Source organism: Streptomyces sp. NPDC004126 (assembly GCF_050275515.1).
GTDB lineage: Bacteria > Actinomycetota > Actinomycetes > Streptomycetales > Streptomycetaceae > Streptomyces.
The window spans coordinates 1-57,286 of sequence record NZ_JBNNPF010000040.1 but is presented as its reverse complement, the minus strand read 5'-3'; the positions used below and the strand labels follow the sequence as shown (position 1 = coordinate 57,286).

At 72.7% G+C, this 57,286-nt stretch carries 45 protein-coding genes; 20 read left to right on the top strand and 25 right to left on the bottom strand.

Features of this window, described 5'->3' with window-relative positions; all coding sequences use genetic code 11:
• Positions 1-185: 185 nt before the first annotated feature.
• Positions 186-1,712, top strand: a complete 1,527-nt coding sequence (locus ACQKM2_RS30125) for a peptidoglycan DD-metalloendopeptidase family protein (protein ID WP_427715184.1) — start codon at positions 186-188, stop codon at positions 1,710-1,712.
• A 52-nt stretch (positions 1,713-1,764) separates the two neighbouring features.
• Here the strand turns inward: ACQKM2_RS30125 and pcrA are convergent, their stop codons facing one another.
• The 3 genes from pcrA to ACQKM2_RS30110 form a co-directional block, all read right to left on the bottom strand.
• The gene (pcrA, locus tag ACQKM2_RS30120) at positions 1,765-4,242 is read right to left on the bottom strand and encodes a DNA helicase PcrA (RefSeq protein ID WP_427715181.1); all 2,478 of its coding nucleotides are present in this window, start codon (positions 4,240-4,242) and stop codon (positions 1,765-1,767) included.
• A gap of 115 nt (positions 4,243-4,357) precedes the next feature.
• Positions 4,358-5,860, bottom strand: coding sequence for a peptidoglycan DD-metalloendopeptidase family protein (locus ACQKM2_RS30115; protein WP_427715179.1), 1,503 nt, complete (start codon positions 5,858-5,860; stop codon positions 4,358-4,360).
• Between the two features lie 258 nt (positions 5,861-6,118).
• Entirely contained in the window at positions 6,119-7,567 is a 1,449-nt protein-coding gene (locus tag ACQKM2_RS30110) for an FG-GAP repeat domain-containing protein (protein ID WP_427715176.1), read from the bottom strand.
• Positions 7,568-7,879: 312 nt separating this feature from the next.
• Between ACQKM2_RS30110 and ACQKM2_RS30105 the strand changes: the two genes are divergently transcribed.
• Positions 7,880-8,236 (top strand): hypothetical protein, encoded by a 357-nt coding sequence (locus ACQKM2_RS30105; protein ID WP_427715175.1) that lies wholly within the window; start codon positions 7,880-7,882, stop codon positions 8,234-8,236.
• Positions 8,237-8,417: 181 nt separating this feature from the next.
• Positions 8,418-9,473: an NlpC/P60 family protein gene (locus ACQKM2_RS30100; RefSeq protein WP_427715173.1), complete on the top strand. Its 1,056-nt coding sequence runs from the start codon at positions 8,418-8,420 to the stop codon at positions 9,471-9,473.
• A 6-nt stretch (positions 9,474-9,479) separates the two neighbouring features.
• On the opposite strand, the gene ACQKM2_RS30095 is transcribed toward ACQKM2_RS30100, so the two are convergent.
• The 3 genes from ACQKM2_RS30095 to ACQKM2_RS30085 form a co-directional block, all read right to left on the bottom strand.
• Positions 9,480-10,592, bottom strand: coding sequence for an alpha/beta hydrolase (locus tag ACQKM2_RS30095; RefSeq protein WP_427715170.1), 1,113 nt, complete (start codon positions 10,590-10,592; stop codon positions 9,480-9,482).
• Positions 10,593-10,749: 157 nt separating this feature from the next.
• Positions 10,750-11,445 (bottom strand): LuxR C-terminal-related transcriptional regulator, encoded by a 696-nt coding sequence (locus ACQKM2_RS30090; RefSeq protein WP_427715168.1) that lies wholly within the window; start codon positions 11,443-11,445, stop codon positions 10,750-10,752.
• Positions 11,442-12,734, bottom strand: a complete 1,293-nt coding sequence (locus ACQKM2_RS30085; RefSeq protein ID WP_427715166.1) for a PspC domain-containing protein — start codon at positions 12,732-12,734, stop codon at positions 11,442-11,444. Before ACQKM2_RS30085 ends, ACQKM2_RS30090 begins: the two co-directional genes overlap by 4 nt.
• A gap of 131 nt (positions 12,735-12,865) precedes the next feature.
• Between ACQKM2_RS30085 and ACQKM2_RS30080 the strand changes: the two genes are divergently transcribed.
• Entirely contained in the window at positions 12,866-14,161 is a 1,296-nt protein-coding gene (locus tag ACQKM2_RS30080; RefSeq protein ID WP_427715164.1) for a PspC domain-containing protein, read from the top strand.
• On the top strand, positions 14,148-14,372 hold the full coding sequence (locus tag ACQKM2_RS30075; RefSeq protein WP_427715163.1) for a hypothetical protein: 225 nt from the start codon (positions 14,148-14,150) through the stop codon (positions 14,370-14,372). The genes ACQKM2_RS30080 and ACQKM2_RS30075 overlap by 14 nt, the downstream gene beginning before the upstream one ends.
• Here the strand turns inward: ACQKM2_RS30075 and ACQKM2_RS30070 are convergent.
• The 4 genes from ACQKM2_RS30070 to guaA form a co-directional block, all read right to left on the bottom strand.
• Positions 14,336-14,827: a DoxX family protein gene (locus ACQKM2_RS30070; RefSeq protein ID WP_427715161.1), complete on the bottom strand. Its 492-nt coding sequence runs from the start codon at positions 14,825-14,827 to the stop codon at positions 14,336-14,338. The two genes, ACQKM2_RS30075 and ACQKM2_RS30070, sit on opposite strands and share 37 nt — an antisense overlap.
• Before the next feature lie 19 nt (positions 14,828-14,846).
• Positions 14,847-16,103 (bottom strand): hypothetical protein, encoded by a 1,257-nt coding sequence (locus ACQKM2_RS30065; RefSeq protein ID WP_427715159.1) that lies wholly within the window; start codon positions 16,101-16,103, stop codon positions 14,847-14,849.
• A gap of 102 nt (positions 16,104-16,205) precedes the next feature.
• Positions 16,206-17,006 (bottom strand): class II aldolase/adducin family protein, encoded by an 801-nt coding sequence (locus tag ACQKM2_RS30060; RefSeq protein WP_427715158.1) that lies wholly within the window; start codon positions 17,004-17,006, stop codon positions 16,206-16,208.
• A gap of 110 nt (positions 17,007-17,116) precedes the next feature.
• The gene (gene guaA, locus ACQKM2_RS30055; RefSeq protein WP_427715155.1) at positions 17,117-18,709 is read right to left on the bottom strand and encodes a glutamine-hydrolyzing GMP synthase; all 1,593 of its coding nucleotides are present in this window, start codon (positions 18,707-18,709) and stop codon (positions 17,117-17,119) included.
• A 369-nt stretch (positions 18,710-19,078) separates the two neighbouring features.
• Here guaA and ACQKM2_RS30050 point away from each other — a divergent pair, with 369 nt between their 5' ends.
• Entirely contained in the window at positions 19,079-19,342 is a 264-nt protein-coding gene (locus ACQKM2_RS30050; protein ID WP_125595846.1) for a chorismate mutase, read from the top strand.
• A 284-nt stretch (positions 19,343-19,626) separates the two neighbouring features.
• Here ACQKM2_RS30050 and ACQKM2_RS30045 read toward each other — a convergent pair whose 3' ends face one another.
• The 3 genes from ACQKM2_RS30045 to ACQKM2_RS30035 all read right to left on the bottom strand — a co-directional run bounded on the left by ACQKM2_RS30045 (position 19,627) and on the right by ACQKM2_RS30035 (position 24,871).
• On the bottom strand, positions 19,627-21,249 hold the full coding sequence (locus tag ACQKM2_RS30045) for a hypothetical protein (protein WP_427715152.1): 1,623 nt from the start codon (positions 21,247-21,249) through the stop codon (positions 19,627-19,629).
• A 181-nt stretch (positions 21,250-21,430) separates the two neighbouring features.
• Complete coding sequence (locus tag ACQKM2_RS30040; RefSeq protein WP_427715151.1) at positions 21,431-23,230, bottom strand: GMC oxidoreductase; 1,800 nt, start codon at positions 23,228-23,230, stop codon at positions 21,431-21,433.
• A gap of 9 nt (positions 23,231-23,239) precedes the next feature.
• Positions 23,240-24,871 carry a succinic semialdehyde dehydrogenase gene (locus ACQKM2_RS30035; RefSeq protein WP_427715150.1) on the bottom strand — a complete coding sequence of 544 codons (1,632 nt, stop codon included), beginning with the start codon at positions 24,869-24,871 and terminating at the stop codon, positions 23,240-23,242.
• Between the two features lie 291 nt (positions 24,872-25,162).
• On the opposite strand from ACQKM2_RS30035, the gene ACQKM2_RS30030 reads away from it, so the two are divergent.
• Positions 25,163-25,969, top strand: coding sequence for a hypothetical protein (locus ACQKM2_RS30030; protein WP_427715148.1), 807 nt, complete (start codon positions 25,163-25,165; stop codon positions 25,967-25,969).
• A gap of 2 nt (positions 25,970-25,971) precedes the next feature.
• Here the strand turns inward: ACQKM2_RS30030 and ACQKM2_RS30025 are convergent, their stop codons facing one another.
• From ACQKM2_RS30025 to ACQKM2_RS30015, 3 genes are all read right to left on the bottom strand, one after another.
• Complete coding sequence (locus ACQKM2_RS30025) at positions 25,972-27,615, bottom strand: serine/threonine-protein kinase (protein WP_427715146.1); 1,644 nt, start codon at positions 27,613-27,615, stop codon at positions 25,972-25,974.
• 114 nt (positions 27,616-27,729) lie between these two features.
• Complete coding sequence (locus ACQKM2_RS30020) at positions 27,730-30,300, bottom strand: protein kinase (protein ID WP_427715144.1); 2,571 nt, start codon at positions 30,298-30,300, stop codon at positions 27,730-27,732.
• An 88-nt stretch (positions 30,301-30,388) separates the two neighbouring features.
• Positions 30,389-32,767: a protein kinase domain-containing protein gene (locus ACQKM2_RS30015; protein ID WP_427715142.1), complete on the bottom strand. Its 2,379-nt coding sequence runs from the start codon at positions 32,765-32,767 to the stop codon at positions 30,389-30,391.
• Here ACQKM2_RS30015 and ACQKM2_RS30010 point away from each other — a divergent pair.
• Positions 32,766-33,392 (top strand): pentapeptide repeat-containing protein, encoded by a 627-nt coding sequence (locus ACQKM2_RS30010; RefSeq protein ID WP_427715139.1) that lies wholly within the window; start codon positions 32,766-32,768, stop codon positions 33,390-33,392. The two genes, ACQKM2_RS30015 and ACQKM2_RS30010, sit on opposite strands and share 2 nt — an antisense overlap.
• 86 nt (positions 33,393-33,478) lie before the next feature.
• On the opposite strand, the gene ACQKM2_RS30005 is transcribed toward ACQKM2_RS30010, so the two are convergent.
• On the bottom strand, positions 33,479-35,185 hold the full coding sequence (locus ACQKM2_RS30005; protein ID WP_427715137.1) for a glycerol-3-phosphate dehydrogenase/oxidase: 1,707 nt from the start codon (positions 35,183-35,185) through the stop codon (positions 33,479-33,481).
• Between the two features lie 254 nt (positions 35,186-35,439).
• Between ACQKM2_RS30005 and ACQKM2_RS30000 the strand changes: the two genes are divergently transcribed.
• The 4 genes from ACQKM2_RS30000 to ACQKM2_RS29985 all read left to right on the top strand — a co-directional run bounded on the left by ACQKM2_RS30000 (position 35,440) and on the right by ACQKM2_RS29985 (position 40,118).
• On the top strand, positions 35,440-36,669 hold the full coding sequence (locus tag ACQKM2_RS30000) for a nucleotide sugar dehydrogenase (RefSeq protein ID WP_385761764.1): 1,230 nt from the start codon (positions 35,440-35,442) through the stop codon (positions 36,667-36,669).
• A gap of 165 nt (positions 36,670-36,834) precedes the next feature.
• Positions 36,835-37,314 (top strand): hypothetical protein, encoded by a 480-nt coding sequence (locus ACQKM2_RS29995; RefSeq protein ID WP_427715135.1) that lies wholly within the window; start codon positions 36,835-36,837, stop codon positions 37,312-37,314.
• Between the two features lie 95 nt (positions 37,315-37,409).
• On the top strand, positions 37,410-38,375 hold the full coding sequence (locus ACQKM2_RS29990) for a hypothetical protein (protein ID WP_427715133.1): 966 nt from the start codon (positions 37,410-37,412) through the stop codon (positions 38,373-38,375).
• Between the two features lie 12 nt (positions 38,376-38,387).
• The gene (locus ACQKM2_RS29985; protein ID WP_427715130.1) at positions 38,388-40,118 is read left to right on the top strand and encodes a M16 family metallopeptidase; all 1,731 of its coding nucleotides are present in this window, start codon (positions 38,388-38,390) and stop codon (positions 40,116-40,118) included.
• A gap of 66 nt (positions 40,119-40,184) precedes the next feature.
• Here ACQKM2_RS29985 and ACQKM2_RS29980 read toward each other — a convergent pair whose 3' ends face one another.
• The 4 genes from ACQKM2_RS29980 to ACQKM2_RS29965 form a co-directional block, all read right to left on the bottom strand.
• Positions 40,185-41,309, bottom strand: a complete 1,125-nt coding sequence (locus ACQKM2_RS29980) for a GuaB3 family IMP dehydrogenase-related protein (protein WP_007265960.1) — start codon at positions 41,307-41,309, stop codon at positions 40,185-40,187.
• A gap of 163 nt (positions 41,310-41,472) precedes the next feature.
• Complete coding sequence (gene guaB / locus ACQKM2_RS29975; RefSeq protein ID WP_427715126.1) at positions 41,473-42,972, bottom strand: IMP dehydrogenase; 1,500 nt, start codon at positions 42,970-42,972, stop codon at positions 41,473-41,475.
• A 148-nt stretch (positions 42,973-43,120) separates the two neighbouring features.
• Positions 43,121-43,750 carry a sigma-70 family RNA polymerase sigma factor gene (locus ACQKM2_RS29970; RefSeq protein WP_007265958.1) on the bottom strand — a complete coding sequence of 210 codons (630 nt, stop codon included), beginning with the start codon at positions 43,748-43,750 and terminating at the stop codon, positions 43,121-43,123.
• A gap of 369 nt (positions 43,751-44,119) precedes the next feature.
• On the bottom strand, positions 44,120-44,731 hold the full coding sequence (locus ACQKM2_RS29965; protein ID WP_003948568.1) for a response regulator transcription factor: 612 nt from the start codon (positions 44,729-44,731) through the stop codon (positions 44,120-44,122).
• 379 nt (positions 44,732-45,110) lie between these two features.
• On the opposite strand from ACQKM2_RS29965, the gene ACQKM2_RS29960 reads away from it, so the two are divergent.
• On the top strand, positions 45,111-45,437 hold the full coding sequence (locus ACQKM2_RS29960; RefSeq protein WP_030298281.1) for a WhiB family transcriptional regulator: 327 nt from the start codon (positions 45,111-45,113) through the stop codon (positions 45,435-45,437).
• A 131-nt stretch (positions 45,438-45,568) separates the two neighbouring features.
• On the opposite strand, the gene ACQKM2_RS29955 is transcribed toward ACQKM2_RS29960, so the two are convergent.
• Positions 45,569-46,465, bottom strand: a complete 897-nt coding sequence (locus tag ACQKM2_RS29955) for a LysR family transcriptional regulator (RefSeq protein ID WP_427715122.1) — start codon at positions 46,463-46,465, stop codon at positions 45,569-45,571.
• A gap of 183 nt (positions 46,466-46,648) precedes the next feature.
• Here ACQKM2_RS29955 and ACQKM2_RS29950 point away from each other — a divergent pair, with 183 nt between their 5' ends.
• Both ACQKM2_RS29950 and ACQKM2_RS29945 read left to right on the top strand, forming a co-directional pair.
• Entirely contained in the window at positions 46,649-47,422 is a 774-nt protein-coding gene (locus ACQKM2_RS29950) for an SDR family NAD(P)-dependent oxidoreductase (RefSeq protein ID WP_427715121.1), read from the top strand.
• Positions 47,423-47,496: 74 nt separating this feature from the next.
• Entirely contained in the window at positions 47,497-48,189 is a 693-nt protein-coding gene (locus ACQKM2_RS29945) for an ester cyclase (RefSeq protein WP_427715119.1), read from the top strand.
• A gap of 93 nt (positions 48,190-48,282) precedes the next feature.
• Here ACQKM2_RS29945 and groL read toward each other — a convergent pair whose 3' ends face one another.
• Together groL and groES are read right to left on the bottom strand one after the other, a co-directional pair.
• A complete protein-coding gene (gene groL, locus ACQKM2_RS29940; RefSeq protein ID WP_427715117.1) occupies positions 48,283-49,911 on the bottom strand; it encodes a chaperonin GroEL in 1,629 nt (542 codons plus the stop codon).
• Positions 49,912-50,022: 111 nt separating this feature from the next.
• Positions 50,023-50,331 (bottom strand): co-chaperone GroES, encoded by a 309-nt coding sequence (gene groES, locus ACQKM2_RS29935; protein ID WP_007265952.1) that lies wholly within the window; start codon positions 50,329-50,331, stop codon positions 50,023-50,025.
• A gap of 298 nt (positions 50,332-50,629) precedes the next feature.
• Here groES and ACQKM2_RS29930 point away from each other — a divergent pair, with 298 nt between their 5' ends.
• The 4 genes from ACQKM2_RS29930 to ACQKM2_RS29915 all read left to right on the top strand — a co-directional run bounded on the left by ACQKM2_RS29930 (position 50,630) and on the right by ACQKM2_RS29915 (position 55,469).
• Entirely contained in the window at positions 50,630-51,310 is a 681-nt protein-coding gene (locus ACQKM2_RS29930) for a response regulator transcription factor (protein ID WP_427715114.1), read from the top strand.
• Positions 51,303-52,727 (top strand): sensor histidine kinase, encoded by a 1,425-nt coding sequence (locus tag ACQKM2_RS29925; protein ID WP_427715112.1) that lies wholly within the window; start codon positions 51,303-51,305, stop codon positions 52,725-52,727. Before ACQKM2_RS29930 ends, ACQKM2_RS29925 begins: the two co-directional genes overlap by 8 nt.
• A gap of 79 nt (positions 52,728-52,806) precedes the next feature.
• Complete coding sequence (locus tag ACQKM2_RS29920; protein ID WP_427715109.1) at positions 52,807-54,072, top strand: LCP family protein; 1,266 nt, start codon at positions 52,807-52,809, stop codon at positions 54,070-54,072.
• On the top strand, positions 54,060-55,469 hold the full coding sequence (locus ACQKM2_RS29915) for an FtsW/RodA/SpoVE family cell cycle protein (RefSeq protein ID WP_427715107.1): 1,410 nt from the start codon (positions 54,060-54,062) through the stop codon (positions 55,467-55,469). The genes ACQKM2_RS29920 and ACQKM2_RS29915 overlap by 13 nt, the downstream gene beginning before the upstream one ends.
• Before the next feature lie 594 nt (positions 55,470-56,063).
• Here the strand turns inward: ACQKM2_RS29915 and ACQKM2_RS29910 are convergent.
• Complete coding sequence (locus ACQKM2_RS29910; RefSeq protein WP_427715104.1) at positions 56,064-56,372, bottom strand: putative quinol monooxygenase; 309 nt, start codon at positions 56,370-56,372, stop codon at positions 56,064-56,066.
• Between the two features lie 105 nt (positions 56,373-56,477).
• On the opposite strand from ACQKM2_RS29910, the gene ACQKM2_RS29905 reads away from it, so the two are divergent.
• Positions 56,478-56,813 carry an ArsR/SmtB family transcription factor gene (locus tag ACQKM2_RS29905; protein WP_427715102.1) on the top strand — a complete coding sequence of 112 codons (336 nt, stop codon included), beginning with the start codon at positions 56,478-56,480 and terminating at the stop codon, positions 56,811-56,813.
• The last annotated feature ends 473 nt before the right edge of the window (positions 56,814-57,286 follow it).

Genomic DNA, 57,286 nt, shown 5'->3' with positions numbered 1-57,286 from the left:
CAAGGCCAAGGCTCGGTCTTCAGGCGACCGAAAGACGGCCGAATGCCCGGTTCCGCTGAGGACGAAACACTCGGAAGATTGTCGAGGCGAGTAACCGCCGGGTACAGTCACGCCACTGCTCTCCTCCGGTGAACCTTGAGTTCCCCGGCCACCCAGGCCCCACTGCCGAGGCGAAAGAGAAGTTGGTGAACGACCGCCCGACGTCGGGCCAGTACCCCGATTTCGGGTACGACGGCCTTTCCACCACCACTTTCGCTGGTGACCAGGCATATGCGTCCTATGAAACGCAGGGCCAGGGGTATCAGTTCGTCACGGACTACGCCGCTCCCGGCAGTTACGGAACGTACGACGCGTACGGGACGTACCCGGCTGCGGGCGACACCGGTTCGTACGACACCACCGGGTGGTCCGCTCCGGAGAGTTACCTTTCGAGCGTCCCGGCCCAGAACGCCCCCGCGGACACCACGGGCCAGTACGACGCGAGCGCCTGGAACGCCGCGACGGCCGAGTACCCGTCGGCGCCCTTCGGCTACGACTCCGCCGGCGCGGAGCAGACCGGGCACTGGACCCTCCCCGGCTACGGCCAGGACACCGGCACCTACGACGCCACCGCCTGGAATGGCGGCGCGTCCGACGCGACCGCGGGCGCCGGTTACGAGGCCACGACCGTCGTCCCCATGTTTACGGAGACCGCGGTCACGGAGACCGCGGTCATGGAGACCGTGGTCACGGAGACCGCGGTCACGCATGACGCCGCGGACGACGAGACCTCCGTCTTCGAGCCCGTGACCGTCGAGGCCGACGAGGAACCGGACTTCCCCGCCGGCCCCGTGCACGACATGCCCACGCAGGCCATGCCCGTCACCCCGTCCGCCTCCGCCGCCGGACCCCGCGCCGGCCGCCGGGCCACCGGCAAGGGCGGCTCGGGCCGGAACGCCGCGGCCAAGGGCGGCGGCAGCGCCGCCGCCGGCAGCCGCCGCCGCAGCCCGGCCAAACGGTCCGCCCTGCTGACGGTCGCCGTGCCCTCCGCGTGCGTGATGGGCGTCGCGGGCGTGGCCGCCGCCTCCGTCGGCGGACTCACCGGCTCCGACAAGCCGGCCGAGGAGACGACCACGATGGCCGCCCCCGACCCGTCCTCGGTGAAGCCGGTCGAGGCGAACAACAAGCTCGACACGCAGCTGGCGGCGCTCAGCGCCGACGCGGGCGACTTCGCGGACCGCGCGAGCCGCACGCAGGAGCGCATCGACCTCAAGCAGCGCCAGGAAGAAGAGAAGAAGAAGCGGGCCGAGGAGGCCGCGGCCAAGGAGGCCGCCCGCCCCAAGTTCGCGGTGCCCGTCGCCCAGCACGGCCTCAGCGCCATGTTCGGCCAGGCCGGCGGCATGTGGATGTCGGTGCACACCGGCATCGACTTCCCCGTCGGCTACGGCACCCCGGTCATGGCCGCCACCGACGGCACCATGCGCACCCAGTGGAACAGCGCCTACGGCAACATGGCCATCCTGACCTCCCCCGACGGCACCGAGACCTGGTACTGCCACCTCAGCAGCACCAAGATCCGGTCCGGGCAGGTCAAGGCCGGCGACGTCATCGCCTACTCCGGCAACTCCGGCAACTCCACCGGCCCGCACCTGCACTTCGAGGTCCGGCCCGGCGGCGGCTCCGCGGTCGACCCCCTGGCCTGGCTGCGCAGCCACGGCCTGGACCCGAGCTGAGCCGACGCCCGCCACGGCCGGGGCCCGAAGGCCCCGGCTCCCGGCCGTCCTGCTACAGCTTCTGCACCGGCGCGTAGCGCAGCAGCAGCCGCTTCGGCTTGGCGTCCCCGAAGTCGATGGTGGCCTGCGTGTCCGCGCCGGCGCCCCGGACCTCCATGACGGTGCCCAGACCGAACTGGTCGTGGGTGACCCGGTCCCCGACGGACAGCGCGATGACCGGCTTGTCGGCGGCCCGGCGCGTCGCGAAGCCGGACGGGCCCGACTTGGTGCGCGAGGAGGACAGGAACGCCTCGGGCGAGGTCCCGAAGGTGGCCTTCCCGGAGGACGAGCCGTACCCGGAACCGCGCACCGGTCCGGCCGGCTTCTGCGCGGCGCCCGTGCGCTTCCACTGGAGGTACTCGGCCGGGATCTCCTCCAGGAACCGCGAGGGCGGGTTGTACGAGGGCGTCCCCCACGCGCTGCGCATGCCGGAGCGGGTCAGGTACAGCCGCTCGCGGGCCCGGGTGATGCCCACGTAGGCGAGGCGGCGCTCCTCCTCCAGCTCCTTGGTCTGGCCGAGCGCGCGCATGTGCGGGAAGACGCCGTCCTCCATGCCGGTCAGGAAGACGACCGGGAACTCCAGGCCCTTGGCGGTGTGCAGGGTCATCAGCGTGATGACGCCCGAGCCGTCGGTGTCCTCGTCCGGGATCTGGTCGGAGTCGGCGACGAGCGCGACCTGCTCCAGGAACTCGGCGAGGGTGCCGGGGTTCGACTCGTCCCTCGCCTGCTCGAACTCCAGGGCCACGGCCGCGAGCTCCTGGAGGTTCTCGATCCGGGTCTCGTCCTGCGGGTCGGTCGACGCCTGGAGCTCGGCGAGGTACCCCGTGCGCTCCAGTACGGCCTCCAGCACCACGGCCGGGCCGGCGCCGGAGTCGGCGATCGTACGGAGCTCCTCCATCAGCACGTTGAACCGCTTGACGGCGTTGGTGGAGCGGGCGGCCATGCCGAAGGCCTCGTCGACGCGGCGCAGCGCCTGCGGGAAGGTGATCTTCTCGCGCATCGCGAGCGCGTCGATCATCGCCTCGGCGCGCTCGCCGATGCCGCGCTTGGGCACGTTCAGGATCCGGCGGAGCGGGACGTTGTCCTCGGGGTTGGCGAGGACGCGCAGGTAGGCCAGGACGTCCCGGACCTCCTTGCGCTCGTAGAAGCGGACACCGCCGACGACCTTGTACGGGAGCCCGACGCGGATGAAGATCTCCTCGAACACGCGCGACTGGGCGTTGGTCCGGTAGAAGATCGCGACGTCGCCGGCCTTGGCGTCGCCGGCGTCGGTGAGCCGGTCGATCTCGTCGGCGACGAACTGGGCCTCGTCGTGCTCGGTGTCGGCGACGTAGCCGGTGATGACGGCGCCGGTGCCGGCCTGGGTCCACAGGTTCTTGGCGCGGCGGTTCTCGTTGCGCTCGATCACCGCGTTGGCCGCGGACAGGATCGTCTGCGTGGAGCGGTAGTTCTGCTCCAGCAGGATCGTCGTCGCGTCCTTGTAGTCCTCCTCGAACTGGAGGATGTTGCGGATCGTCGCGCCGCGGAAGGCGTAGATCGACTGGTCGGCGTCACCCACCACGCACAGCTCGGCGGGCGGCAGGTCCGGGTAGCCGGGGCCGACCAGCTCGCGCACCAGCGTGTACTGGGCGTGGTTGGTGTCCTGGTACTCGTCGACCAGGACGTGCCGGAAGCGGCGCCGGTAGTGCTCGGCGACGTCCGGGAAGGCCTGGAGGAGGTGGACCGTGGTCATGATGATGTCGTCGAAGTCGAGCGCGTTGGCCTCGCGCAGCCGCCCCTGGTACATCGCGTACGCCTGGGCGAGCGTCTTCTCGAACCCGTCGGCCGCCTGCGCGGCGAAGGCGTCCTCGTCGATCAGCTCGTTCTTCAGGTTCGAGATCTTGGCGTTGAAGGACTTGGGCGGGAACTTCTTCGGGTCCAGGTCCAGGTCCCGGCAGACGAGCGCCATCAGGCGCTTCGAGTCGGCCGCGTCGTAGATCGAGAACGAGGAGGTGAAGCCGAGCCGCTTCGACTCGCGGCGCAGGATGCGCACGCAGGCGCTGTGGAAGGTGGACACCCACATGGCGTTCGCGCGGGGGCCGACCAGGCCCTCGACGCGTTCCTTCATCTCGCCGGCGGCCTTGTTGGTGAAGGTGATCGCCAGGATCTGGCCGGGGTGGACGTTCCGCGCGGACAGCAGGTGGCCGATGCGGTGGGTGAGCACCCGGGTCTTGCCGGAGCCGGCGCCGGCCACGATGAGCAGCGGCGAGCCCGCGTGCACCACGGCGGCGGCCTGCTGCTCGTTCAGCCCGTCCAGGAGCGTCGCCGGGTCGATGACGGGGCGCGGGGCGCCGTCCCGGTAGTACGCGTCCCCGCTCATGGGCAGGTCGAAGGCACCCCCGAAGAGGTCGTCCGCGCCGTGCTCGGGCTCGGCGTGCTCCTCGGGCGGCGGGGGGACCTCGTCGGAGGGGGTGAGGTCGGCCAGGAAGCTGTCGTCAAAGAGGCTGCTCATCGCCTTCCGAGTTTAGGGGCCCGGACCGACAGCCGGTCCCGCCCCCGGAGAAATCACGGAAACCGGCGCGCTACCCGGGGTAGCGCGCCGGTCACCGGATGGCCTGCCGGCCGCTCTACCAGCCGCCGGTGCCGATCTCCTTGCGGGCGCCGAGGCCGCTGCCGGTGCCCGGGTAGAGGAAGAGCTTGCCGGTCGAGTTCTGGACGGCCACCAGGTCGTCCGCGCCGCTGGCGTTGTGGAAGTCGCCGCCGATCAGGTCGGACATGCCGTTCCAGCCGCCGGAGCCGATCAGGACGCGGGGGCTGAGGTAGCCGTTGTCACCGGGGTAGAGCCAGAGCTTGCCGGTGGACTCCTCGACCGCGACCAGGTCCTGCTTGCCGGAGTTGTTCACGTCCATGCCGGTCAGGTTGGACATGCCGTTCCAGCCGCCGGAGCCGATCTCCTTGCGGTTGCCGAGCTGGCCGGTGGTGGACCCCGGGTAGAGGTAGAGCTTGCCGGTGGACTTCTCCACGCCCGCGAGGTCGGAGACCTTGTCGCCGTTGAGGTTGAGGGCGGTCAGGCCGGCCATGCCGTTCCAGCCGCCGGTGCCGATCAGGATCCGGGTGCCGCCCTGGGCGATGGTCCCGTTGTCGGCGCCCTTGTAGAGCCACAGCTTGCCGGTGGACTCCTCGACGGCGACGATGTCGTCCTTGCCGTCGCCGGTGAAGTCGCCGCCGGTGAGGTTGGACATGCCGTTCCAGCCGCCGGAGCCGATCTCGACGCGGCTGCCGCCGCTCGCGATGGTGCCGTTCGCGTTGCCCTTGTACAGCCACAGCTTGCCGGTGGACTTCTCCACGCCGACCACGTCGGTCACGCCGTCGCCGGTCAGGTCGGCCGAGGCCAGGTCGATCATGCCGGTGTCGGGGCCGGGGCCGGGGCCCGGGCCGGGCTGCTTGTCGTCCTCGTCCGGGGTGGGGCAGTTCTTGCTGGTCAGGCTGGCGTCGGGGTAGAAGGCGGTGCCGTTGAAGACGGTGCGCTGGTAGCTGCCGTTGTGCCGCTGTTCGAAGTGCAGGTGCGAGCCGGTGGAGCCGCCGCTGTTGCCGACGAGGCCGATCAGGTCGCCGCCGTCGACGCGCTGGCCCTCGGAGACCTTGAAGGCGCTGAGGTGTGCGTAGAGGGTGCTCCAGCCGTTGCCGTGGTCGATGACGACGAACTTGCCGTAGCTGGTGTTGCCCTTGTCCCGGATGTGGGCCGTGCCGCCGGCGCTGGCCAGGACGGACTTGCCGTAGGTGGTGCCGCCGTGGGTCCAGTCGATGGCGTTGGCCGAGGGGCTGTGGTACGAGCGGGAGTCACCGGACCAGGTCTCCCCGCACGGGAACGGCATCTGGAACCGGGGGCGGCCGCCGTCGCCGGTGGCGAAGAGTGCGGCCGGCGGGGCGTCGTAGGTGTCGGGCAGGCCCATCTCCGCGGCGCTCAGGGTGGGCAGGGCCTCGTGGTGGTCCTCGCCCTCCGCCTGGGCCCCGCCGACGGAGAAGGCGGTGGCGGCGATGGTGGCGCAGATCAGTCCGGTGGCGATGCGCACGAGCTTGGGCGTGCGGCGGGCGGCCGGGGCGGCGGCGGGGCTGGGCGAAGCAGACATGGGAGGGTCCAAACCGGCACACGGGTGCCTGGGGAAGGGGGAGGCGGGTACGGGGGCCGCGCGCTCGGGGAGCGGAAGGCGGAGGGCGCGGCGGCGCGGGGCGCGCGGCGGGCCGGTGCGCCGGCCCGGGCCGGCGGCGCGGAGGGCGCGGCGGGCCGGGCACGGGCGGCGCGTGCGTGTGGCGCAAGGTGTTGCAGGGTGCTGCGGGGCGGTGCGGTGCGTGCGGGGCGCGCGTCCGGGGGCGCGCGGCGGGGCGGACTACCAGCCGCCGGAGCCGATCTCCTTGCGGACGCCCAGGGCGCCGCCGGTGTTCGGGTAGAGGTAGAGCTTGCCGCTGGCCTTCTCGACGCCGATCAGGTCGTCGTTGCCGGTGCCGGTGAAGTCGCCGCCGAGCAGGTCGTTCATCCCGTTCCAGCCGCCGGAGCCGATCTCCTTGCGGGCGTCCAGGCCGGTGCCGGCGCTCTTGTAGGAGAAGAGCTTGCCGCTGGCGGTCTCGACGCCGACGACGTCCGTCCTGCCGTCGTTGTCGATGTCCATGCCGACCAGGTCGTGCATGCCGTTCCAGCCGCCCGTGCCGAGCAGGACGCGGGTGCTGCCGCCGCTGATCGTGCCGGTGCCGTTGCCCTTGTAGAGCCAGAGCTTGCCGGTGGCGGCCTCCACGCCGACCACGTCGGCCTTGCCGTCGCCGGTGAAGTCGCCGCCGACCAGGTCGTGCATGCCGTTCCAGCCGCCGGAGCCGATCTCCTTGCGGGCGCCGAGGCCGTTGCCGGTGCCCGGGTAGAGGTAGAGCTTGCCGGACTCCTCCTCGGTGGCGACGATGTCGTCCTTGCCGTCGCCGGTGAAGTCGCCGGCCGCCAGGTTGGACATGCCGTTCCAGCCGCCGGAGCCGATCTCCACACGGGTGCTGCCGCTGGCGATGGTGCCGTTGGAGTTGCCCTTGTAGAGCCAGAGCTTGCCGGTGGCGGCCTCCACGCCGACCACGTCGTCCACCGAGTCCCCGTTGAGGTTGGCGGCGACGAGGTCGGTCATGCCGGTGGCGGGCTGCGGCGTGGTCGTCGTGTCGTCGACGATGTTCTTGTAGCGGACCGGGGCGAAGGGGCCGTAGCCCGGGTAGTACGGGTAGTCGAACACGCGGTGGTGCACGCCGCTCGGGGTGAAGTCGAAGCCCCAGTACTGGGTCTTGTCGCCGTTGGCCCACTTCTCGAACAGGACCACGTGGCCCTCGCGGCCGGGGTCGTTGTCGAGGAGGGCGTCGCCCGCCTTCAGGTCCGACTTGCCGATCGAGTAGACCGTGCCGCGCGGCTCGAAGGCGTCGGTGGTGAGGGAGTCGTCGAGGTCCCAGGCCATGGAGACGTAGCCGGAGCAGTCCTGGCGGTAGCCGCCGTGGTAGCTGCCTCCGCTGTAGACGAGGCCGATGCCGACCCAGCTCCTGGCCCGGGCTATGACCTGACTGCGGGTCATCTTCGTCGTCGAAGCCGAGTAGGCGAACCCGCGCAGGGTGCCGTCGACCGGGGTGATCGCGCCCTGGCCGGTGCTGCCGTAGTCGCCGGCGGAGGGCGCGGGCTCGGCGGCCGCGGCGGCGGAGGGTGCGGGGTCGGCCGGGGCGGCGAGGGCCGCGGTGTCGACGGCCACGAGCCCGGAGGTGACGGCGGCGGCGACGAGGGCGGCGACGGCCGTGCGGCGGGACGTACGGGTGGATCGGGGCATGACAAAACTCCGGTTCACAGTGAGTGAGGTGTGGCGGGGCGGGGATTCCTCCCCGCCGCCTCACGTACGTCCCGCGGTGACGTCTCTCAGGGCTTCGAGGGGGTGTCCCGGGGGGCTCCCCCCGGCGACATGCACAAGCTTCGCCGCTGGTCACGGGCCATGGAAGGGATCACCGCGGGCCCGAACCGGCCAGGGACCCTTCCGTCCAACCCACCCCCGGCGCGGGCCCGTTCACGGGGTCCCGCACCTCCCCCGGGGGCCGCACCGGCACCGCCGTCGGGGGCCCCGGAGCCGCCCCGTACGCTCGACGGCATGACGGTCCTCACCAACGCCTTCGTCGGCCTGCACATCATCGGCATCGCCTCGCTCCTGGGCGGTTTCCTGACCCAGATGAAGGCGATGGGCGCCGGTACGGCGCGCTTCGTGCCCGCGATGCTGCACGGCGCGCTGACCATGCTCGTCACCGGTGTGCTGCTGGTGGGCTTCCGCGAGATGGGCGACGGCGCCCCGCTCAACCACGTCAAGATCGGCGTGAAGCTGGCGGTCCTGTTCGTGGTCCTGGCCCTCGTCTACGTCAAGCGCGACGAGGAGCACGTGGAGAAGGGGCTCTTCGCGGCGGTCGGCGGCCTGACCGTGGCCAACATCTTCATCGCCGTCCTCTGGCACTGAACCGCCGTCCTCCGGCACTGAACCGCCGTCCTCTGGCACCGACCGGTCCGGCTCGGCCCAGTCCCGGTCGGAGGAAGCCACTTCCGATCATCTCGTCATCTGCCCGTGACCTCCGGGTTTAGCGTCCTCCCCCAAGACCTCCCCCAGACCTGCGGGACGAGCGGAAGGACGTGAGGCCCCCGTGGCCAGTCATCGAAAGCCCAGGCAGCGCCCGTTCTCCGGCGGCACCGTACGGACCGCCGCCACCCTCGCCCTCGCGGGCGCTGCCACCGCCACCGCCTTCGAAGGCACCTCGCACGCCGAGCCGCAGCTCAGCCCCGCACAGGTCAAGGCGGAGGTCGACCGGCTCTACGGGGAGGCCGAGGCGGCGACCGAGAAGTACAACGGGGCGAAGGCCAAGTCGGACGAGGCCGAGCGGGCGCTGACCGGCCTGCGCGAGGAGACCGCCCGCAAGACGGACCGGCTGAACACCGCCCGCAGCGCGCTCGGCTCGCTCGCCGCCTCCCAGTACCGCAGCGGCGGCCTGGGCCCCGCCCTCCAGCTGGCCATGGCCGCCGACCCGCAGGACTACCTGGACCGGGCCGGCATGCTCACCCGGGCCGGCGACCGGACCGCCTCCGAGGTGGCCGCCGTCAAGCGCGGCCTCGACGAGGTCGGGCGGCTGCGCGACCAGGCCGCCGGCCGGCTCGCGGACCTGCGCGCCCGCCAGCACGAGCTCGCCGAGCAGAAGGCCGTCATCGAGGACCGGCTCGCCACCGCCCGGCAGCTGCTGGCCCGGCTCACCGCCGAGGAGCGGGCCGCCTACGAGGCGCAGTCGGGCACCGTCGCCTCCGTCGGGGCCGACCCCGCGAGCGCCCCCCACACCCCGCCCCCGGTGGCGGCCGGCAGCGCGCGCGCCGCGCGTGCGGTGGCCTTCGCGTACGGGGCGATCGGCAAGCCGTACGTCTGGGGCGCGACGGGACCGGGCTCGTACGACTGCTCCGGCCTGACGCAGGCCGCGTGGCGCGCGGCCGGGGTGTCCCTGCCCCGCACCACCTACACGCAGATCAACGCCGGCCGACGGGTCTCCCGGGACCAGCTGGCCCCCGGTGACCTGGTCTTCTTCTACTCCGGGGTCACGCACGTCGGCATGTACGTCGGCAACGGCCAGATGATCCACGCCCCGCGCCCCGGCTCCACGGTCCGGCTGGCGCCGGTCGACTCGATGCCCTGGGCCGGCGCCTCCCGCCCGGCGTGACCCCTGCTACGGCGTCTTGACCTGCTGGCTCAGCCACCCGAAGGTCTGCGGCAGCTGCTTGGACCACGCCTCCAGGTTGTGCCCGCCGGTGATCTTCTCGGCGTGCACGGTGGTCGGGTTCTGCGCGAGGGCCTTGAGGTCGGTCCCGGACAGGTAGCCGTCGTGCTCGGCGCCCGACATCCACAGCGCGACCGCCGGCGGCGCGGGCTGCGCCTTGAGGAGTTCCTTCAGGTTGTGGGTGCGGCGCAGCTCCGGGTCCTTGGCCACCAGCGAGCTGGGCTCCTGGCCGGGGTCGTTGTAGCCGGACAGGGAGACGGCGGCGCTGTAGCGGTCGGGGTGCAGGATCGCCAGCTTGGCGGCGCAGTACGCGCCGGCCGAGTAGCCCGCGACGCCCCAGGTGCGGGCCTCGTCGGAGGCGCGGAAGTTGTCGGTGACCATCTTGCGGACGTCGACGCTGAACCAGCTGTCGGCGTTGACCTTGCCGGGGATGTTGGCGCAGCCGGTGTCGCCGTTGCCGAGGAGCATGGCGCGCGGGGAGACCAGGATGAAGGGCTGGACCTTGCCCTCCTTCATCAGAGGCTCCAGCACCTCGTGCGCCTTGAGCCCCTGGAACCAGGACTTGCCGGTCCCGGGTATGCCCGGGATCAGCTCGACCACCGGGAACTTCTTGTCCTTGTACGCGGGGTCGTCGTACTGCGGCGGCAGCCACACCATGACGTCGCCCTTGACCCCGGAGATCTTGCCGTCGAGCTCGGTCTTCCGCACCCGCCCGCCGAGGCCTTCGACGGGCGTGAACTCCTGGCGGACCTTCGGCTCCTCCCTGACCTGCTCGGCCTTCTTCCCGCCGAGCCCGTCGGGGCCGAGGTCGGGGGCGGCCTGGACGTACTTGCCGGTGCCCATCAGGTCGGCCCAGGAGACGTAGAAGTTCATCTCCCGGTTGAGCGCGAGGAAGACCAGGGCGACGGCGGTGACCTGGGCGAAGAGCAGCATCGCGGCGCGGGTGGCGACGCGTGCGGCGGCGGGGCCGCGCACCTTGCCCCACACGGCCAGCGGCAGCACGACGGCGGTCACGGTCAGGGCGGCCGCCGCCGCGAAGAGGGGGGTCCCGGTCAGGCTCATCACGCCACCCAAGACCCGCCGCGAAGCCTTCCGGTTGCCCTCCCCCGCTGCGGCGTGGATCACACCCCGGGGCCCGGCCCCGGGGCGTCATCCCCGGTTCATCCGCAGGTCAGGCCAGTCGTGAGGCCGGCCGTCAGGCCGGCCCTCGGACCATTCGTCAGACCAGCCGACGGGCCGTCGCCCAGCGGGTCAGCTCGTGCCGGTTGGAGAGCTGGAGCTTCCTGAGCACCGCCGAGACGTGCGACTCCACCGTCTTCACCGAGATGAACAGCTGCTTGGCGATCTCCTTGTAGGCGTACCCGCGCGCGATCAGCCGCAGCACCTCGCGCTCGCGCTGGGTGAGCCGGTCCAGGTCCTCGTCGACCGGCGGGGCGTCGGTCGAGGCGAAGGCGTCCAGCACGAAGCCGGCCAGGCGGGGCGAGAACACCGCGTCCCCGTCCTGGACCCGGAAGACGGAGTCCACCAGGTCGGTGCCGGTGATGGTCTTGGTGACGTAGCCGCGCGCGCCGCCGCGGATGACGCCGATGACGTCCTCGGCGGCGTCCGACACCGACAGCGCCAGGAACCGCACCGGGTTCTCGGCGGCCGCCATCAGCGGGGCGCAGCGGCGCAGCACCTCGACGCCGCCGCCGCCGGGCAGGTGCACGTCGAGGAGGACCACCTCGGGGCGGGTGGCGGTGATGACGGTGACGGCCTGGTCCACGTCGGCGGCCTCGCCGACGACCTCGACGCCCGTCCGGTCGGTCTCGCCGATCTCGGCCTGGACCCCGGTGCGGAACATCCGGTGGTCGTCGACGAGGACCACCCGGACCCTCCTGCCCGCGCCGCCCGTGGTCGCGTTGTCCTCGGTCATGCTGTCTTCGCCGCCCTCTCCATCTCCAGCTCGACTACCGTGCCGCCGTCGGGCGCGGACCGCAGCATGGCGGTCCCCCCGTTGCGCTGCATCCGGCCGATGATCGATTCTCGTACGCCCATGCGGTCGTCCGGTACCGCTTCCATGTCGAAGCCCGGTCCGCGGTCCCGTACGGACACGAACACCGTCTGTCCCTCGACCTCCGCGTACACCTGGACGGGCCCCTCGCCACCGTACTTGGCGGCGTTGACCATCGCCTCGCGCGCGGCCTGGATCTGGGCGCCGAGCTTCTCGTCGAGCGGGCAGTCGCCGACGACGACCACCTCGATCGGGACGCCGTGGTGGTCCTCCACGTCGGCGGCGGTCTTCTTCACGGCCTCGGCGAGCGTGGCGGGCTCCTCGGCCTCGTCCTTGCCGGTGCCCTCGGGCTTGTAGAGCCAGTTGCGCAGCTCCCGCTCCTGGGCGCGGGCGAGGCGGCGGACCTCTCCGACGTCCTCGGCGTTGCGCTGGATCAGGGTGAGGGTGTGCAGCACCGAGTCGTGGACGTGGGCGGCGACCTCGGCGCGCTCCTGGGCGCGGATGCGCATCAGGCGCTCCTCGGACAGGTCCTGGGTCATCCGGATCAGCCAGGGCCCGGCGAGCAGGGCTATGCCGACGAGGACGGCGAGGACGGCGGTCAGGAGGTTGCCGAGCTGGGCCGCGGAGCCGCGTACGACGATGAACACGGTCAGGCCCACGCCGACGAGGACGACGCCGGCGAGTGCCCGGCCCGCCTGGAACAGCCGCTTCTGGCGGTCGGCGGCGGCGCTCCAGTGGGCGCGGCGGGCGTTGTCGGCCTGCCGCCAGACCAGGACGACGCCGGCCCCGACGAGCAGGGTGGGCCAGATGTAGCGGCCGTTCTCGCCGCCGAAGCGGAGCTGGGAGACGAAGATGCCGGCGCCGACGGCCAGCGCGATCAGGCCGGAGACCGCTCCCTTGTCGGGCTTGCGCACCCGGCGGGTGCCGTCGTCGAGGGTCTCGAAGAAGGAGTGGTGCCCGGTCTTGCCGCCCTGGCCGAGCGGTACGAAGACCCAGAACGCCGCGTAGAGCAGCACGCCGAGCCCGTCCCCGAACATGAACATGCCGAGGAAGGCGAGCCGGACCCAGATCACGGGCAGCCCGAGGTGGCCGGCGAGGCCGCGCGCGACCCCGCCGAGCATCCGGCCGTCGGCGCTGCGGTAGAGCCTGCGCTGCGGGACGTCCTCCGGATCGGGTGCGTGCGGTGTGCGTGGAACGGCGGCAACGGGCATGTCACCAAGGGTCACATGCCCGGGCGCGGCCCGGCATCAGGGCATCCCCCCAGTTCCTCAGGGGGGATATCAGGGTTGCGCCAGGGTAGGGCCCGGTGCCGGGGGGCCGCACCGCCCGTCACCATGGACCCATGACCGACGTACAAGACGCCCCGCCCGGGGATCCCGGGGCACCGGCCCCCGCCGAGCGGCCTCCGCTGCGCCGCAGCAAGCGCGACAAGGACATCGCGGGCGTGTGCGGCGGCCTCGGCCGGTATTTCGACCTGGACCCGGTGGTGTTCCGGATCGTGCTCGGGGTGCTCGCCGTCACCGGCGGCGTCGGCCTGATCTTCTACGGCTTCGCGTGGCTGCTGCTGCCCCTGGAGGGCGAGGAGGACAGCGAGGGCAAGCGGCTGCTGACCGGCCGCGTCGAGGGCGCCACCCTGGCCGCCGTGTTCAGCGCCCTGGTGGGCTGCGCGCTGTTCCTCTCGATGCTGGACAACGGGGTGATGGGGGCCTTCTCGGTCCTGGTCATCCTGGCGCTCGGCGGCGCCTCCTACTGGTCCCGGCGCCACCGCGCCACCGCCGCCCCCGAGGTGCGGGACCCCGCCGCGCACCGCCCGGCGCCGCCCGAGACGCAGGCGCCGCCGGTGCCGGGCAGCCCCTCCTGGTGGCGGGACCCGCTGGTCAAGGACGGCACCACGGGCCCGGTCGGCTCGACCGGCTACCTGTGGGGCCCCGACGACAGCGACGCCGGCCGGGACCGGCCGGGCACCGCCCCTGAGAAGCCCCGCCGCGGGGCGCCCGTACGGCCGCGCGGCGGGATCGGCGGCCGGGTGTTCGTGCTGGCCCTGCTGGCGGGGGGCGTCGGCACCGCCGCGGTGTGGCAGGACAGCACCCTCGGGCACGCCCTGCAGGTGGGCCTCGCCTCCGCGCTGGCCGTCTTCGGGCTGGGTCTGGCCGTCAGCTCCGTCAAGGGCCGCACCGGTTTCGGCACGGTCCTGCTCGGCCTGCTCACCGCCGTGCTGCTCGCGGGTGCGGTGGCCATGCCGCGCGAGATCGGCACCGACTGGCGGGACGTGGCCTGGCGCCCGGCGGCGGTGGCCGACGTACGTCCCGCGTACGAGGCGGGGACGGGGCTGGCCACCTTGGACCTGAGCCGCCTGGACGTGCCCAAGGGCGCGACCGTGGCCGTCCGCGCCTCCATCGACGCGGGCCGGCTCAAGGTGGTCCTCCCCCGGGAGGTCACCGCGAAGGCCGACGTGTCGATCCGGCTCGGCGACATCGAGCTGCCCGGGGACACCGGCCCCGGCATCCGGATCAGGAGCGGGGGCGAGACCCGGCGGGCGACCCTGCCCCCGGCCGCCGGCACCGAGGCCGGCGGGACGATCGAGCTGCGCCTGGAGGCGGGCGTGGGACAGGTGGAGGTGGCCCGTGCGGCGTCATGAGTTCCAGCCGGGACGGCTGCTGGCGGGGCTGGTCCTGACCGCGGCGGGCGTGCTCTACCTGCTCGACGCGGCCGGCGAGACGGACGTGCCGTGGTTCCTGGTGGTCCCGTTCGCGATGGGCGGGCTGGCGCTGTCCGCCCTGGTCGGGATGGTCACGTACGCCGTGCGCCGGGATCAGCGCGACCGGACCATCGAGTCGAACGACCAGTAGGGCGCCCCCGCGAGGACCAGCGGGGTCCAGGCCATCAGGTACGCCAGGTCGTTGCCGTAGTAGTACGGGGTGACGGCCCAGGAGACGGTGAGCCACAGGCTGAGCGAGATCAGCAGTCCGCCGGCGGCGGCGAGGCGGGTCAGCACCCCGGCGAGCACGCCGAGTCCGACGAGGAGTTCCCCGATGGCGATGGCCACGCCGAAGCCGACGGGGGCCTTCAGCGCCAGGTCCACCAGGGCGGGGATCGCGGAGGTGTCGCGCACCCCGCGCATCATCTCGCCGATCGAGCCGCTGCCGGTCTCCGCGAGGAAGCCCGCGGCCGTCAGCTTGTCGATGCCTGCGTAGACGAAGGTCACGCCGAGGAAGATCCGCAGCGGGAAGAGCGCGTAGCGGGTGGCCAGCTCCTTGAGCGGGGTGGTCGTCCGCTGCCCGGATGGGGCGTCAGTTCGGGTCACGCCCCCATGTCTACCCCGTTCACTCGGCCACGTCGATGACGCAGCGGTTGGATTCCACCCCCGCCGCCGTGACCACCTGGACGTCGACCCGGCCCGGCTCGACCTCGGCGGGCACCGGGACGGTGAGCACCGCGTCCGACGGGTTGGTGAACCCGCCCGCCACCGGGACCAGCGGCACGTGCACGTGGACCGCCCCGACCCGTACGACCAGACGGGCGAGCATCTCCGGGGTCCGCGCGCCGGGCGGCACGAAGCCGACGCCGCGGATCTCGATGTCGTCGCCGGGCCGGACGGCCGCGTCGATGTCGCCGGGCTCGCGCCTGCGCACCACCGACAGCACCAGCGGCCGGCTGCCCTCGGCGTACTTCGCCGCCAGGTACACCGCCGCCGACAGGGCCACCAGCAGGGCCAGCGCCCACGGCAGCTGCGGCAGCCGGTCGGGGAAGCGGGCCAGCGACACCGCCGCGTAGGCCAGCACCACGGTGGAGACGAGCACGTACTGCGCGTCGGGGAAGCTGCCGCGGCCGTCGTCGTCGGTCAGCAGGTCCACCCCGCGCGGCCGGTCCGCCGGCAGCTTCTGCAGCCGCTGCCCCATGATGCGTACGGAGACCACGCGGCGGACCAGCACCGCCACCGCCGAGGTCAGCGCGACCACCGAGAGCAGCGGCAGCGCCCGCTCCAGCGCGAACCCCTGGTACAGGGCCTCGCGCTCGGGGCCGGGCGAGGAGGCGGCCAGCCGCAGCGCGGGCAGCAGCGCCGCGAACGCGGTCAGCACCAGCCAGGCGCTCGGCACCGCCTTCGAGGTGGAGAGCCGGTTGTCCTCCCCCACGACCGGCGCGAGCAGACCGCCGTGCAGCGACTGGGCGCGGGCGGCGACGGTGAGCAGCCCGGCGAGCGCCAGCGCGGCCAGCAGCCCGGCGGTGCGGGCGGTGGACCAGCCGGTGCCGAGCGCGGTGCCGACCTGCACCAGCAGCAGCACCCCGGCGGCGATCCACAGGGTGAGGACGGCCCGCCGGGAGAACAGGTACAGCCAGGAGTTCCCGGCCTCCCGGCCCCGGTCGGCGACCGTGCGGGCGGACAGGGCCAGCTCGTCGGAGACCCACTGGCGGGAGGCGCCGAGGGAGTGGGCCACCGCGGCCGGCACCCCTTGCCCGGCGGCGAACTCGTCCCGTTTCTCCAGGAACGCGGCGACCGCTCTGCGGTGCCCCTCCCGTGCGCAGTCGTCGCAGCCGCAGACGGCGGTATGGGTACTCCGGGACATCTCTTGGACAGCCACGTGCGTGCCGCCTCTCTGAACTACGGTGCAATGCCAGCGAATTGTGCACCACTGCGGCAGTGCTCCGGATTGCGCACGATGTCAGAGCAGGTGATTAACGGTTCATGATGTTGACGCCACGTCCTCGACGGTCTGCCACAGCGGCTGGTAGCTCACCCACGCGGCGAGATCACCACCGAACCGCTCCCGGGTGGCGACGGCCGCGCGGTGGTCGACGGGCACCGGTTTCCCGGCCGCCCGCGCGATCAGCTGGACCTGCGCGGCCCGCTCCGCCGCGATGAACCACCACGCGGCCGCGTCCACCGAACCGCCGACCGTCAGCAGCCCCTGGTTGCGCAGGATCAGCGCCTTGTACGGGCCGAGGGCGCGGGCCACCCGCCACGGGTCGGCGACACCGCCGCCGGGGTACTCGTCCAGCAGCGCGTGGTCCTCGTAGAAGGCGCAGGCCTCCTGCGTGACCGGGGCCAGCAGCTCGCCGAGGCAGGCCAGCGCCCTGCCGTACGGGCCCTGCGCGCGGACCACCGCGACCGCGTCGGGCCGGGCCCGGTGCACGGCGGCGTGCACGGCGAAGGCCAGCTCGTTGAGCCGCCGGCCGCCCTCCAGCACCCGCCCGCTCCCGTCGGCCAGCAGCAGGTCCCGCGGCCGCAGCCCCGCGAAGGCCCGGCCGAAGGGGTTCACCCAGTAGCAGTCCTCGAACTCGGGGTCCCGCACGGTGACGTGCCCCGAGACCCCGTCCTCGTACCCGAGGCGCCCCAGCAGCCGCAGCGCCCCGGCGAGCCGCTCCTTGCGGTGGGCGCGCTCCCGGGCCGGGTCCTCGAACACCGGCGGCATCTCGAAGGCCAGCCGGTCCACCGGCACGGGTACGGGCTGGTCCGGCATGGCTGTCCCCTCCTGCTGGATCACGGTCGCGGCGCAAGGTACCGGCGCGGCCGCCAACAGGCCATAGGAACGGCGGAGCCGCCGCCCCCCGCGGAAGGGGGGACGGCGGCTCCGTCAGGTCCTGCGGGCGGGAACTACTCCCACTCGATGGTGCCCGGGGGCTTGCTCGTGCAGTCGAGGACCACGCGGTTCACGTCCGGCACCTCGTTGGTGATGCGGGTCGAGATGCGGGCGAGGACCTCGTACGGCATGCGCGTCCAGTCCGCGGTCATGGCGTCCTCGGAGGAGACGGGGCGCAGCACGATCGGGTGGCCGTAGGTGCGGCCGTCGCCCTGCACGCCGACGCTGCGGACGTCCGCGAGGAGGACGACCGGGCACTGCCAGATCTCGCGGTCGAGACCGGCGGCGGTGAGCTCGTGGCGGGCGATGGCGTCGGCCTCGCGCAGCAGGTCCAGGCGCTCCTTGGTGACCTCGCCGACGATGCGGATGCCGAGGCCGGGGCCGGGGAAGGGCTGGCGCTGGACGATCTCCTCGGGCAGGCCGAGCTCCTGGCCGACCATCCGGACCTCGTCCTTGAACAGCTGGCGCAGCGGCTCGACGAGCTCGAACTCGATGTCGTCGGGGAGGCCGCCCACGTTGTGGTGGGACTTGATGTTGGCGGTGCCGGTGCCGCCGCCGGACTCGACGACGTCCGGGTACAGGGTGCCCTGGACCAGGAACGCGACCGCCGGGCCGTCCTCCTGGAGGATCTCCAGCTGGGCCTGCTCGAAGACGCGGATGAACTCGCGGCCGATGATCTTGCGCTTGGTCTCCGGGTCGGAGACGCCGGCCAGCGCGGTCAGGAAGCGCTCCTGCGCGTCGACGACCTTCAGCTGCACTCCGGTGGCCGCGACGAAGTCCTTCTCGACCTGCTCGGTCTCGCCCTTGCGCATCAGGCCGTGGTCGACGTACACGCAGGTCAGCTGGGAGCCGATGGCCTTCTGGACGAGGGCCGCGGCGACCGCGGAGTCCACGCCGCCGGACAGGCCGCAGATGGCGCGCTTGTCGCCGACCTGCGCCTTGATCGCCGCGATCTGCTCCTCGACGATGTTGCCGGTGGTCCAGGTGGGCTTCAGGCCCGCGCCCCGGTAGAGGAAGTGCTCCAGGACCTGCTGGCCGTGCGTGGAGTGCATCACCTCGGGGTGGTACTGCACGCCGTACAGCTTCTGCTCGTCGTTCTCGAAGGCCGCGACCGGGACGACGTTCGTCGACGCGGTGACGGTGAAGCCCTCGGGGGCGGCGGAGCAGGCGTCGCCGTGGGACATCCACACCGACTGGTGCTCGGGGGTGCCCTCGAACAGCGTCGAGCCGGGCTTGGAGACGGACAGCGGGGTGCGGCCGTACTCGCGCGCACCGGTGTTGTCGACGGTGCCGCCGAGGGTCGTCGCCATCAGCTGGAAGCCGTAGCACATGCCGAAGACGGGGACGCCGGAGCCGAAGAGGGCCTGGGCGTCGTCCAGGCGCGGGGCGCCCTCCTCGTACACGGAGGACGGGCCGCCGGAGAGGATGATCGCCTTGGGGTCCTTGGCGAGCATCTCGGCCACGGGCATCGTGCTGGGCACGATCTCGCTGTAGACGCGGGCCTCGCGGACGCGGCGGGCGATGAGCTGGGCGTACTGCGCGCCGAAGTCGACGACGAGGACCGTGTCCGGGGCGCTGTCGTGGGCGGCGGAGGGTGCTTCTGGCACGGGACGGCCTTCCGGCGGAAAGTGGTGGCTGTTTTGTCGATTCTACCGGTGGCGCCGACCGCGGATTTGTCGCACCATCCGAGGCCCACGTCACGCCGGGGCGCCCCGGCGCCCCGGACCCGCGTCACCGCCGGGGCGTCTCAGCATCCGGGCCGGGTTGGCCGGGGCGCGGGCAGGGGGCCATAATCCACACCATGCGCAAGCAGCTGAGCTTCCTCTTTACCTATGGCACCGGCCGGTCCGGTCGCCATGGGTCCGCGTGATGCTCGCTTGAGCCGCTGACTTCCCAGAGCGCCCCGGTCCGACAGGACCGGGGCGCTCTGCGTTTCCGCTCCTGCCGGGTCACCCACCCACCACAGGAGAGACGCCATGACCACGATCACCACCACCCCCGAGCAGCTGATCGCCGGCTCCCGCGAGCGCATCGACGCCCTCGACGACCGGATCATCGGGCTGATCCAGGAGCGGATGGCCGTGTCGGCCGTCATCCAGGAGGCCCGGATCGGCGCGGGCGGCCGGCGGGTGCACCTGTCGCGCGAGATGGAGGTGCTCTCCCATTGGAGCGATGCCCTCGGCAAGCCCGGGACCGCCCTCGCGATGACCCTGCTGGAGCTGTGCCGGGGCCGCGTCTGACCGGGCGGGCGCCTGTTCGTCACCCGTCCGGGCCGTGACCGGGCCGGGAGCCCTTCGTTGGTGAGGTTGTCCGTGCCAGCCAGGCGCGGGACGCGGCAGCACCACGCGTGGCTCCACGGGAGCGATGAGACGCGACGCCCGACGGCGCGCGTCGTGGGACCTCGTTCCCCTCGTGTGACCGGACGGCAGGGGACAGCAGCCCGGTCACCCCATGAGGACGGCCGGCCCGGGGGACGCCCCGGGCCGGCCGTTCGTCTGCCGTCACGCGCTTACGCGTTACGCGGTCACGCGTGCGCGCCGCCGTTGCCGCGGCGGCGGAAGGACAGGTACAGCGCGGCGCCGACGGCGAACAGCCCGGCGCCGGCGATGCCGACCAGGCCGGCCGTGCTGCCGGTGGAGGCCAGCGGGCCGCCGCTGCGGCCGGCGGCCGCCGAGGCGTTGTTGCCCGTGGTGGAACCGGTGGTGCTCCCCGCGGAGGGCGAGGCGCTCTTGGAGGCGCTCGGCGAGGCGCTGCCGGAACCGGAGGGGCTCGGCGACTTGGTCGGGGTGACCGTCGGGTTCGCCGTGAAGTCGGCCAGGTTGTTGGCCGGCACCTGGTCGAAGCCGTGCCGCGTGAGCTCGCCCTTGGCGTCGAGGGTGCCGACGGTGACGGCGCCCTTGGCGTCCTTCACGACCTTCTCGATCTTGAACTCGAAGGGGAACTCCAGCTTCTCCTTCTCCAGCACGGACGTCCCGGTGGCGCAGCGGTACAGGGTCGGCTGGACGGCGCGGCAGGCCGCCGGGGCCGTGAGGACCTTCACGCCCTTCGGGAGCGCCACGTCGACCACGGCCGCGGGGTCGCCGGTGACCCAGGCGGGGCCGTTGTTGCGCGCGGCGACGACGACCTTGGCCCTCGTGCCGGCGGCGCCCTTGACGGTGAGGGCCTCGGCCGCGAAGTCGGCGGTGTTCGCCACCTTGAGGTCGGCCGCGAGCTTGTTGTCGGTCTCGTTCAGGTCGGGGGCGCGCAGCGGGGCGGGCGCCGCCTCCGCCTTCTTGCGGGCGACCAGCTTGCGGCCCGCGGCGGTCGCGGCACCGGCCGCGTCGGGCGCCTTGGCGTCCGTGGCCTTCTGCGGGGCGCCCGCCGGGTAGATGCCGTACGTGAACCGCTCGTTGAAGGCGTTCGCGCCGGCCTTCAGGTGCAGCGGACTGTCGCCGGCCAGCTCGTAGGTGGCCTTGGCCTCGAACTCCCCCTCGACCGTGCAGACGACGGTGTTGGAGGTGCGGTCGGTGCGGTAGGTGCAGTTGTCATAGCGCTCCGGGAGCTCCAGGCCGCGGGTGGCCTCCAGCTCCAGGACCACGCCCTTGGCCGACTGCGTGCCCTCGTTGCGGAACGCGAGGGGCAGGGTCTGGCTCTCGCCCGGCTTCGGGTCCGTCCTGAGGGCCAGCTTCCGCATGACCAGGTCGGGGCCGCCGATCTGGAGGGTGGTCTCCGCGGGGGTGACGGTGGCTCCGGCGGCCGTGCCGGTCACCTTGACCGCGCCGAGAGCGCCTTCCCTGGCGTCCTTCTTGGCGGTGGCCACCAGGTTCACGCCGGGGCGCGGGCCCTTGTCCTTGCAGACCAGCTTGGTGGCGCTCTTCTCGCACTTCTTAGGTGCGGCGGAGCTCTCCTCGACGGAGGCGAAGCCGTCGACCGCGGCCAGGTCGACGGTGAAGGTGAACTCGCCGCCGAAGGCGCCGATGTCCTGCAGGTGGAAGGACACGTCCACCGGCTGCGGGGTACCCGTCGCCGGGTAGGGGCGGAGGGCGAGGGCGGACTGCCCGACCAGGCGGAAGACGGGGTCCGCGGATTCGGCGGCCATCGCGGTGGGGGCGGTCAGCCCCACGGCCACCAGGCCGCACGCGGCCAGCAGGGAGATGCGCTGTCTCATGCCCCCCTTGACCCCCGGACCGCCGTCGCGGTTGCACGCACGACCGTGTGACCGACACCACAGCTTGCCGCAAAGGATTCCGGTACAACCTTTTTCGGCAACCGCCTGTCCACTCTTGTACTGCGGCGGGCACCGCGCTCGGAGGGGGAGCGCGGTGCCCGCCGCGGTCGTCTTCCCGGGGTCAGTGCTCCGGTTCCGGTTGCCTGGGCGGGATTTCGGGGACCGCGAGGAACGGCAGCCGCAGCGCGCCGAAGGCCTCCTTGGGCACGGCCGGGGCGACCGGCTCCACCGCTTCCAGGCGCCGGTAGGCCTCCCCCTGAGCGGGACGCGGGTCCGCCTCTCCCTTGTTGGGCCAGTACGACATGGCCCGCTCGGCCTGCGCCGTGATGGTCAGGGACGGGTTGACCCCGAGGTTGGCGGAGACCGCCGAGCCGTCGACCACCGAGATGCCCGGGTGCCCGTACAGCCGGTGGTAGGGGTCCACCACGCCCTCCTCCGGGGAGGCGCCGATGGGGCAGCCGCCGAGGAAGTGCGCGGTCAGCGGGGTGCCCATCAGCTCGCCGACGTTGCTGCCGGGGAAGCCGTTGATCTCCTCGGCCAGCAGCGTCGCGGCCTCGGTGGCCTCGGCGATCTGCACCGGGTTGGGCGCCCCGTGGCCCTGGCGGGCCGTCAGCAGGCCCTTGCCGAGTCCGCCGGGCTTGCGGTACGTGGTCAGGGAGTTGTCCAGGGACTGCATGACCAGGCCGATGATGGTCCGCTCCGACCAGCGCCGGTTCGACAGGGAGCGCAGCAGCTGCACCGGGTGGGTGGCGGTGCGGGCGAACCAGGCCCGTACGCGGTGCCTGGCGTGGGGCACCTGGAGGATCGTCATGAACCCCATGGCGTTGGAGCCCTTGCCGTAGCGGACGGGCTCGATGTGGGTGTCGGCGTTGGGGTGCACCGACGAGGTGATGGCCACGCCCCGGGTGAAGTCCGCCCGGGCCCCGGCGCCGTGCCGCCTGCGGTAGCGGCGGTCGTCGGTCTGGGCGCCGACCAGGCCCTCGGAGTTGGTCCGGGTGAGGTCGCCGAGCCGGGCGGAGATCCGGGGGAGCTCGCCGAGGTCCTTCATGGTGTGCAGCAGGGTCTGGGTGCCGTAGGTGCCCGCCGCGACGACCACGTGCCGGGCGCGCAGCACCTGGGCCCGGCCCTTGCGGCGGTCGGCGGTGGGGACGATGCGGACCCGGTAGCCGCCGTCGGGGTGATCGGAGAGGGCGGTGACGGTGGTCATGGGGCGGATCTCCGCCCCGGCCTTCTCGGCGAGGTGCAGGTAGTTCTCATTGAGGGTGTTCTTCGCGCCGTGCCGGCAGCCGGTCATGCACTCGCCGCATTCGGTGCAGGCCCTGCGGGCGGGTCCGGCGCCGCCGAAGTAGGGGTCGGGGACCTCTTGGCCGGGGCGGACCTTCGGCTGTCCCGCGGCGTCCTCGCCGTCGCCGAAGAAGACGCCGACCGGGGCCATGTGGAAGGAGTCCCCGACGCCCATCTTCTCTGCGACGGCCTTCAGGTGGACGTCGGAGGGGGTGAGCGTCGGGTTGAGCCGGACGCCGAGCATCCGCTGTGCCTGCTCGTAGTAGGGGGCGAGTTCCGCCCGCCAGTCGGTGATGGAGGCCCACTGGCGGTCCTCGAAGAACGCGGCGGGCGGCACGTACAGGGTGTTCGCGTAGTTGAGCGAGCCGCCGCCGACCCCGGCGCCGGCCAGCACCATCACGTTGCCGAGCAGATGGATGCGCTGGATCCCGTACAGCCCGAGGGCGGGCGCCCACAGGTAGTTGCGCAGGTCCCAGCTGTTGCGGGGCAGGTCCTGGCGGGTGAAGCGGCGTCCTGCCTCCAGGACGCCGACCCGGTAGCCCTTCTCGGTCAGGCGCAGCGCCGAGACCGATCCGCCGAACCCCGATCCGATGACGATGACGTCGTAGTCGTACGAAGAGTCGCTGTCGTGCGGCACGGGTTCCCCTTAGCGCAGTCGGAGGGCCTTGAGGACCTTGAGGCTGCTCGTCATGAAGCGGGCGTACTGCTCGTCGTCCATGCCGAGCGAGGGCGCCATCGGGAGCAGCCGCTGGTGGGCGACGGTCTGCGCCTCGGTGTACTTGAGGATGCCCTCGGAGCCGTGCCGGCGGCCGAGGCCGGATTCCTTCATGCCGCCCATGGGGGCCTGGGCGCTGCCGTAGGCGGGGGCGTAGCCGTCGTTGATGTTGACGGTGCCGGTGCGCAGCCGGGCGGCGACGGCGTGGCCGCGCCGGGCGTCCTTGGTCCAGACGCTGGAGTTGAGGCCGTAGGGGGTGGCGTTGGCCTGGGCGACGGCGTCGTCCTCGTCGGTGAACCGGTAGACGGAGACGACCGGGCCGAAGGTCTCCTCGGCGCAGACCGACATGGGGGCCTCGACCCCGTCGAGGATGGTGGGCTCGTAGAAGAGCGGGCCGATGTCGGGGCGGGCGGTGCCGCCGGCGACGAGGGTGGCGCCCTTGGCGACGGCCTCGTCCACGTGCCGCTGCACGGTCTCCAGCTGGCGTTCGCCGACGAGGGAGCCCATGTCGGCGCCGTAGGCGAGGGAGGCGCCGAGCCGCATGGCCTTGGTGCGGGCGGCGAAGCGCTCGACGAAGGCGTCGGCGATCGAGGCGTGGACGTAGAGCCGCTCGATGGAGATGCAGAGCTGGCCGGCGGAAGAGAAGCAGGCGCGGACGGCTCCGGCGGCCGCCTTCTCGACGTCGGCGTCGTGCAGGACGAGCATGGCGTTCTTGCCGCCGAGTTCGAGGGAGACGCCGACCAGGCGGGCGGCCGCGCCCTGGGCGACCTCGCGGCCGGTGCGGGTGGAGCCGGTGAAGGAGACGTAGTCGGCGTGCCGGACCACCTCGGGGCCGACGACGGGGCCGTCGCCGAGGACGACCTGGAAGACCTCGGCGGGCAGTCCGGCCTCGATGAGCAGGTCGCGGGCCCACAGGGCGGTCAGCGCGGTCTCGGTGTCGGGCTTCATGACGACGGCGTTGCCCGAGACGAAGGCGGGCAGGGCGTCGCCCACGGAGAGTTCGAGGGGGTAGTTCCAGGGGGCGATCTGGCCGACGACCCCGCGCGGCTGGCGCAGCTCGGTGACCTTGGTGAGGGTCGGCATGGCGCCGGTGTGGCCCTTGGGCCGCAGGTACGAAGGGGCCTTGCGGCCGTAGTGGCGTGCGGCGACGGCGACGGCCTGGACCTCTTCGTGGGCGTGCAGGCGAGCCTTGCCGGTCTCCAGCTGGATGAGGTCGAGGACCTCGGACTGGCGGGCGAGGACCAGGTCGTGGAAGCGCAGCAGGACGGCGGCGCGCCTGCGTACGGGGACGGCGGCCCAGTCGGGCTGGGCGGCGCGGGCCTTCGCGAAGGCGGTGGCCACGTCCTCGGGGGTGGCCTCGGGCAGGTCCGCCAGCTTGGCCCCGGTGAAGGGGGTGTGGTTGGCGGTCCGGCCGGAGCCGATCACTCCGCGGGTGAGCCGGGTGACCAGGGCGGGGGTCACCACGTCGGCGGCAGTGCGGGCGCCTGCCGGGGCCGGGGCGACCGGGTTGGTGGGCTGCGGTGCGGAGCGGAGGGTGGCGGCGGGGGCCTGCGAGTCCGTCATGGCGGTGAGCGTATTGGGCGGACGGGCCTTTGGGTACCCGTGGGTAACCGGATTTTGCCAAATCTGCCAGTAATCGCTGGCAGGATGGCGTGCCCGGGCCCTCCGGCTGCCGTCGGACGGCGGCCCCGTCGACACGGGGCACGACCGGCGGGAAAATGGGACCAGCGGTGCGGCGGCCCGACCGGGAGTCCGCGGGCCACGCACTCCCCCGCGCCGGATCCGCCCATGGCGCCCATGACGCCGGGCGGCGGCGCACGACACCCTCCCGCCTCCCCCGGGAACGGGGTTCCCATGTCCGTCACCACGCAACTCCGCCGACTCCGCCGCGTGGCGGTGGCGAGCGGCACGGCCTGCGGTCTGGCACTCGCCCTGGCCGCGCCCGCCGCGCCCGCCGCGGCGGCTCCGCGCCCCGTACCCCAGGGCGCGCGCATCCTGGGCCTGGAACTCAAGGCCCCCAACCTGACGATCACCTTCCAGGACCTCAACCCGGACTCGGTCAGCCACAAGCTCCTCCTGAAACCCCAGGGCCGGGAGCGCGAGTACGAGCTCGGAGTGCCGGGCGAGGGGCGGGTGCTCACCCAGACCTTCGACGCCGGGCTCCTTCCCGGCACGGGCTACTGCGCCACGATCCGGACGCGCTCCAGGTACGGCAGGGTCAACCCGATCTACTACGAATACTGGTCCGAGGAGAAGTGCGCCCAGCCGAGCGGGTCGGCCCAGAACCCGTCCGACGTCTCGGTCGGCTCCATCGAGGGCGACGCGGCCCCGCCGCCCGGTTCCACCCGGAACTACTGGATCAACTACTACAACAAGGGCGCCGAGGCCAAGGACATCACCATCGAGGTCCAGCCCACCGGCACGATGACGATGCGCAAACCCCCCGACTCGGGCACCTTCAGCGGGTTCCAGTGCGCCGCGGCGGGCGCCGGCTACCGCTGCACCGGCGGCAGCCTGCCGAACGGCGGCAAGGCGCAGATCCCGTTCCTCGGGAGGGTCACGACCGCCGGGCCCGGAGCCATCCACGTCACCATCAGCGTCGCCGGCGACTCCAACTCCACCAACAACCAGCAGACGCTGACGACCCTCTCCGCGCCCTGACGTCAGCTCTTCCCGGCCGGCACCCAGCCGCTGAGCACGGTGTCGAACTGCTCGCGGGTCGTGGCCCAGTCGGACACGGGGCCCGTCATGTAGATCGCGTACTCGGTGCCGTTCGGGGCGTAGTACATCTGCTCGATGGCCCGGCGCGGCCCGGCGTGCGTCCCCTTCTCGGTCCACGTGAAGTCCCACAGCACGGCATCGGTGCTCCCCCGGAACGTGTTCGGGGCGAGCTTCTGCCGCTTGTAATCCGTCCGCTTCGCCACCTGCTTCTCCAGGTCGAGCACGTGCGCGTACGGGTCCTTGAAGTCCGGGGTGGGGTCGGCGGCGATCCGGATGTAGTGCTTGCCGTCGTCCCCGGTGTAGTCGATCTGGCTGCCGAACACCTGGCGCTTCCAGCCCTTCGGGACGAACAGCGTGAAGCCCGCCTCCGGGTCCGTGACCTTCTCCCACCCGGCGGGCGGAGTGGCGGCGGCCTGCTGCCCGGTCTGGCCGGTCTGGCCGTCGGTGGCACTCGTGTTCTTGTCGGAGCCGCCGCCCTTGTCCGCTTCCGCGTCCCCGTCGCCGGTGAACTTCAGCAGCCCGAACACCGCGCCGCCGCCGAGCAGCGCCGCCACCAGGGCCACCGCGGCGACCCGCCGCAGCCGGCCCGGCGGCCCGGCGGGGGCCGCGGGCCGCTCGGGCAGGGCGGTGGTGGCGGCCGGGGCGGGCGCCGGGACCGGGGCGGGGTCCTGGGCGGGGGGCTCGGGCGCCTGCGCGGAGGCCCGCTCCTCGTCGGTCACCGCGCGCGTGGGCACGTACGCCTGGGCGGCCTTCGGCTCGCGGCCCTCCATCGCCTCCAGCAGCATCCGCTCGGCCTCCGCGGCCGACGGCCGCTCGGCCGGGTCCTTGCGCAGCAGCGCCGTGATGACCGGGCCCAGGGCGCCGGACTGGCGGGGCACGGGCGGCTCGTCGTTCACGACGGCCTGGAGGCTGGAGATGGGCGAGGTCCGGCGGAACGGCGAACGGGCCTCGACGGCCGTGTACAGGGTGGCGCCCAGCGACCACAGGTCGGAGGACGGGTCGGGGGCACCGCCCGTGACCCGCTCCGGGGCCAGGTAGTCGATGGAGCCGACGAGTTCACCCGTCCGCGTGATCGAGGAGTCGCCCTCGATCGCGGCGATCCCGAAGTCGGTCAGCAGCACCCGGCCGTCCTTGGCCAGCAGCACGTTGCCCGGCTTCACGTCCCGGTGCATCACCCCGACGGCGTGCGCGGCGCGCAGCGCGCCCAGCACGTGCAGCCCGATCCGGGCCGCCTCGCGGGGCTCGATCCGGCCGGCGGCCTTGGCCGCCTCGGCGAGGGAGGGGCCGTCGATGTGCTCCATGACGATCCACGGCCGGTCGTCGTGCTCCAGCACGTCGTGCACGGTCACCACCGCCGGATGCTGGATCCGGGCCGCCGCCCGCGCCTCCTTCTGCGTGCGGGCGTGCATCACCTCCCGGTCGGCCTGGGACACGTAGAGCCCCGCCGTCAGTTCCTTGACCGCGACCGTTCTGTGCAGCAGCTCGTCATGCGCGCGCCACACCTTCCCCATGCCCCCGCTGCCGATGGGCTCCACGAGCCGGTACCGGCCTGCGAGCACCGCACCCGCGCCTGTCTGCTGTTCCACGAATTCCCGCCGCTCTGTGCACTCCACGCCAGATTACGGAGCCTGCGGGCGCTGCCGGAACAAGGCGGGGCCCATAGGACAGCACTGTGACGCAATCGCCGTACTGACCGCCCGTCAGCCGCCCGCTTTGTAACTCGCCGTCGCCTTCTCGAAGACGTCGGTGACCTTGTCCTGGTTGTCCTCCGGGCCCGTGACCATGACGACGTGGTACGCGCCGCCGAGCGCGACGACGAAATTGCGGGCGAACAGGGACCGGCCCGCCGCGTCGATCCAGGTGTAGCGGCCCGTGACCCGCAGCTGCTGACCGACCTTGGTGGACTTCACGTCCCCGCCGGACGCCCAGGTGGAGTTGCGGTACGGGGCCAGCTCGGGCTCCTTGTCCTTCTGGTAGCCCAGCGGATCGGGATCGCCGCCCTCGACCCGGTCCCGGCCCGGTACGACGATCAGGGTGAACTGGCCCTGGGTGTAGCGCACCTGCCCGGCCTCGTTGATGGACTGGCGCTCCCACCCGTTGGGTACGGCGATGCCGAAGTGCGCCGGGTCCTGCTGGACGGTGTAGCCCTCCGGCGCGGGCGCGTCGCCCTGCGGGGCGGGCTTGGACTCCGGGGCTCCGCCCGGGGTGCGCCCGGGCGTCTGCGCCGGCTTGGACGCCGGGCCCTGCTGGGAGCTGCCCGGGCCGGGGGCGGACGCCGCCGGGCTCTGGGCGGCCGTGGGCTGCTGCCCGGAGTCCGCCGCGCGGGGCAGGAAGAGCATCGCGTACGCCACCCCGCCCGTGAGCAGGACCAGTACGCCGACCAGCAGGAGCCGGCCGAGGGAGCGCGGCTTGCGGGGAGCGGCGGGGTTGCGGTGGCGGCCGTGCAGATCGCCGCGGCGGCGTACGACGGGCAGCCGGGCGGGGTCCGGCTCGGGCATCGGGAGGCCCGCGAAGTCCCCGTCGGGCTCGGGGGCGGAGCGGATCAGCGAGCGCAGCCAGCCGCGGAGCTCCTCGAAGTCGGGCCGCTCGGCCGGGTCCTGGCGCAGCAGGGACTCCACGACCGGGCGCAGCGGGCCGCAGTCCTCGGCGAAGGCGGGCGGCTCGGCGCAGACCATCTCGACGAGTTCCGCGACGCTGTCCTCGGGGTACGGGGCGTGCCCCTGGACGGCGCGGTACAGCAGGGCCCCGAGGGCCCAGAGGTCGGCGGCGGGGCCGACGGGCGCGGCCAGCTGCCAGTTGCCGTGGACGGGGCCGGCGGCCTGTTCGGGCGCCCAGCGCTCGGTGAGGGGGCCGACGACGGCCATCCGGGTCTGCCGGGCCCGCTCGGCGTCGAGGCCGGTGCGGGGGCCGCCCCAGGCTCCGCCGGTGTCCGCCCGGCCGACGGGGGCGGGCGCGGGGGCCGCGGCGGGGCGCGGGGCCGGCGGCCGGGCCGCCTGCCCCGGGGGTGCGAAGGGTGCGGGGGGCTCGGCCTGGCGGTAGCCCTGCGGGAGGGCGAGCTGGGCGGGGAGCGCGGGCCGCGCCGGGGCGGGCTCGGGGGCGGGATCCGGCTGCCGTTCGGCCTGCGGCGGCTCGGGCTCGGGCTGCGGCGGCTCGGGCTGCGGCTCCGGTTCCGGCGGCCGCTGCGGCTCGGCCGGGCGGCGGGGGGCCACCCCGTGCCAGGGCGTGGCGGCGGCGGTGTCCGGCCCCCCGTACGGGTACGCGTACTCCTGGGGCAGGTTGGCCCCGGTCGGCGGCAGCACCGGCACGACCACGGGGCCGCGCCCGCCGCGCTGCCGCGCCACCTCGGCGGAGGCCGCCCGGGTCCCGGCCCGGTACGCGGCGACGGTCCCGGCGCGGGCGGCCGCCTCGGCCGCGGCCCGGTCCTGCCGGGGCGGGGCGGCGGGTGGGGCCGGCTGCGGTTCCCGCTCCGGTCCCCGCTCCTGTTCCCGTTCCGGGGTGATGTGGTCCGTGTAGCGGGGGCCGGTGTCGTACCCGGGCGCCACCAGCGGCGCGTACCGGGGCCCGTCGTCCCGGGCTCCGGCGGGCGGGGGCTCCGGCGCGGGGGCCGGCGGGGACGGCGGGGGCGTTTGGGGTGTCTGGGGCGTCTGGGGCGGCGTTCCCCAGGCGGCGTCCGCGCCCGCGTCCCCTCCCGGCTCTCCCGTGTCCGGCGGCGGCACCGGGTCGTACCCGCACAGGGCCTCCTCGGCGGCGCCCGCCGCCAGCCCCGTCAGGACGACCCGTCCGTCCTCGCATATCAACACGGTCCGGGCCGTGATGTTGCGGTGCGTCCAGCCGTGCGCGTGCAGCACGCGCAGCGCGGTCAGCACGTCGGAGGCGACCTCCGCCGCCCGGTAGGGGCTCAGCGGCTCGTCGGCGATGAGCGCGGCCAGCGGCCTGGCGGGGACCAGTTCGCTCACTATCCACAGCGAGCCGTCCTCCGCGAACACGTCGAAGACCTGGTCGAGGCGGGGATGGTCCGGTACGGAGGCGGCCGCCTGGGCGGCGGCGATCGCCCGCCGGACGGCGGGCAGTTCCCCGGCGGCCACGGCGTGCGCACCGGATCCGTCGAGGAGTTCGGCGTCCACCACCTCGGGCAGCGGCACCTGCCGGACGAGTACTTCCTGCCCGCTGCGCGTGTCGAAGGCGCGGGTCTCTATCAGCTCGTACTCGTCGGAAGGCGGAATCGGCAGACGGTAGCGGTCGGACAGGATCCGGCCGGCGTAGTCCTCCACATCGCCTCCCCCGAGTGCGGTCCCCCATGGCCCCCGCTGGACACGATACGTCGCCGGGGCCGCCCGCGTCCCGGGCTTGGGAGGCCCGTCAGCCCAACGGCTGGAAGGTCTGGAAGGCGGTGTCGCGCAGTTGCGTGCACTCGGGGCCGTCCCACTGGTCGGCGGCGCAGGTGATCATGATGGCGTAACCGTGGGTGGCGTCGGCCTTGAAGCCGCGGTTGAGGACGCGGACCCGCGTGCCCTGCTGCTCCCGCTCGAACTCCCAGTCCGCGACGGTCGGGTAGTTGCGGTAGTTCACCGCGTCCAGGCGTATCAGGCGGTAGTTCTTGCTGCTGCCGGCGACGGCGGGGGCGAGCTTGGACCAGGCGAGGCGGGCGTCGTTGCCCGGGCTGCCGGTGTAGTCGACCTGGATCCTCGGGAAGCCGCCGTCGCGGCTGTATATCGCGCCGGAGTTCTCGCCCGCGGTGCCGGTCTGGCGGAAGCCCTCGGGCATCGCCATCGAGAAGTGGAACCCGAGGTCCGTCACGGTGGCGAAGCCGGCCGGGAGTCCGCCGGCCGGGCCGCCGGGGCTGGCGCCCTGGCCCTGGCTCTGGCCCTGCGCCGGGTTCTGGCCCTGGCCCTGGCCCTGTCCCTGGTCGGCGGCGCCGGGGGTGCCGCTGGGCGCGGGGGTGCCCGGGGTGCCGCTCGGGTTCGCGCTCGGCGAGGAACCGGCCGACGCGGCGGGGCTGTTGCCCGCGGAGGCGCCGGGCGAGGGGTTGCCGGAGGCGACCGGGCCGCCCTTGCCCTCGTTCTTGCGGCCGGCGTCCTTGCCGTCGCCCTTGATCATGTACGCGATGAGCGAGCCGACGACCGCGAGGACGACGACCACCGCGGCTATGGCGAGCACGATGGTGCGGCGCGACACCACGTCGGTGAGCGAGGGACCGGGCTGCGCGGGCCGGGCCGGGGGCGCCTCGGCCGCGGCAGCGGCGGCGGCCTCGGCGGCGGCCGCCTTGCGGGCGGCCTTCAGCGCGGCGCGGGTCCGCTCGCGCTGCTCGCGCTCACGGCGCTCGCGCTCCTTCTTGGCGGCCTTCTCGGCCGCCGCGTCGGCCTTGGTGAGGGAGATCGGGCGGGTCTCCTCGACCGGCGGGGCCGGCGGCGGCTCCGGGGCGGCGACCGGCTCGGGGGCGTTGATCACGGCGGTGAGCATCGTCCGCGCCTGCTCCTCGCCGAGGCGCATGGCCGGGTCCTTGACCAGCAGCCCGTAGATGACCTCGGTCAGCTGGGCTCCGGCGTTCTGCGGCGGGTCGACGGGCTCGGTCATCACCGCGGTGAGCGTGGCGAGCGCGTTGCCCTTGTCGTACGGGGGCACGCCCTCGACGGCCGCGTACAGCAGCCCGCCGAGGGACCACATGTCGGCGGGCGGGCCGGGCTTCTGGCCGCGGGCGCGCTCCGGGGAAATGTACGAGGGGGCGCCGACGAGCATGCCGGTGGAGGTGATGGAGGGGTCGCCCTCCACCTGGGCGATGCCGAAGTCGGTGAGCACGACGCGGCCGGAGGCCGCGATGAGCACGTTGGACGGCTTCACGTCGCGGTGCAGGATCCCCTGGCGGTGCGCGGCGCGGAGCACGTCGAGCACGGCGAGGCCGACCTCGGCCGCGCGGTGCGGGGTCAGCGGGCCGTTCTCCCGGACGAACTCGGCGAGCGAGGGGCCCTCGATGAGCTCCATGACGATCCAGGGGCGGGCGTCCTCGTCCACGACGTCGTAGACGGTGACGGCCCCTTCGTTGCGGATCCGCGCGATGGCCTTGGCCTCGCGGAGGGTCCGGGTGATGAGCCGGCGCTTCTCGTCCTCGTCGACGCCGTTGCCGAAGCGGAGTTCCTTGACGGCGACCGTCCGGCCGAGGACCTCGTCCTCGGCGCGCCAGACGGTGCCCATGCCGCCCTTGCCGAGCACGGCACCCAGCCGGTACCGCCCGGCCAGCAACCGCCCCTCGCGCCGCGCTTCTTCGACCTCACCGCCCCCTTCGACCGCCTTCCCGGACCCGCCCTCGGCCGGGGCTGCCGCGGCGGGCTCCCCCTTCTCCGGGCCCGCCTTCTCCGGGCCCGCCTTCGCGGGAGCGTCCTTCGCGGGCACCGCCTTCGCGGGAGCGTCCTTCGCGGGCACCGCCTTCGCGGGGGCGTCCTTCGGAGACCCGCCCTCCTCCGGAGACGCCTTGGCGGGCGCGTCCACGGCGGGCGCGTCCACGGCGGGCGCGTCCACGGCGGGCGCGTCCACGGCGGGCGCGTCCACGGCCGGGGCTGCCGTAGCCTGTTCCGCCTTCTTCAGGCTCGCCTTCGCGGAAGCGCCCCCGGCGGGGGCCGCCTCGGCGGACGTGTCCTTCGCGGGGGTGCCCTTCTCCGCAACCGCCTTGCCGGGCGCCGGCTTCGCAGGGGCGTCCTTCGGGGACTCCCCCTTCTCCGAAGCCGCCTTGGCGGGCTCGTCCATGGCGGACCCGCCCTCGGCCGGGGCTGCCGCGGCGAGCTCCGCCTTCTCCACTCCCGCCTTCGCGGAAGCGCCCTCGGCGGGCGCGTCCTTCGCGGGCGCGTCCTTCGCGGGGGTCGCCTTAGCGGACGTGTCCCTCACAGGGGTCGCCTTAGCAGAGGTGTCCTTCGCGGGGGTCGAGTTCGCGGGAGCGTCCTTCTCGGGCGCGCCCTCCGCAGGGGCCGCCTTCGCGGGAGCGTCATCCGCGGTGTTCGCCTTCGCGGGCGCATGCGGTGCGGGCTCGTCCTCCGCAGGGGGCGCGGACCGGGTCGGCTCGGCGGGGGGCTCAACGCCCGCGGCCGGAGCGGCCTTCGGCACCGGCGCCTTCCCAGCGGCAGCGGAAACGGCGGAACCGGCGGAACCGCGCGGCCGGGGCACCGCGGCGGGTTCGGCCGCCTCGGCGCCCCCGGCCGGACCGGCCTTCGGCACCGACGCCTTCGCAGCGGCAGCGGAAACGGCGGCCCCGTCATCCAGCTTCGCCGCAGGCGCCCCGGCAGACGACTCGGTGTGCTCCGGCTTCGACATGCGTCCCCTCTGCGATCGTGCAGCCTGCCCCGGCTGCCTCGGCAGCCGCCGGAGGGCACGGTAATCCACCCCGGCAGAAACCTCATTGTTGCTCACTCCGCATCCGACGGGAGCCCCGGGTCCGCCGGTTCCGCCTCCTGTATCTCGGAGTTACAACGGGACGATGTCGGGCGCCCCCAACCGTGCCGCGTCCGCCGTCTGGTCGTCCGGCTGGCGTTGTGATTCCCGCTCCGCCTGGACCCGCTTCTCGTAGTGCTCGACCTCCTTCTCGATCTGCTGCTTGTCCCAGCCCAGCACCGGAGCCATCAATTCCGCACACTCGCGCGCCGATCGGGTCCCCCGGTCGAAGGTCTCGATGGAGATCCGGGTCCGTCGGGTCAGCACGTCGTCCAGGTGCCGGGCGCCCTCGTGCGAGGCGGCGTAGACGATTTCCGCCCGCAGGTAGTCCTCCGCCCCGGTCACCGGCTCGGCGAGCCCCGGGTCGGCCTCGATCAGGCCGAGCAGTTCCTCCGTCAGGGACCCGTAGCGGTTCAACAGGTGTTCCACCCGCACCACATGGAGCCCCGTCCGCGCGGCGATGCGGGCGCGGCCGTTCCACAGGGCCCGGTAGCCCTCCGCCCCCACCAGCGGCACGTCCTCCGTCACGCACGCCGCGACCCGCTGGTCCAGCCCGTGCACCGCCTCGTCGACCGCGTCCTTCGCCATCACCCGGTACGTCGTGTACTTGCCGCCCGCCACCACCACCAGGCCCGGCACCGGATGGGCCACCGTGTGCTCGCGGGAGAGCTTGCTCGTGGCGTCCGACTCCCCGGCCAGCAGCGGCCGCAGGCCCGCGTACACGCCCTGGACGTCGTCCCGCGTGAGCGGCACGGCCAGCACCGAGTTCACGTGCTCCAGCAGGTAGTCGATGTCCGCGCTCGACGCCGCCGGATGCGCCTTGTCCAGGTCCCAGTCGGTGTCGGTGGTGCCCACGATCCAGTGCCGGCCCCACGGGATCACGAACAGCACCGACTTCTCGGTCCGCAGGATCAGCCCGGTGCTGGAGTGGATCCGGTCCTTCGGCACGACCAGGTGGATCCCCTTCGAGGCCCGCACGTGGAACTGCCCGCGCTCCCCGATCAGCGCCTGCGTGTCGTCCGTCCACACGCCGGTCGCGTTCACGATCTGCTTCGCGCGGATCTCGTACTCGCCACCGCCCTCCACATCACGCACCTTGGCCCCGACGACCCGCTCGCCCTCACGCAGGAAGCCGACCACCCTCGCCCGGTTGGCGCAGTGCGCCCCGTACGCCGCGGCCGTCCGGACGAGCGTGGCGACGTAGCGCGCGTCGTCCATCTGGGCGTCGTAGTACTGCAGCGCGCCCACCAGGGCGTCCTTGCGCAGGGCCGGCGCGATGCGCAGGGCCCGCTTGCGCGTCAGGTGCCGGTGCGTGGGCAGTCCGCGGCCGTGTCCGCTGGAGACGGACATCGCGTCGTACAGGGCCACGCCCGAGCCTGCGTAGAAGCGCTCCCAGCCCTTGTGCTGGAGGGGGTACAGGAAGGGCACCGGCTTCACCAGGTGCGGGGCGAGGCGCTCCAGCAGCAGCCCGCGCTCCTTGAGCGCCTCCCGTACGAGGGCGAAGTCGAGCATCTCCAGGTACCGCAGGCCGCCGTGGATGAGCTTGCTCGACCGGCTCGACGTCCCGGACGCCCAGTCGCGGGCCTCCACCAGGCCCGTGGACAGGCCTCTGGTCACGGCGTCCAGCGCGGTACCCGCGCCGACCACGCCCGCGCCGACGACCAGAACGTCCACTTCCCGTTCGGCCATCCGGGCGAGCGCCTCCGCGCGCTGTGCCGGTCCCAGTGTCGCTGTCCTCACGGCTGCCTCCCGTTGGTGCGGGCCGTACCCACTCGGTGCGGGTGATCCCGCTCACATCCCCCGCTTCTCGATTCTGACCGGCCGCACCCACATCAGCCACCGCCTGTGGACAACACAACGGCGACCACCACCCCACAATGCGACATATCTGTCATATATACGCCTAGTCTGACATTGCGCCAGCTCCAGTCGTCCACAGGACTTGCGCGCACCGCCCCCTCATGCATGCCAGGGAAGGGAAGGGACGGCCCCCCATGCCCGCAGATCTCGCCGTCATCGGACTCGGCCACCTCGGCCTCCCCCTCGCCCAGGCGGCCGTCGCCGCCGGAATCGAGACCGTCGGCTACGACAGCGGCCCCGCCACGGACAGCACCCTCACCGCCGCCGAGATCCGCCGCATGTCGGCGGCCGGCTTCCGGGTCACCACGAACCCCGCCGAACTCGGCCGGGTCCGCACCGCCGTCATCTGCGCCCCCACCCAGCTCGGCGCCGACCGCGCGCTCGACCTCGGGGCCGTCGGCGAGGCGGGCCGCACCCTCGCCGCCCGGCTGCGCCCGCACACCACCGTGATCCTGGAGTCCGCCGCCCACCCCGGCGTCACCGAGGACTACCTGCGGCCCATCCTCGAAGAGGGCTCCGGCCTGCGGGCCGGCCGGGACTTCCACCTCGCCTACTCCCCCAGCCGCCTCGACCCCGGCAACCGGACCCACACCATCTCCAACACCCCCAAGGTGATCGGCGGCCTCACCCCCGCCTGCACCGAGTCCGCGCACGCCTTCTACGCCCGCCTCACCGAGAAGGTCGTACGCGCCCGCGGCCTGCGCGAGGCCGAGACCGTGCAGCTCCTGGAGACCAACTACCGGCACGTCAACATCGCCCTGATGAACGAGATGGCCGTCCTCTGCCACGACCTCGGCGTCGACCTGTGGGACGTCATCCGCTGCGCCGAGACCAAGCCGTACGGCTTCCAGGCCTTCCGCCCCGGACCCGGCGTCGGCGGCCACGGCGTCCCCCTCGACCCCAACTACCTCCCCCACACCACCCGCACCCCCGGCCACCCCCTGCGCATGGTCGGACTGGCGCAGGAGATCAACAACCGGATGCCGCAATACGTCATCCAGCGCTGCGCCACCCTGCTGAACGAGCACGGCAAGTCCGCGCGCGGCGCCCGCGTCCTCCTGCTGGGCGTCACCTACAAGCCCGACCTCGCCGACCAGGAGGGCTCCCCGGCCCGGGAGATCGCCAGCCGGCTCCTCGACCTGGGGGCCCTGATCAGCTACCACGACCCGTACATCGCGGGCTGGCGCGTCCGCGACCAGCCCGTGCCGCGCGCCGACTCCCTCTACGAGGCCGCCGCCAACGCCGACCTGACGATCCTGCTCCAGCACCACCGCACCTACGACATGCAGGGCCTGGCGGTGAAGGCGCAGCTCCTCCTCGACACCCGCGGCGCCAGCCCGGCCGGCGCCGCCCACCGCCTCTGACCCCGCCCCCCGCCCCGGCCCAGGTCACGACCTGATCCCGGTCCGATCACCCGACCGAAAATCCCCGGGTGGAACTCCACCACCCCCTGTTAGCCTGCGGCGTCACTTATCCCGCACTTACGCCCTCCGGGCCCCGTGCGCCGAATCCCTGGGGGGGATTTCCGAATGAGCCAGAACTTCCAGCCGCCCGCACCCACACCCACCCCCTACGCCGAGGCCGTGGCCCCGGCCCCGGCCCGCGGCGGGAACCTCGCCCTCGCCGTCGTGGCCGCCGTCGTGGCGGCGCTGGCCTCGGCGGCCGCGTACGGCGGCATCATGAACGCCATCGACCGCGAGATCGGCTACGCGGCCGCGGGCGTGGGCGTGCTCGTGGGCCTGGCCGCCGGCAAGCTCGGCGGCCGCAACCCGGTCCTGCCCGTGGTCTCCGCCCTGCTCTCGATCGGCGCCGTCTACCTCGGCCAGCTCTTCTACATCGCGCTCGCGATGGCCAAGGTCGGCAACATGGGGGTGCTCGACGTCCTCGACAAGATCGGCGTGTCCGGTCTGAACACCGTCTGGAAGGACGGCATGGACTTCATGACCCTCCTCTTCCTCGGCCTCGCCGCGTTCGTCTCCTTCGGCGCGGCCAAGAAGGCCGGCGACTGACACGCCCACCCGGCACGAGAGCGGCCACGGCCGGCCCGGACACCCGTCCCGGACCCCCCTGCCGGGGGCGCCCGCACCACTCATATGATCCGCGCGTGTCCGCTCTCACGCCGCCAGGCCAACCCGTCACCGATCCCGCCGAACGCGTCCCGGCCCTGGCCGCGCTGCGCTCCTGCGTCCAGCGCAAGGACTGGGACGGCGTGGCCGCCGCCTTCGCCGCGCTGCCCGACGAGGACGACAGGGCACTCGCCTGCCGGACCGTCGCCGAGTGGCGCGGCTCCGAGGTCCTCCTGCGCGAGGCCGCACTCCGCCTCCCCGGGGACCCGCTGCCCCGCACCCTGCACGCCGACCGGCTGATCCAGATCGGCTGGGGCGTCCGCACCAGCCTGGGAGCCGAGCACGTGACGAGGCGGCAGTTCGACGAGTTCCACGCCTACCTGCGGCGTGCCGAGCTGCTGCTGATCGACGTCTGTGCCGAGCACCCCGACCACGCCCTCGCCTGGTACCTGCGCCTCATCACCGCCCGCGGGCTCGAACTGGGCCAGGGCGAGGCGCGCCGCCGCTACGAACGGCTCGCGGAGCACCACCCGTCCCACTTCTCCGGCCAGATGCAGCTGCTCCAGCAGCTCTGCCCCAAGTGGGGCGGCAGCTGGGAGGCCGCGCACGGCTTCGCGCAGGAGTGCGCGGCGAAGGCCCCCGACGGGAGCCCGAACGGTTCGCTGGTCGCCATCGCCCAGATGGAGCAGTACCTGGAGGCGGCCGAGAAGCAGAACAAGCGGGCCGCGAAGGCCTACCTGCTGGAGCCGGAGAACCGGGCCCGGCTGCTCGCCGCCGCCGAATCATCCGTCCTGCACCCCGCCGCCCGCCCCGACGCCTTCCACGCCGTCACCGCGCACAACGCCTTCGCCTGCGCGCACAGCGCGGCGGGCCTGCCCGCGGCCGCCGCCGCCCACTTCCGGGCCCTCGGCGACCACGCGAGCGAGTTCCCCTGGGGCTACCTCTCCAACGACCACACCGCGGAGTTCGTCCGCCACCGCAGAGCCGCCCTGGCCAAGGGCTGAGGACACACCACCATGACGACCGAGACCGGGCCCGACCGCACCACCGCCGACGGCATCGTCCACACCACTGTCGACGGCATCCGCACCGTCCTCGCCCCGGCCGCCGGCCCCGTGACCGCCGGACTGCTGTTCCGGGTGGGCCGCGCCGACGAGACCCTCGCCACCAGCGGCGTCACCCACCTCGTCGAGCACCTCGCCCTGCACCGGCACGGCCTGGGCGACCTCCACTACAACGGCGCCACCGCCTCGGCCTACACCCACTTCCACGTCACCGGGACCGCCGCCGACGTGGTCGAGTACCTCAACGGCGTGTGCGCCGCCCTGCGCAACCTCCCCCTGCACCGGCTGGCGACCGAGAAGGAGATCCTGCGCACCGAGGCCGCGCACCGGCCCAAGGGCCACACCGACGACATGCCCCTGTGGCGTTACGGCGCCCAGGGCTACGGCCTGACCAGCTACGGCGAGACCGGACTGCACCGACTCACCCCCGCCGACGTCCACGACTGGGCGGCAACCCGGTTCACCGCCGAGAACGCCGTCCTGTGGATCACCAGCGACACCGTCCCCGAGGGCCTCGACCTCACCCTCCCCACCGGTGAATGGCGCCCCGCCCCGCAGCCCACCTCCGCCCTGCCCGCCACCCCCGCCCACTTCGGGGGCCCCGACGGCGTGCTCGTCCTGACCTCCGTCATCCCCCGTTCGACGGCCGGCAGCCTGTTCGCCGACGTCCTGGGCAAGGAGCTCTTCCGCGAGCTGCGCCAGAAGGGCGGCTACTCCTACACCGCGGCCGCCGACTACCAGGCGCGTGACGCCGACTTCGCCACCGTCACCGCGTTCGCGGACGCCCTGCCCGAGAAGCAGGACGCGATGGTGGGCGCCTTCGTCGACGTCCTCGCCAAGCTCCGGGCGGGCCGCATCGAGGAAGCCGACCTGGAGTCCGTACGGACGGCCGCGCTCGCCCGGTTCGACATCCCCGAGCCGGCCGTCGCCAAGCTCCCCTCGGAGGCCATGGACCTGCTGCTGCGCCACCCCTCCCTGACCTTCGCCGAGGCCCGCGCCGAGATCGAGGCCGTCACCGCCGCCGACCTCCAGCAGGTCGCCCGTGCCCTGTGGGCCGACGCCCTGGTGCAGGCCCCCGGCCGGGGCGTCGACTGGGCCGGCCTCACCGCGGCCCCCACCCAGTCGGCCGAGGTGGTCACCGGACGGCGCTACTCCTCGGTGGCGGACCGCAGGACCGCCCTCCTCGTCGCCGACCACGGCGTCAGCCTGAGCGGCCCCGGCAACCAGGTCACCGTCCGCTACGACGCCTGCTCCGTCATGCACGTCTACCCCGACGGCGCCCGCCACCTGATCGGCCACGACGGCTTCACCCTCGGCATCGAGCCGACGCTCTTCGGGATCACCGCCGCCGAACTGGCCCCGCTGGACGCCGGTGTGCCGCCCGCCGCCGTGATCCGGATGCCGCCCCGCGACCCGGACCGCATCCCCCGGCCGGTCGCGACGGCCAAGCCGCAGGGGCCGCAGCCGCGCAGGGCCTGGCTCACGGCGGTGCTCTGGCTGCTCGGCATCCCCGCGCTGCTGACCGGCGCTTTCGCGGCCATAGCCGCCCTCGCCATGCTGTCCGAGCCGGATGCCCAGGACAGTGACGACTGGATCGGCCTGGCCATCATCTGGATCCTCGCGGCGGTGTTCCTCGTCCCGTGGTCCGTCCTGCTGCGCCGTCGGCAACGCGGGCTCGGCTGAGGAACGCCGGAGGGCCGGCACCCCACTCGGGGTGCCGGCCCTCCGGCATGTGTACGGGACGACGGGTCAGCGGCTGTGCTGCGAGTCCGCGACCGTGACCTCGACGCGCTGGAACTCCTTGAGCTCGCTGTAGCCGGTGGTGGCCATCGAGCGGCGGAGCGCGCCGAAGAAGTTCATCGAGCCGTCCGGGGTGTGCGACGGGCCCGTGAGGATCTCCTCGGTGGTGCCGACGGTGCCGAGGTCGACCTTCTTGCCGCGCGGCACGTCCTCGTGGACGGCCTCCATGCCCCAGTGGTTGCCCTTGCCCGGGGCGTCGGTGGCGCGGGCCAGCGGGGAGCCCATCATCACGGCGTCGGCGCCGCAGGCCACGGCCTTCGGGATGTCGCCGGACCAGCCCACGCCGCCGTCGGCGATGACGTGGACGTAGCGGCCGCCGGACTCGTCCATGTAGTCGCGGCGGGCCGCGGCCACGTCCGCGACGGCGGTGGCCATCGGGACCTGGATGCCGAGCACGTTGCGCGTGGTGTGCGCGGCGCCGCCGCCGAAGCCGACGAGGACGCCCGCGGCGCCGGTGCGCATCAGGTGCAGGGCCGCCGTGTAGGTGGCGCAGCCGCCCACGATGACCGGGACGTCGAGCTCGTAGATGAACTGCTTGAGGTTCAGCGGCTCGGCGGCGCCGGAGACGTGCTCCGCCGACACGGTGGTGCCGCGGATCACGAAGATGTCGACGCCCGCGTCGACGACGGCCTTGGAGAACTCGGCCGTGCGCTGCGGGGAGAGCGCGGCGGCGGTGACGACGCCGGAGTCGCGCACCTCCTTGATCCGCTGCCGGATCAGGTCCGCCTGGATGGGCGCGGCGTAGATCTCCTGGAGGCGGCGGGTCGCGGTCGCCTCGTCCAGCTCCGCGATCTCGTCGAGCAGCGGCTGCGGGTCCTCGTAGCGGGTCCACAGGCCTTCGAGGTTCAGCACGCCGAGGCCGCCGAGCTCGCCGATGCGGATCGCGGTCTGCGGGGAGACCACCGAGTCCATGGGGGCGGCCAGGAAGGGGAGCTCGAAGCGGTACGCGTCGATCTGCCAGGCGATCGAGACCTCCTTCGGGTCCCGCGTACGCCGGCTGGGGACGATGGCGATGTCGTCGAAGGCGTACGCCCGGCGGCCGCGCTTGCCGCGCCCGATCTCGATCTCAGTCACGTGTGGTGGCCTTTCCTCTGGGTCTGCCCGTCCAGTATCCCCGAACGGCGGGGGGCCGCGTTCCGGTGACCGCTGTACGGACGACCGCGGCGCCACGGCCGGCCCCGGGCACGCCCGAGGGGGCGGGCCCGGCCGGGCCCGCCCCCTCGGGCGATCGTCGTGCTCAGCCCTTGCGGCTGTAGTTCGGTGCTTCCACCGTCATCTGGATGTCGTGCGGGTGGCTCTCCTTGAGGCCCGCCGAGGTGATCCGGACGAAGCGGCCCCGGTCCTGCAGCTCGGGGACGGTGCGGCCGCCGACGTAGAACATCGACTGGCGCAGGCCGCCGACCAGCTGGTGGACGACCGCGGAGAGCGGGCCGCGGTAGGGGACCTGGCCCTCGATGCCCTCGGGGATGAGCTTGTCGTCGCCGCCCACGCCCTCCTGGAAGTAGCGGTCCTTGGAGAAGGACTTGCGGTCGCCGCGGGACTGCATCGCGCCGAGCGAACCCATGCCGCGGTACGACTTGAACTGCTTGCCGTTGATGAAGAGCAGCTCGCCCGGGGACTCCTCGCAGCCCGCGAGCAGCGAGCCGAGCATCACGGTGTCGGCGCCCGCGACGAGGGCCTTGGCGATGTCGCCGGAGTACTGGAGGCCGCCGTCGCCGATGACGGGGACGCCCGCGGCCTTGGCGGCGAGGGCGGCCTCGTAGATCGCGGTGACCTGCGGGACGCCGATGCCGGCGACGACGCGGGTGGTGCAGATGGAACCGGGGCCGACGCCGACCTTGATGCCGTCGCAGCCGGCGTCGACGAGCGCCTGGGCGCCGTCGCGGGTGGCGACGTTGCCGCCGATGACGTCGACGGAGGAGTTCGACTTGATCTTGGAGACCATGTCGCCGACCAGGCGGGAGTGGCCGTGGGCGGTGTCGACGACGATGAAGTCGGCGCCCGCCTCGATCAGGGCCTGGGCGCGCTCGTACGCGTCACCGGCGACACCGACGGCGGCGCCGACCAGCAGGCGGCCGTCCTTGTCCTTGGCGGCGTTCGGGTACTTCTCGGCCTTGACGAAGTCCTTGACCGTGATGAGGCCCTTGAGGATGCCCGCCTCGTCGACCAGCGGAAGCTTCTCGATCTTGTGGCGGCGCAGCAGCTCCATGGCGTCCACGCCGGAGATGCCGACCTTGCCGGTGACCAGCGGCATCGGGGTCATGACCTCGCGCACTTGGCGGCTGCGGTCCGACTCGAAGGCCATGTCGCGGTTGGTGACGATGCCGAGCAGCTTGCCGGCCGGGTCGGTGACCGGGACGCCGGAGATGCGGAACTTGGCGCACAGCTCGTCGGCCTCGCGGAGCGTCGCGTCCGGGTGCACCGTGATCGGGTCGGTGACCATGCCGGACTCGGAGCGCTTGACCAGGTCGACCTGGTTGGCCTGGTCGGCGATGGAGAGGTTGCGGTGCAGGACGCCGACGCCGCCCTGGCGGGCCATCGCGATGGCCATGCGGGACTCGGTGACCTTGTCCATGGCGGCGGACAGCAGCGGAACGTTCACCCGGACGTTGCGCGAGATGCGGGAAGAGGTGTCGATCTCGTCCGGAGCCATGTCCGACGCGCCCGGCAGCAGCAGCACGTCGTCGTAGGTCAGTCCGAGCGTGGCGAATTTGTCGGGTACTCCGTCGGCGGTCATGACACCTTCCAAATGGTCTTGCTCAGCGCGGATGTCCATGCTAACGGGATCCCGGGGCGTCTCATTCCACGACCAAGGTCAACCACGATTTTCGTCGTTTCCTACGACAGAAAACGCCGCGAAAGGGAATCCACGCCTCCGGTGGAGGTCACTGCTCGGCGAGCGCCCGGAGCCTGCTGAGGGCCCGGTGCTGGGCGACGCGCACCGCTCCGGGGGACATGCCGAGCATCTGCCCGGTCTCCTCCGCGGTCAGCCCGACGGCCACCCGCAGGACGAGCAGCTCGCGCTGGTTCTCCGGCAGGTTCGCGAGGAGCTTCTTGGCCCAGGCCGCGTCGCTGCTGAGCAGCGCCCGCTCCTCGGGGCCGAGCGAGTCGTCCGGCCGCTCCGGCATCTCGTCGGAGGGCACGGCCGTGCTCCCCGGGTGCCGCATGGCGGCCCGCTGGAGGTCGGCGACCTTGTGCGCGGCGATGGCGAAGACGAAGGCCTCGAAGGGCCTGCCGGTGTCCCGGTAGCGGGGCAGTGCCATCAGCACGGCGACGCAGACCTCCTGCGCGAGGTCCTCCACGAAGTGACGGGCGTCACCCGGGAGCCGCGACAGCCGGGTGCGGCAGTAGCGCAGGGCGAGGGGGTGCACGAAGGCCAGGAGGTCGTGCGTGGCCTGCTCGTCCCCCTCGACGGCACGGCGTACGAGCGCGCCGACGGCCCCGGCGTTGCCGCCTTTGGCGGCGCCGGTGGGGCCTGTGGCCGCGGGTGACCCCAGGGCCTCGTCGTCGCGCATCAATCCATGGTGCCTTGGCGCGGGAGCGTTCGCGGCACCGCGGTCCGTGTTGTGCATCGAAGCGTTATGAGCGGGTGCGCCGGAACTCGTCATTTGCGCCCTCCCCTCCGCTCGGCCCGAATCGTCGTCCCGCGGGACTCGACCTCTCCAAGAATGCGGCACACCATCAAGCATGCGGCATCGCGCCCGAAGCGACACGTCCCCCGGATTGTGCCCCGCCAATCCCCGGCGTGACACCGGTCGCGGCGGGACTTCCGCGGCTTTCCCGCGTTTCCCGGTTTCCGCCCCCGGCGGCGCCGGCGGACGCCTGCCGCCCCGTCCGCCGTCGGCGGACGGGACCGCGGCCGCCGCCGGCCGCCGGTGTCGCGGTCAGCGGACGAGACCCCAGCGGAAGCCGAGCGCCACGGCGTGCGCGCGGTCCGAGGCGCCGAGCTTCTTGAACAGCCTGCGGGCGTGGGTCTTGACCGTGTCCTCGGAGAGGAAGAGCTCGCGCCCGATCTCCGCGTTGGACCGGCCGTGGCTCATGCCCTCCAGCACCTGGATCTCGCGCGCGGTCAGGGTGGGGGCGGCCCCCATCTCGGCCGAGCGGAGCCGGCGCGGGGCCAGTCGCCAGGTGGGGTCGGCGAGCGCCTGGGTGACCGTGGCCCGCAGCTCGGCGCGCGAGGCGTCCTTGTGCAGGTAGCCGCGGGCGCCGGCGGCGACCGCGAGGGCCACCCCGTCCAGGTCCTCGGCGACCGTCAGCATGATGATGCGGGCACCCGGGTCGGCGGACAGGAGCCGGCGGACCGTCTCGACACCGCCCAGGCCGGGCATCCGTACATCCATCAGAATCAGGTCGGAGCGGTCGGCGCCCCAGCGGCGGAGGACTTCCTCGCCGTTGGCAGCCGTCGTCACACGCTCGACGCCGGGCACGGTGGCAACCGCGCGACGGAGCGCCTCTCGGGCAAGCGGGGAGTCGTCGCAGACGAGGACGGAAGTCATGACCGCCCTCCGCAGCTGCTGATGCGCGTCACCTTGAGCCTCCAGGCTGGTACGTATCGTCACCTGTGCGGTCGATGCCCTCGGACACCTGTCCGGGAACCTCTCGTTTCAACCGCACTCGCTCTCTCAACGATGGTCACTCGAAAGAGTTACGGGTCGGACGGACACCTTCGGCACTCTACGTGAGGAACCGATCACCACGCCGGAGCCACGAGCCAACTGTCCTCCATCTGGAGCTATGCCCTATTTGGCGGCTTTCCTTCCGTTTGCCATGTGTCTGAGGCTAGGGTCCCAATGAGTCATATTTACATCTACTACGACAGTAGGTGTGGAGACATGGACCGTATCCGCGTAGTACCCGGCACCAAGAGGACTACCAATGGCAGATTTCTCCCGCCTCCCCGGACCGAACGCCGACCTGTGGGACTGGCAGCTGCTGGCCGCCTGCCGCGGAGTCGACAGCTCCCTCTTCTTCCACCCGGAAGGCGAGCGGGGCGCGGCCAGGAGTGCGCGCGAGGCCTCGGCTAAAGAGGTCTGCATGCGCTGCCCGGTGCGTTCGGAGTGCGCCGCGCACGCGCTCGCCGTCCGAGAGCCCTACGGGGTGTGGGGAGGCCTCACCGAGGACGAACGCGAGGAACTCATGGGCCGCGCACGGCACCGGCTGATCCCCGCCTCCAGCACGATCGGCCCCGTCCCGCCGCACTGACCGCCTGAAGGAACGTTCCCTCACATCCGCACGCAGGCAAACGCGCCGCACGCACGCCGTGCACGCGGCCACGGCCCGGGCCCGGGTCCGGGCCCGGGCCGTCACCCGTCCGGCCGTACGCCCCCGTACGGTCAGCGGGCGGCGGCCCGCACCAGCTCGCCCAGGGTCGCCGCCACCGCCGGTACGCGCGCCAGGTCCGGCAGCGTCAGCGCCACGACCTCCCGCTCCACGGCCGGCTCCACGGCCAGCGTGCTCACGCCCTTCGCCCGTACGGACTCCACCGCCAGCTCCGGCAGCACCGCCACCCCCAGCCCCGCCCCGACCAGCCCGACCACGGCGGGGTAGTCGTCGGTGGCGAAGTCGATCCGCGGGGTGAAGCCCGCCCCCTCGCACACCTCCACCAGATGGCGGCGGCAGCGCGGACAGCCCGCGATCCAGGGCTCGTCGGCCAGCTCCGCCATGCCCACCCGCCCGGCGCCGGCCAGCCGGTGCCCCTCGGGCACCAGCCCGACGAGCCGGTCGGTCAGCAGCGGGGTCACCACCAGGTCGTCCCACTCGGCCACGGCCGAGGCCCCGGCGTAGCGGAAGGCCAGCGCCACGTCGCAGTCGCCCTCGCGCAGCATCTCCACCGACCGCGGCGGCTCCGCCTCGACCAGGGAGATGCGCGTGCCCGGATGCCCGGCGCGCATCGCCGCGAGCGCGGTGGGCACCAGCGTGGAGCTGCCGCTCGGGAAGGAGACGAGCCGGACCCGGCCCGCCCGCAGCCCGGCGATGGCCGCGACCTCCTCCTCGGCCGCCGTCAGCCCGGCCAGGATCCCGGCGGCGTGCCGCACCAGCGCCTCTCCGGCCTGGGTCAGCCGCATCTCGCGGCCGGCGCGCACCAGCAGCGGGGTCCCGGCCGACTGTTCCAGGGCCTTCATCTGCTGGGAGACGGCGGGCTGGGTGCAGCCGAGCTCGCGGGCTGCGGCGGAGAAGGAACCGGTCCCGGCGACGGCGCGCAGGATCCGGAGGTGGCGTGCCTCGATCACCCTTCGAGCATAAGACCGGCTTTGACCCGGGCGCCAATCCCCCAGCCGCCGCTTTGGGAGGAGGGTCCGGGGGCCGGCCCGCGCGGGTGTTCCGCGGGCCCGGGGGAACCCCGGGGGAACACGGGATCGCACGCACGTACCCGCGGACGCCCGCCGGTCGGCGCGGGCGGCTATTTTGCGCACATGACGACTGCGCTGATCACTGGATCCACGGCGGGCATCGGCGCCGCCTTCGCCCGGCGGCTGGCCTCCCAGGGCCACAACCTCGTACTGGTGGCCCGCGACACCGAGCGGCTCGCCGAACAGGCGACCGAGCTGCACGACCGGCACGGCATCGAGGCCGAGGTGCTGGCCGCCGACCTCTCCACCGAGGAGGGCATCAAGGCCGTCGAGACCCGCCTCGGCGACCGTACGCACCCGGTGGACCTGCTCGTCAACAACGCCGGCTTCGGCAACAAGGGCCGGTACCTGGAAGTCTCCATGGCCGACGAGCTGACGATGCTGAAGGTGCACATCGAGGCGGTGCTGCGGCTGACCTCGGCGGCGACGGAGTCGATGCGCTCGCGCGGCCGCGGCGGGGTGGTCAACGTGGCCTCGGTCGCCGCCTTCGTGCCGCGCGGCACCTACGGCGCCAGCAAGGCCTGGGTCGTGCAGTTCACCCAGGGCGCGGCGCGGGACCTCGCCGGTTCCGGGGTCCGCCTGATGGCCCTGTGCCCCGGCTTCGTCCGGACCGAGTTCCACCAGCGGGCGGGCATGGGCACGGACAACATCCCGGGCTGGCTGTGGCTCGACGCGGACAAGCTGGTGACCGCCGCGCTCGCCGACCTGGCGCGCGGCAAGACCGTGTCGATCCCGGACCCGCGCTACAAGGCCCTGATGGGCGTGGTGAAGCTGACGCCGCGCGGGCTGCTCGGCGGGGTCTCCTCCCGCACGGGCCGTAAGTACGGGCCCCAGTGACCCGCGGGTAGACCAGGCTGAACGGGTGAATTCTCCCTAAACTGGACACGTCCCATCCAGCACGGGAGCCCACCATGACATTCGTACAACTGGTTGATTACAGGACTCACCAGCCCGAGGCGATGAACGACCTGCTGGACAAGTACGTCGCCCAGAGCCAGGGCAAGCGCACGGTCACCCACAGCGTCGTGGGCAAGGACCGCGACCAGACGGACCACTACGTGAACTTCGTCGAATTCCCTTCGTACGAGGAGGCCATGAAGAACTCCAACCTCCCCGAGACGGACCGAATGTTCCACGAGATGACGGCCTTGTGCGACGGCATGCCGACGTTCACCAACCTCGACACGGTCCGCGACGAGCACCTCAACACCATGATGGTGAACCGGATGTACGACGACATCGCGATGAAGGGCGACATGGCCGTCATCGAGGAGATCTTCGCCCCGGACTACCACGACCACGACATCTCCAACCCCGAGGACAAGCACGGCTACGCCGCGATCAGCGAGGACGTCGCGATGTGGCGCGCCGCCTTCGACTTCTCCTTCACCCGTGACGCCCAGATGGCGCAGGACGACTACGTCACCACGCTGTGGACCTGGACCGGCACGCACAAGGGCGAGTTCATGGGCGTCGCCCCCACCGGCAAGACCTGCACGATGACCGGCACCACGGTCTTCCGATGTCAGGACGGCATGATCAAGGAAGGCTGGTGGCACTACGACGCCATGGCCCTGATGCGGCAGCTCGGCATGATGGAGTGACGACCGCTCAGGCGGCCCCGGACAACGGGAAGGCCCCCGCCCCACCGGGTGAACGGTGGGGCGGGGGCCTTCCTGTCGAAGCGCCGGGGCGCGTCAGTGGCTGTGGCCGTGACCGTGGCCGTGACCGGCCTCGGCCTCTTCCTCCGCCGGCTTCTCGACGACCAGGGTCTCGGTCGTGAGCAGCAGGGAGGCGATGGAGGCGGCGTTCTCCAGGGCGGAGCGGGTGACCTTGACCGGGTCGATGACGCCGGCCTTGACCAGGTCGCCGTACTCGCCGGTGGCGGCGTTGAAGCCCTGGCCCTTGTCGAGCTCGGCGACCTTCGAGGTGATGACGTAGCCCTCGAGGCCCGCGTTCTCGGCGATCCAGCGCAGCGGCTCGACGGCGGCGCGGCGGACCACGGAGACGCCGGTGCCCTCGTCGCCGGTCAGGCCGAGGTTGCCCTCCAGGACCTTGACGGCGTGGACGAGCGCGGAGCCACCGCCGGAGACGATGCCCTCCTCGACCGCGGCGCGGGTCGCGGAGATGGCGTCCTCGAGACGGTGCTTCTTCTCCTTGAGCTCCACCTCGGTGGCGGCGCCGACCTTGATGACGCAGACGCCGCCGGCGAGCTTCGCCAGGCGCTCCTGCAGCTTCTCGCGGTCCCAGTCGGAGTCCGTGGACTCGATCTCGGCCTTGATCTGGTTGACGCGGCCCGCGACGTCAGCGGCGTTGCCGCCACCGTCGACGATGGTCGTGTCGTCCTTGGAGATGGTCACGCGGCGCGCGGAACCGAGGACGTCCAGACCGGCCTGGTCGAGCTTGAGGCCGACCTCCTCGGCGATGACGGTGGCACCGGTGAGGGTGGCCATGTCCTGCAGCATCGCCTTGCGGCGGTCGCCGAAGCCCGGGGCCTTGACGGCCACCGCGTTGAAGGTGCCGCGGATCTTGTTGACGACGAGGGTGGAGAGGGCCTCGCCCTCGACGTCCTCGGCGATGATCAGCAGCGGCTTGGAGCCACCCGCCTGGATGACCTTCTCCAGCAGCGGCAGGAGGTCCTGGATGGAGGAGATCTTGCCCTGGTTGATCAGGATGTACGGGTCGTCGAGGACGGCCTCCATACGCTCCTGGTCGGTGACCATGTAGGGGGACAGGTAGCCCTTGTCGAAGGCCATGCCCTCGGTGAACTCGAGCTCCAGGCCGAAGGCGTTGGACTCCTCGACGGTGATGACACCGTCCTTGCCGACCTTGTCCATCGCCTCGGCGATGAGCTCGCCGACCTGGGCGTCCTGCGCGGAGAGCGCGGCCACGGCGGCGATGTCGGACTTGTCCTCGATCGGGCGGGCGGTCGCGAGGAGGTCCTCGGACACGGCCTTGACCGCGGCGTCGATGCCCTTCTTCAGGGAGGCCGGGGAGGCGCCGGCGGCGACGTTGCGCAGACCCTCGCGGACGAGCGCCTGGGCCAGCACGGTGGCGGTGGTGGTGCCGTCACCCGCGATGTCGTTGGTCTTGGTCGCCACCTCCTTCACCAGCTGCGCGCCGAGGTTCTCGTACGGGTCGTCCAGCTCGACCTCGCGGGCGATGGTGACACCGTCGTTGGTGATGGTGGGGGCGCCGAACTTCTTGTCGATGACGACGTTGCGGCCCTTGGGGCCGATCGTCACCTTGACCGTGTCGGCAAGCTTGTTGACGCCGCGCTCGAGGGCGCGACGGGCGTCCTCGTCGAACTTCAGGATCTTCGCCATGGGAGCGGTTCAGCCCTCTCGAAAACTCGGGTTTAACGAACCGCGCCCCTCGCCGCCCGGCAATCAGCGGGGTGACCAGGGGCGCAGTTCAAAGCAATGCGTGAGAAGTGATTACTTCTCGACGATCGCGAGCACGTCGCGGGCCGAGAGGACGAGGTACTCCTCGCCGCTGTACTTCACTTCGGTGCCGCCGTACTTGCTGTACAGCACGATGTCGCCGACGTTGACGTCCAGCGGGAGACGCTGGCCGTCCTCGAAGCGGCCCGGGCCGACCGCGAGGACGACGCCCTCCTGGGGCTTCTCCTTCGCGGTGTCCGGGATGACCAGGCCGGAGGCCGTGGTCTGCTCGGCGTCGAGCGGCTGGACCACAATGCGGTCCTCAAGCGGCTTGATGGCAACCTTGGAGCTGGCGGTCGTCACGATCCGACCTCCCCCTTCGGAGATCCGGGGTTAACTGTCTGAGGTGGCGACCAGGTCGATCCGTCGTCGCGGGTGCCGGACCAGCCTGTCGCTGTGTTGGCACTCACCGGGGGCGAGTGCCAGGTGTGACACTATTCCGGCGATTAGCACTCGGTCAAGCGGAGTGCCAACACGGTCCGCTCCTTCCACGTATTCCGGCCGCCGAACCCCCCGTTCGGCTGAACCCCGACCCACCGGGAACCTGACCTCGGCGCCCCGGGGCCCGGGGAGCCGCTGCCCGGTATGTGAGGCTTGGGGCGTGCGCATCCTCGTGGTCGAAGACGAAGAGAACCTGGCCGAATCCCTCCGCCAGGGCCTGTCCGCCGAGGGCCACCGCGTCGAGGTCGCCCACGACGGCCACCGCGGCCTCGAACTGGCCCTCACCGGCGGACCGTACGACGCCGTCCTGCTCGACCTGATGCTCCCCGGACCCGGCGGCGCCGAGATCTGCGCCCGGATGCGGGCCCACGGCGACCCCACCCCCGTCCTGATGCTGACCGCCCGGGACGGCGAGCACGACGAGGCCGAAGGACTCGACGCCGGCGCCGACGACTACCTCACCAAGCCCTTCTCCTTCCTGGTGCTGGCCGCCCGGCTGCGCGCCCTCGCCCGCCGCGCCGCCGCCCCCGAACCCACCGAGCTCCGGGCCGGGGACCTCTTCCTCGACCCGCTCGACCGCCGCTGCCGCCGCGGGAGCCGCGACATCGAACTCACCGCCCGCGAAGTCGGCGTCCTCGCCTGCCTGATGCGGCGCCCCGGCCGGGCCGTCGCCAAGCAGGACGTCCTCGACGAGGTCTGGGACGCCCCGCACGGCATCGACCCGAACATCGTCGAGGTCTACGTCTCCTCCCTGCGCAAGAAGATCGACGCCCCCTTCGGCCGCCGCTCGATCCTCACCGTCCACGGCACCGGCTACCGCATGGCTCCCGACGGTGGATGAGGAGCCGGGGGCGGACGGCAGCAGCCGGCGCGGCCGCCTCGTCGGCAACCTGCGCGCGCGGACCGCCCTCGCCGCCGCCCTCGCGATGGCGGCCGTCCTCAGCGCGGGCGGGCTGTGGCTCTACAGCCTCATGCGCACCAACCTCCTCGACAACACCACCGGCCGCACCGAGCTCGCCGCGCGCAAGGTCGCCGCCCAGCTCGACACCCGGACCCTCCCGCCCGGCGGCCGGCTGCCCGCGCCCGACGGCGGCGTCGACCTGGTCCTCGTACGCGACGCCCACGGCCGCGACGTCGCCAGCACCGCCGCCGGAGCACCCAAGGACCCCCCGCGCCTCGACGGACTGCGCCCCGGCCCCGGCCAGGACTCCCGCTCGGCCGTACTCCCGCCCGCGCACCCCGGCGCGCAGCGGCGCGTGGTCGTCGCGGTCGAGGCCCCCGGCCCGCCGGACGCGCACGACCCGCACACCGTGTACGCGGTCACCGTGCTCGGCGACGTCGACGACGCCACCCGCGCCATCGCCATCGGCTTCCTCGCCGGCGCTCCCCCGCTGACCGCCTTCGCGGCGGCCCTGGCCTGGTGGGCCACCGGCCGCGCGCTGCGCCCCGTCACCGCCATCCGCACCGGGCTCGCCGCCGTCACCGCGAGCGAACTCGACCGGCGCGTCCCCGACCCCGGCGGCGACGACGAGATCGCCGAGCTGGCCCGGACCGTCAACGACACCCTCGACCGGCTGGAGCGCTCCGACGCCCGGCAGCGCCAGTTCACCGCCGACGCCTCGCACGAGCTCCGCAACCCGCTCGCCGCCGTCCGCTCCCGGCTGGAGGTGGCCCTCGCCATGGAGCGGCCCGACCGGGCGTCGGTCGCCGCCGCGCTCGCCGACACCGAGCGGCTCCAGCGCATCGCCGCCGACCTGCTGCTCCTGGCCCGCCTCGACGGCGGACCCGCGCCCCGCCCCGAACCCGTGGACCTCGCGCTGCTGGCGGCCGAGGACGCGGCGCGGCGGCCCGCGCCCCGGGTGCCGCTGCGGCTGGAGGCGCCCGCGCCGGTGCCGGCGTACGGGGACCCGGCGCGGCTGGAGCGGGCCCTGGCCAACCTGGTGGACAACGCCCTGCGGTACGCGGACGCCGGGGTCGTGGTGCGGGCCGCCGCGCGGGACGGGCGGGCGGTGCTGGAAGTGGCCGACGACGGCCCGGGGATCCCGGAGGCGGACCGCGACCGCGTCTTCGAGCGGTTCGTACGCCTCGACGCCGACCGGGGCCGGGCCAGCGGCGGCACCGGGCTGGGCCTGGCCATCGCCCGGGAGATCGCCCGGGCCCACGGGGGCGGCGTACGCGCCCTCGGCGCGCCGGGCGGCCGGGGCGCGCGGCTGGAACTCTGGATCCCGTCGGGGCAGGGCGGGCAGCGCGGCCGCTGAGGGGGGCCGGGCCTTCGGGGCCTTCGGGGCCTTCGGGTTTCAGGATTCCTTCAGCGCGGGTGCGCCAGGATCGAGCGCCATGAGCGCTGCACGGACACGGACGAAGACCGGACACCGCAGGCCCTCACGGCGCCGGAGGCTCGCGCGCACGCTGCTGACCACCAGCTGCGCGCTGACGGTGATGGCGGGCGGCGGCGCCTGGTACCTCTACCACGACCTCGCCTCGGGCATCGCCGGCTCGAAGGCCCTGGACGGCGCCGAGAAGTCGGCGCACGGCGATGTGAACATCCTGCTCATGGGCCTGGACAGCCGGCGCGACCAGAACGGCGACCCGCTGCCCGAGGAGATCCTCGACGAGCTGCACGCCGGGAGCTCGGACATCGGCGGCTACAACGCGAACACCATGATCCTGCTGCACGTGCCGGGCGACGGCGGCGAGGCGAAGGCCTTCTCGATACCGCGCGACGACTTCGTGGAGATCGCGGGACAGGGGCCGGGGCAGGGGGCGGGCCGCAAGGACAAGATCAAGAAGGCGTACGGGCTGGCGAAGGCCGCCAAGGAGGAGCAGCTCTCCCGGGCCGGCGTCCAGGACCGGCGCCGCCTGGAGCGGGAGGGGCGCGAGGCGGGGCGCAAGGCCCAGATCGAAACGGTGCGCAACTTCCTGGGCGTCCCGGTCGACCACTTCGCCGAACTGAACCTGGCCGGCTTCTACCACCTCGCGGACGCGCTGGGCGGCGTACCGGTGTGCCTGAAGAAGCCGGTGAAGGACCCGTACTCGGGCGCCGACTTCCCGGCGGGCCGGCAGACCCTGAACGGCCGGCAGTCCCTGGCCTTCGTACGGCAGCGGCACGGGCTGACGATGGGCGACCTGGACCGGACGAAGCGGCAGCAGGCCTTCCTCGCGGGTGCGACGCAGAAGCTGAACTCGGCCGGGACGTTCACGGACCCGGTGAAGCTGCTCAAGCTGATCGACACGGCGAAGAAGGACGTCGTGACGGACGAGGGATGGGACCTGCTGTCCTTCGTGAAGCAGGCGAAGAACCTGTCCGGGGGCAAAATGCGGTTCACGACACTCCCCATCGAGGGCTTCGGAAGGAACCATGGGGAGGACATCAACGTCGTAGATGATATGAAGATAAAGCGCCTCATTGCCGAGCAGATCGGTCCCCGGTCGACCACTGCGACGACCCCGGGCGCGCCGGACGCCGCGCCGTCCTCTTCTTCCCCCTCTTCTTCCCCCTCCCTTTCCTCTCCCCCCGCATCGCCCCCGTCATCCGCCCCTCCGCCGCCGCCCCGGCCGGAGAAGGGTGAGATCGACGGCGGCGGTATCCCGTGCGTGGACTGAGGCCCCGGACGGTGGCCGGCGCCCGCCGTCGCACCGAAGCGCTGCTGCTGCTCCTGGTCATCGGCATCGCCGTCTTCGGCCACATCAGCGCCGGGCTGGCCATGAACGGCGAGCTGCCCCAGCACCTCACCAGCTTCGTCATCAGCATGACGCTGCTGTCCCTGGTGGGGCACCTGGGCATCCGCCGGTTCGCGGCCTACGCGGACCCGCTGATCTTCCCGCTCGCGATGCTGCTCACCGGACTGGGGCTGGTGCTGATCCACCGGCTCGACCAGGGCTACATCGAGCGGTACGAGTCCGTGGCCAACGCGCCCGACCAGCTGATGTGGACGGTGGTCGGCGTCGCCGCCTGCATCCTGGTGGTGGCGCTGCTGCGCGACCACCGGCTGCTCCAGCGCTTCATCTACATCACGATGGCCGTCGCGCTGGTGCTGCTGATCGCGCCGGCGTTCTTCGGCGCGGACACGTACGGCGCCAAGCGCTGGATCATCCTCTTCGGCTTCTCGCTCCAGCCCGGCGAGTTCGTGAAGATCATGATCGCGGTCTTCTTCGCGGGCTACCTGGTCATCCACCGCGACTCCCTGGCCCTGACGGGGCGGAAGTTCCTGGGCATGCGACTGCCGCCGATGCGGCAGCTCGGGCCGATCATCACGGTGTGGATCATCTCGCTGCTCGTGCTCGTCTTCGAGCGCGACCTCGGCACGTCGCTGATCTTCTTCGGCGTCTTCGTGGTGATGCTGTACGTGGCCACCGAGCGCACCAGCTGGATCGTGTGCGGCCTGCTGATGGCGGCCGTGGGCGCGTTCGTGGTCGGCTCGACGGAACCCCACGTCAAGGCCCGCGTCGCCGCCTGGCTGAACCCCCTGGCCATCTACTCCCCGAACCCCCCGCAGGGCCTCAACTCGGAGCAGTCCGCCCAGGCGCTGTTCAGCTTCGGCACCGGCGGCGTCTCGGGCACCGGCCTCGGGATGGGGCACCCGGAGCTGATCAAGTTCGCGGGGCGCAGCGACTTCATCCTGACGACGGTGGGCGAGGAGCTCGGCCTGGCCGGGGTCATGGCCGTACTGATCATCTACGCCCTGCTCGTCCAGCGGGGCCTGCGCATGGCCCTGGCCGCGCGGGACCCGTTCGGCAAGCTCCTGGCGGTGGGCCTGGCGGCGGCCCTGGCGCTCCAGGTCTTCGTGGTCGCGGGCGGCGTGACGGGCCTGATCCCCCTGACCGGCAAGGCCCTCCCCTTCCTGGCGAAGGGCGGCTCGTCACTGCTGGCCAACTGGATCATGATCGCCCTGCTGCTGCGCATCAGCGACAGCGCGGAACGCCAACGCGAGGCCGACGCCAGGGGCCCGGCGGAAACGACGATCACCCCGGTGGTGACGGCGGGGGCGGCGGTGCACTGAGAGAACTCGCGGGGTGGGGCGGGGTTGGACGAGCGGGATCCCCCTGGACCGGATCGGGGAGGGTTTGGGGGTTTCCCGTCAGTCCCATCGTCCTTCCGCTTCGGCCCGGTCCCTCAAGGGCGCTCCTTCGTCGCGTCGCTTCGCGATGTCGCTGCGCTCCACCCTTGACCGACCGACCCGAACCGGAAAGCCGAAAGACTGCCGGGAAACCCCCAAAAGGAACGGTCACAGGGGGAGAGAAGCGAGAAACGGTTCCGTCGGAGACGAGACGAGGGGCCGGATGTCGGCTCGCCAAGCATCCGGGCCCTCAGGTCTGCGATTCCGGGCCGGGTGCGCGACTACCCGCACGAGAGGCCGATCAGAGCGGCCTGGCGGGCCCCCAGGCGCAGCAGATCGCTACGCGCTCCTCCCGCCTCAGCGTCCGACGACCGCCCTGGGCTGATACCCGCACGAGAGGTTGAAAAGACCAGCCCAGGGAGCCGACAGGCGCGACAGATCGCTACGCGCTCCCCTGGTCTCGGCGTCCGGCGGCCGTCTGGGGCTGATACCCGCACCAGAGGACGAACAGAGCAGCCCAGGCGGCCGATGGGGCGGCTAGTGGCCGTAAGGGCTGCGCATATCCACGAAGCGGAGCTCCACATCGGTGGTCAGGTAGTCCATTCGACGCTCCCAGAAGTCCTGCATGTGCGGGAGCGCCAGGTGGGCGTCCAGATCGGCCTGGCTGCGCCACACCTCGTAGAACACGAAGACACCGGGCTCCTGCCGGTCCTCGTGGAAGTGGTACTCCAGGCAGCCCGGTTCCTGCCGGGTGGGTTCGACGAAGGAGAGCAGGAGGTCCATGACCTCCTGGGCGCGTTCCGGCTTGGAGCGGGCGACGCCAACGAGCGAGACGAGCTGGTCCATCAGAGTTCTCCCCCACAGGTAGGTACGACCAAGTTCGTACCTATCGGACGCTAGCAGCCGCCAGAGGTAAGATCCAATCCATACCTAAGGGAGGAGGTCGCCACCATGCCAGACGACGAGGGTCACCCGACCGTCGAAGAGATCGACCTCGGCCGAGTACTGTCCGCGCTCGCCGATCCTCTGCGCCGCCGTGTGGTGCGCGAGCTGGCCATTGCCCCGGAAGGCGCGGCGCGCACCTGCGCTTCCTTCTCTCTGCCGGTCTCGAAGGCAACGGTCACCCACCACTTCCGCACCCTGCGAGAGGCCGGCCTGATCCACCAGGTCGACCGGGGCAATAGCCGAATGGCAGGCCTGCGTCGAGCCGACATCGAGGCCCGCTTCCCCGGACTCCTAGCCATCCTGATGGCCGAGCCGCCCAGCGATGGCCGTGTAGCGGTCTGACGCGTCCCCTCCGTCCGTCCCCTGGTGCGGGTATCAGCCCCAGACGGCCGCCGGACGCTGAGAAATGAGGAGCGCGTAGCGATCTGTCGCGCCTGTCGGCTCCCTGAGCTGGTCTTTTCAACCTCTCGTGCGGGTATCAGCCCAGGGCGGTCGTCGGACGCTGAGGCGGGAGGAGCGCGTAGCGATCTGACGCGCCCGCCTGCCCCCTGAGCTGCTCTGATCAACCTCTCGTGCGGGTAGCCGGGCCCCCGGCCCGGAGTCAGGACATCTGAGGGCCCGGATGCTCGGCGAGCCGGCCCCCGGCCCCTCGCCTCGTCTCCGACGGAACCGCTCCTGCCTCCTCTCCCCCTGTGACCGTTCCTTTTGGGGGTTTCCCGTCAGTCTTTCGGCATTCCGGGGCGGGACGGCCTGTCAAGGGTCGCCGAAGGCGATCGCGAAGCGACGCGACCGAAGGGAGCGCCCTTGACAGGACG

What these genes read in the sequence shown, in the direction of transcription:
- ACQKM2_RS30080 (WP_427715164.1), top strand. Translation starts at nt 12,866, where the DNA reads ATGACCGACGTACAAGACGCCCCGCCCGGGGATCCCGGGGCACCGGCC.
- ACQKM2_RS29970 (WP_007265958.1), bottom strand. Translation starts at nt 43,750, where the DNA reads ATGCGCGACGACGAGGCCCTGGGGTCACCCGCGGCCACAGGCCCCACC.
- ACQKM2_RS30110 (WP_427715176.1), bottom strand. Translation starts at nt 7,567, where the DNA reads ATGCCCCGATCCACCCGTACGTCCCGCCGCACGGCCGTCGCCGCCCTC.
- ACQKM2_RS30095 (WP_427715170.1), bottom strand. Translation starts at nt 10,592, where the DNA reads ATGAGCCTGACCGGGACCCCCCTCTTCGCGGCGGCGGCCGCCCTGACC.
- ACQKM2_RS29945 (WP_427715119.1), top strand. Translation starts at nt 47,497, where the DNA reads ATGACATTCGTACAACTGGTTGATTACAGGACTCACCAGCCCGAGGCG.
- groL (WP_427715117.1), bottom strand. Translation starts at nt 49,911, where the DNA reads ATGGCGAAGATCCTGAAGTTCGACGAGGACGCCCGTCGCGCCCTCGAG.
- ACQKM2_RS30030 (WP_427715148.1), top strand. Translation starts at nt 25,163, where the DNA reads ATGTCCGTCACCACGCAACTCCGCCGACTCCGCCGCGTGGCGGTGGCG.
- ACQKM2_RS30085 (WP_427715166.1), bottom strand. Translation starts at nt 12,734, where the DNA reads ATGCCCGTTGCCGCCGTTCCACGCACACCGCACGCACCCGATCCGGAG.
- ACQKM2_RS29910 (WP_427715104.1), bottom strand. Translation starts at nt 56,372, where the DNA reads ATGGACCAGCTCGTCTCGCTCGTTGGCGTCGCCCGCTCCAAGCCGGAA.
- ACQKM2_RS29965 (WP_003948568.1), bottom strand. Translation starts at nt 44,731, where the DNA reads ATGACTTCCGTCCTCGTCTGCGACGACTCCCCGCTTGCCCGAGAGGCG.
- ACQKM2_RS30015 (WP_427715142.1), bottom strand. Translation starts at nt 32,767, where the DNA reads ATGGACGAGCCCGCCAAGGCGGCTTCGGAGAAGGGGGAGTCCCCGAAG.
- ACQKM2_RS29905 (WP_427715102.1), top strand. Translation starts at nt 56,478, where the DNA reads ATGCCAGACGACGAGGGTCACCCGACCGTCGAAGAGATCGACCTCGGC.
- ACQKM2_RS30010 (WP_427715139.1), top strand. Translation starts at nt 32,766, where the DNA reads ATGGCGGACCCGCCCTCGGCCGGGGCTGCCGCGGCGAGCTCCGCCTTC.
- ACQKM2_RS30045 (WP_427715152.1), bottom strand. Translation starts at nt 21,249, where the DNA reads ATGAGACAGCGCATCTCCCTGCTGGCCGCGTGCGGCCTGGTGGCCGTG.
- ACQKM2_RS30000 (WP_385761764.1), top strand. Translation starts at nt 35,440, where the DNA reads ATGCCCGCAGATCTCGCCGTCATCGGACTCGGCCACCTCGGCCTCCCC.
- pcrA (WP_427715181.1), bottom strand. Translation starts at nt 4,242, where the DNA reads ATGAGCAGCCTCTTTGACGACAGCTTCCTGGCCGACCTCACCCCCTCC.
- ACQKM2_RS30050 (WP_125595846.1), top strand. Translation starts at nt 19,079, where the DNA reads ATGACCACGATCACCACCACCCCCGAGCAGCTGATCGCCGGCTCCCGC.
- ACQKM2_RS29950 (WP_427715121.1), top strand. Translation starts at nt 46,649, where the DNA reads ATGACGACTGCGCTGATCACTGGATCCACGGCGGGCATCGGCGCCGCC.
- guaB (WP_427715126.1), bottom strand. Translation starts at nt 42,972, where the DNA reads ATGACCGCCGACGGAGTACCCGACAAATTCGCCACGCTCGGACTGACC.
- ACQKM2_RS30035 (WP_427715150.1), bottom strand. Translation starts at nt 24,871, where the DNA reads ATGACGGACTCGCAGGCCCCCGCCGCCACCCTCCGCTCCGCACCGCAG.
- ACQKM2_RS30105 (WP_427715175.1), top strand. Translation starts at nt 7,880, where the DNA reads ATGACGGTCCTCACCAACGCCTTCGTCGGCCTGCACATCATCGGCATC.
- ACQKM2_RS30090 (WP_427715168.1), bottom strand. Translation starts at nt 11,445, where the DNA reads ATGACCGAGGACAACGCGACCACGGGCGGCGCGGGCAGGAGGGTCCGG.
- ACQKM2_RS29960 (WP_030298281.1), top strand. Translation starts at nt 45,111, where the DNA reads ATGGCAGATTTCTCCCGCCTCCCCGGACCGAACGCCGACCTGTGGGAC.
- ACQKM2_RS29985 (WP_427715130.1), top strand. Translation starts at nt 38,388, where the DNA reads ATGACGACCGAGACCGGGCCCGACCGCACCACCGCCGACGGCATCGTC.
- ACQKM2_RS30115 (WP_427715179.1), bottom strand. Translation starts at nt 5,860, where the DNA reads ATGTCTGCTTCGCCCAGCCCCGCCGCCGCCCCGGCCGCCCGCCGCACG.
- ACQKM2_RS29995 (WP_427715135.1), top strand. Translation starts at nt 36,835, where the DNA reads ATGAGCCAGAACTTCCAGCCGCCCGCACCCACACCCACCCCCTACGCC.
- ACQKM2_RS29920 (WP_427715109.1), top strand. Translation starts at nt 52,807, where the DNA reads ATGAGCGCTGCACGGACACGGACGAAGACCGGACACCGCAGGCCCTCA.